This is a genomic window from Halobacteriovorax sp. HFRX-2_2, assembly GCF_043196705.1.
In the GTDB taxonomy this organism is placed as follows: domain Bacteria; phylum Bdellovibrionota; class Bacteriovoracia; order Bacteriovoracales; family Bacteriovoracaceae; genus Halobacteriovorax_A.
Genome location: NZ_JBEBMT010000001.1, coordinates 845,305 through 902,975, shown reverse-complemented (window position 1 = coordinate 902,975; position 57,671 = coordinate 845,305). Strand labels below are relative to the sequence as shown.

Annotated in this window: 59 protein-coding genes and 1 tRNA gene (2 of these 60 only partly in view); 25 read left to right on the top strand and 35 right to left on the bottom strand. The window is 38.0% G+C overall.

Going from position 1 to position 57,671, the window contains the following annotated elements:
* A protein-coding gene (locus tag ABMA79_RS04330; RefSeq protein WP_392855967.1) for an arginyltransferase crosses the window boundary here: on the top strand, positions 1-14 show its final stretch. 697 nt of this gene lie to the left of the window's left edge; the window shows 14 of its 711 coding nt (coding positions 698-711); its start codon lies beyond the left edge, outside the window; its stop codon occupies positions 12-14.
* Here the strand turns inward: ABMA79_RS04330 and ABMA79_RS04325 are convergent.
* Complete coding sequence (locus ABMA79_RS04325) at positions 11-631, bottom strand: alpha-ketoglutarate-dependent dioxygenase AlkB family protein (protein WP_393090575.1); 621 nt, start codon at positions 629-631, stop codon at positions 11-13. The two genes, ABMA79_RS04330 and ABMA79_RS04325, sit on opposite strands and share 4 nt — an antisense overlap.
* A gap of 14 nt (positions 632-645) precedes the next feature.
* Entirely contained in the window at positions 646-1,434 is a 789-nt protein-coding gene (locus ABMA79_RS04320) for a hypothetical protein (protein ID WP_393090572.1), read from the bottom strand.
* 288 nt (positions 1,435-1,722) lie between these two features.
* Between ABMA79_RS04320 and ABMA79_RS04315 the strand changes: the two genes are divergently transcribed.
* Positions 1,723-3,519 carry a hypothetical protein gene (locus tag ABMA79_RS04315; RefSeq protein WP_393090569.1) on the top strand — a complete coding sequence of 599 codons (1,797 nt, stop codon included), beginning with the start codon at positions 1,723-1,725 and terminating at the stop codon, positions 3,517-3,519.
* Between the two features lie 4 nt (positions 3,520-3,523).
* On the opposite strand, the gene ABMA79_RS04310 is transcribed toward ABMA79_RS04315, so the two are convergent.
* Genes ABMA79_RS04310 through trmFO form a run of 4 tightly spaced genes read right to left on the bottom strand, consistent with a single transcriptional unit; the run spans position 3,524 to position 7,891 of the window.
* Positions 3,524-4,600, bottom strand: a complete 1,077-nt coding sequence (locus ABMA79_RS04310) for a hypothetical protein (RefSeq protein ID WP_392855973.1) — start codon at positions 4,598-4,600, stop codon at positions 3,524-3,526.
* A 10-nt stretch (positions 4,601-4,610) separates the two neighbouring features.
* Complete coding sequence (locus ABMA79_RS04305; RefSeq protein WP_392855976.1) at positions 4,611-5,579, bottom strand: NAD-dependent epimerase/dehydratase family protein; 969 nt, start codon at positions 5,577-5,579, stop codon at positions 4,611-4,613.
* A gap of 18 nt (positions 5,580-5,597) precedes the next feature.
* Positions 5,598-6,524, bottom strand: a complete 927-nt coding sequence (locus ABMA79_RS04300; protein WP_392855978.1) for a DMT family transporter — start codon at positions 6,522-6,524, stop codon at positions 5,598-5,600.
* Positions 6,521-7,891: a methylenetetrahydrofolate--tRNA-(uracil(54)-C(5))-methyltransferase (FADH(2)-oxidizing) TrmFO gene (trmFO, locus tag ABMA79_RS04295; protein ID WP_393090566.1), complete on the bottom strand. Its 1,371-nt coding sequence runs from the start codon at positions 7,889-7,891 to the stop codon at positions 6,521-6,523. The genes ABMA79_RS04300 and trmFO overlap by 4 nt, the downstream gene beginning before the upstream one ends.
* A 114-nt stretch (positions 7,892-8,005) precedes the next feature.
* Between trmFO and ABMA79_RS04290 the strand changes: the two genes are divergently transcribed.
* From ABMA79_RS04290 to ABMA79_RS04275, 4 genes are all read left to right on the top strand, one after another.
* On the top strand, positions 8,006-9,760 hold the full coding sequence (locus ABMA79_RS04290; protein WP_393090563.1) for an NAD+ synthase: 1,755 nt from the start codon (positions 8,006-8,008) through the stop codon (positions 9,758-9,760).
* Positions 9,761-9,786: 26 nt separating this feature from the next.
* Complete coding sequence (locus ABMA79_RS04285) at positions 9,787-10,374, top strand: hypothetical protein (RefSeq protein WP_393090560.1); 588 nt, start codon at positions 9,787-9,789, stop codon at positions 10,372-10,374.
* A 57-nt stretch (positions 10,375-10,431) separates the two neighbouring features.
* Entirely contained in the window at positions 10,432-10,701 is a 270-nt protein-coding gene (locus ABMA79_RS04280; RefSeq protein ID WP_392855986.1) for a hypothetical protein, read from the top strand.
* Between the two features lie 81 nt (positions 10,702-10,782).
* A complete protein-coding gene (locus tag ABMA79_RS04275) occupies positions 10,783-12,948 on the top strand; it encodes an amino acid permease (RefSeq protein ID WP_393090557.1) in 2,166 nt (721 codons plus the stop codon).
* Here the strand turns inward: ABMA79_RS04275 and ABMA79_RS04270 are convergent.
* From ABMA79_RS04270 to ABMA79_RS04255, 4 genes are all read right to left on the bottom strand, one after another.
* Entirely contained in the window at positions 12,945-14,399 is a 1,455-nt protein-coding gene (locus tag ABMA79_RS04270; protein ID WP_393090554.1) for an ATP-binding protein, read from the bottom strand. The two genes, ABMA79_RS04275 and ABMA79_RS04270, sit on opposite strands and share 4 nt — an antisense overlap.
* Positions 14,400-14,417: 18 nt before the next feature.
* On the bottom strand, positions 14,418-15,683 hold the full coding sequence (tyrS, locus tag ABMA79_RS04265) for a tyrosine--tRNA ligase (RefSeq protein WP_393090551.1): 1,266 nt from the start codon (positions 15,681-15,683) through the stop codon (positions 14,418-14,420).
* Positions 15,683-17,107 carry a glutamate--tRNA ligase gene (gene gltX / locus ABMA79_RS04260; protein WP_393090548.1) on the bottom strand — a complete coding sequence of 475 codons (1,425 nt, stop codon included), beginning with the start codon at positions 17,105-17,107 and terminating at the stop codon, positions 15,683-15,685. The genes tyrS and gltX overlap by 1 nt, the downstream gene beginning before the upstream one ends.
* Before the next feature lie 118 nt (positions 17,108-17,225).
* Positions 17,226-17,585 carry a hypothetical protein gene (locus tag ABMA79_RS04255; protein ID WP_392855997.1) on the bottom strand — a complete coding sequence of 120 codons (360 nt, stop codon included), beginning with the start codon at positions 17,583-17,585 and terminating at the stop codon, positions 17,226-17,228.
* Positions 17,586-17,629: 44 nt separating this feature from the next.
* On the opposite strand from ABMA79_RS04255, the gene ABMA79_RS04250 reads away from it, so the two are divergent.
* Positions 17,630-17,908 carry a barstar family protein gene (locus ABMA79_RS04250; RefSeq protein ID WP_392855999.1) on the top strand — a complete coding sequence of 93 codons (279 nt, stop codon included), beginning with the start codon at positions 17,630-17,632 and terminating at the stop codon, positions 17,906-17,908.
* Here ABMA79_RS04250 and ABMA79_RS04245 read toward each other — a convergent pair.
* From ABMA79_RS04245 to ABMA79_RS04235, 3 genes are all read right to left on the bottom strand, one after another.
* On the bottom strand, positions 17,898-18,998 hold the full coding sequence (locus ABMA79_RS04245) for an esterase/lipase family protein (RefSeq protein ID WP_393090545.1): 1,101 nt from the start codon (positions 18,996-18,998) through the stop codon (positions 17,898-17,900). The genes ABMA79_RS04250 and ABMA79_RS04245 overlap by 11 nt on opposite strands.
* 1 nt (position 18,999) lies before the next feature.
* Positions 19,000-20,115 carry a hypothetical protein gene (locus ABMA79_RS04240; RefSeq protein ID WP_393056049.1) on the bottom strand — a complete coding sequence of 372 codons (1,116 nt, stop codon included), beginning with the start codon at positions 20,113-20,115 and terminating at the stop codon, positions 19,000-19,002.
* Positions 20,116-20,267: 152 nt separating this feature from the next.
* On the bottom strand, positions 20,268-20,408 hold the full coding sequence (locus tag ABMA79_RS04235) for a hypothetical protein (RefSeq protein WP_392856006.1): 141 nt from the start codon (positions 20,406-20,408) through the stop codon (positions 20,268-20,270).
* A 161-nt stretch (positions 20,409-20,569) separates the two neighbouring features.
* Here ABMA79_RS04235 and fliL point away from each other — a divergent pair, with 161 nt between their 5' ends.
* Together fliL and ABMA79_RS04225 are read left to right on the top strand one after the other, a co-directional pair.
* Positions 20,570-21,040 carry a flagellar basal body-associated protein FliL gene (gene fliL / locus ABMA79_RS04230; protein WP_392856008.1) on the top strand — a complete coding sequence of 157 codons (471 nt, stop codon included), beginning with the start codon at positions 20,570-20,572 and terminating at the stop codon, positions 21,038-21,040.
* Between the two features lie 164 nt (positions 21,041-21,204).
* Positions 21,205-21,483: a hypothetical protein gene (locus ABMA79_RS04225; RefSeq protein ID WP_392907747.1), complete on the top strand. Its 279-nt coding sequence runs from the start codon at positions 21,205-21,207 to the stop codon at positions 21,481-21,483.
* Between the two features lie 89 nt (positions 21,484-21,572).
* Here the strand turns inward: ABMA79_RS04225 and ABMA79_RS04220 are convergent, their stop codons facing one another.
* Positions 21,573-21,995: a hypothetical protein gene (locus ABMA79_RS04220; protein ID WP_392856013.1), complete on the bottom strand. Its 423-nt coding sequence runs from the start codon at positions 21,993-21,995 to the stop codon at positions 21,573-21,575.
* A 158-nt stretch (positions 21,996-22,153) separates the two neighbouring features.
* On the opposite strand from ABMA79_RS04220, the gene ABMA79_RS04215 reads away from it, so the two are divergent.
* Complete coding sequence (locus ABMA79_RS04215; protein ID WP_393090542.1) at positions 22,154-23,056, top strand: LysR family transcriptional regulator; 903 nt, start codon at positions 22,154-22,156, stop codon at positions 23,054-23,056.
* Positions 23,057-23,114: 58 nt separating this feature from the next.
* Here the strand turns inward: ABMA79_RS04215 and ABMA79_RS04210 are convergent, their stop codons facing one another.
* The 6 genes from ABMA79_RS04210 to ABMA79_RS04185 all read right to left on the bottom strand — a co-directional run bounded on the left by ABMA79_RS04210 (position 23,115) and on the right by ABMA79_RS04185 (position 27,942).
* Complete coding sequence (locus ABMA79_RS04210; RefSeq protein WP_392856018.1) at positions 23,115-23,291, bottom strand: hypothetical protein; 177 nt, start codon at positions 23,289-23,291, stop codon at positions 23,115-23,117.
* Positions 23,292-23,401: 110 nt separating this feature from the next.
* Positions 23,402-24,145 (bottom strand): rhomboid family intramembrane serine protease, encoded by a 744-nt coding sequence (locus ABMA79_RS04205; RefSeq protein WP_393090539.1) that lies wholly within the window; start codon positions 24,143-24,145, stop codon positions 23,402-23,404.
* 9 nt (positions 24,146-24,154) lie between these two features.
* Positions 24,155-24,565, bottom strand: coding sequence for a methylmalonyl-CoA epimerase (gene mce, locus ABMA79_RS04200; protein WP_392856021.1), 411 nt, complete (start codon positions 24,563-24,565; stop codon positions 24,155-24,157).
* 88 nt (positions 24,566-24,653) lie between these two features.
* On the bottom strand, positions 24,654-26,534 hold the full coding sequence (locus ABMA79_RS04195; RefSeq protein WP_392856024.1) for a hypothetical protein: 1,881 nt from the start codon (positions 26,532-26,534) through the stop codon (positions 24,654-24,656).
* A 188-nt stretch (positions 26,535-26,722) separates the two neighbouring features.
* Entirely contained in the window at positions 26,723-27,391 is a 669-nt protein-coding gene (locus tag ABMA79_RS04190) for a hypothetical protein (RefSeq protein WP_392856026.1), read from the bottom strand.
* A gap of 17 nt (positions 27,392-27,408) precedes the next feature.
* Positions 27,409-27,942: an asparaginase domain-containing protein gene (locus ABMA79_RS04185; protein ID WP_392856029.1), complete on the bottom strand. Its 534-nt coding sequence runs from the start codon at positions 27,940-27,942 to the stop codon at positions 27,409-27,411.
* A 167-nt stretch (positions 27,943-28,109) separates the two neighbouring features.
* On the opposite strand from ABMA79_RS04185, the gene htpG reads away from it, so the two are divergent.
* The 3 genes from htpG to ABMA79_RS04170 all read left to right on the top strand — a co-directional run bounded on the left by htpG (position 28,110) and on the right by ABMA79_RS04170 (position 31,034).
* Positions 28,110-30,032: a molecular chaperone HtpG gene (gene htpG / locus ABMA79_RS04180; protein WP_393090536.1), complete on the top strand. Its 1,923-nt coding sequence runs from the start codon at positions 28,110-28,112 to the stop codon at positions 30,030-30,032.
* 166 nt (positions 30,033-30,198) lie between these two features.
* A complete protein-coding gene (locus ABMA79_RS04175; RefSeq protein ID WP_392856038.1) occupies positions 30,199-30,627 on the top strand; it encodes a hypothetical protein in 429 nt (142 codons plus the stop codon).
* A gap of 14 nt (positions 30,628-30,641) precedes the next feature.
* On the top strand, positions 30,642-31,034 hold the full coding sequence (locus ABMA79_RS04170; protein WP_392856041.1) for a hypothetical protein: 393 nt from the start codon (positions 30,642-30,644) through the stop codon (positions 31,032-31,034).
* 70 nt (positions 31,035-31,104) lie between these two features.
* Here the strand turns inward: ABMA79_RS04170 and ABMA79_RS04165 are convergent, their stop codons facing one another.
* The 5 genes from ABMA79_RS04165 to tatC all read right to left on the bottom strand — a co-directional run bounded on the left by ABMA79_RS04165 (position 31,105) and on the right by tatC (position 34,520).
* Positions 31,105-31,608: a TraR/DksA family transcriptional regulator gene (locus ABMA79_RS04165; protein WP_392856043.1), complete on the bottom strand. Its 504-nt coding sequence runs from the start codon at positions 31,606-31,608 to the stop codon at positions 31,105-31,107.
* Between the two features lie 256 nt (positions 31,609-31,864).
* The gene (locus ABMA79_RS04160) at positions 31,865-32,293 is read right to left on the bottom strand and encodes a FliG C-terminal domain-containing protein (protein ID WP_392856046.1); all 429 of its coding nucleotides are present in this window, start codon (positions 32,291-32,293) and stop codon (positions 31,865-31,867) included.
* Positions 32,277-33,263, bottom strand: a complete 987-nt coding sequence (gene rfaD / locus ABMA79_RS04155; protein WP_393090534.1) for an ADP-glyceromanno-heptose 6-epimerase — start codon at positions 33,261-33,263, stop codon at positions 32,277-32,279. The genes ABMA79_RS04160 and rfaD overlap by 17 nt, the downstream gene beginning before the upstream one ends.
* A complete protein-coding gene (locus ABMA79_RS04150; protein WP_392856050.1) occupies positions 33,260-33,772 on the bottom strand; it encodes a DUF4149 domain-containing protein in 513 nt (170 codons plus the stop codon). Before ABMA79_RS04150 ends, rfaD begins: the two co-directional genes overlap by 4 nt.
* Positions 33,773-33,788: 16 nt before the next feature.
* Positions 33,789-34,520: a twin-arginine translocase subunit TatC gene (gene tatC, locus ABMA79_RS04145; protein ID WP_392858005.1), complete on the bottom strand. Its 732-nt coding sequence runs from the start codon at positions 34,518-34,520 to the stop codon at positions 33,789-33,791.
* Between the two features lie 82 nt (positions 34,521-34,602).
* Here tatC and ABMA79_RS04140 point away from each other — a divergent pair, with 82 nt between their 5' ends.
* Positions 34,603-35,187, top strand: a complete 585-nt coding sequence (locus ABMA79_RS04140) for a hypothetical protein (RefSeq protein WP_392856052.1) — start codon at positions 34,603-34,605, stop codon at positions 35,185-35,187.
* Here the strand turns inward: ABMA79_RS04140 and ABMA79_RS04135 are convergent.
* Entirely contained in the window at positions 35,180-35,878 is a 699-nt protein-coding gene (locus ABMA79_RS04135; protein ID WP_393090532.1) for a (2Fe-2S)-binding protein, read from the bottom strand. The two genes, ABMA79_RS04140 and ABMA79_RS04135, sit on opposite strands and share 8 nt — an antisense overlap.
* Before the next feature lie 2 nt (positions 35,879-35,880).
* Complete coding sequence (gene map, locus ABMA79_RS04130; RefSeq protein WP_392856057.1) at positions 35,881-36,648, bottom strand: type I methionyl aminopeptidase; 768 nt, start codon at positions 36,646-36,648, stop codon at positions 35,881-35,883.
* 162 nt (positions 36,649-36,810) lie between these two features.
* Here map and ABMA79_RS04125 point away from each other — a divergent pair, with 162 nt between their 5' ends.
* The 4 genes from ABMA79_RS04125 to aat are packed head-to-tail and all read left to right on the top strand — an operon-like array spanning position 36,811 to position 41,229.
* The gene (locus tag ABMA79_RS04125) at positions 36,811-38,439 is read left to right on the top strand and encodes a YiiX/YebB-like N1pC/P60 family cysteine hydrolase (RefSeq protein WP_393090530.1); all 1,629 of its coding nucleotides are present in this window, start codon (positions 36,811-36,813) and stop codon (positions 38,437-38,439) included.
* 32 nt (positions 38,440-38,471) lie between these two features.
* Positions 38,472-39,425 (top strand): NAD(P)-dependent oxidoreductase, encoded by a 954-nt coding sequence (locus tag ABMA79_RS04120; protein WP_393090528.1) that lies wholly within the window; start codon positions 38,472-38,474, stop codon positions 39,423-39,425.
* Between the two features lie 15 nt (positions 39,426-39,440).
* Entirely contained in the window at positions 39,441-40,544 is a 1,104-nt protein-coding gene (locus ABMA79_RS04115; protein WP_393090525.1) for an arginase family protein, read from the top strand.
* Positions 40,531-41,229 (top strand): leucyl/phenylalanyl-tRNA--protein transferase, encoded by a 699-nt coding sequence (gene aat, locus ABMA79_RS04110; RefSeq protein ID WP_393090523.1) that lies wholly within the window; start codon positions 40,531-40,533, stop codon positions 41,227-41,229. The genes ABMA79_RS04115 and aat overlap by 14 nt, the downstream gene beginning before the upstream one ends.
* 74 nt (positions 41,230-41,303) lie before the next feature.
* Here the strand turns inward: aat and ABMA79_RS04105 are convergent, their stop codons facing one another.
* Together ABMA79_RS04105 and ABMA79_RS04100 are read right to left on the bottom strand one after the other, a co-directional pair.
* Positions 41,304-42,821 (bottom strand): hypothetical protein, encoded by a 1,518-nt coding sequence (locus ABMA79_RS04105; protein WP_393090520.1) that lies wholly within the window; start codon positions 42,819-42,821, stop codon positions 41,304-41,306.
* A gap of 16 nt (positions 42,822-42,837) precedes the next feature.
* Complete coding sequence (locus tag ABMA79_RS04100) at positions 42,838-43,983, bottom strand: hypothetical protein (RefSeq protein ID WP_393090517.1); 1,146 nt, start codon at positions 43,981-43,983, stop codon at positions 42,838-42,840.
* A 233-nt stretch (positions 43,984-44,216) separates the two neighbouring features.
* Between ABMA79_RS04100 and ABMA79_RS04095 the strand changes: the two genes are divergently transcribed.
* A tRNA-Leu gene (locus ABMA79_RS04095) sits at positions 44,217-44,303 on the top strand.
* 94 nt (positions 44,304-44,397) lie between these two features.
* On the opposite strand, the gene ABMA79_RS04090 is transcribed toward ABMA79_RS04095, so the two are convergent.
* Positions 44,398-45,984 (bottom strand): PilZ domain-containing protein, encoded by a 1,587-nt coding sequence (locus ABMA79_RS04090; RefSeq protein WP_393090514.1) that lies wholly within the window; start codon positions 45,982-45,984, stop codon positions 44,398-44,400.
* A 121-nt stretch (positions 45,985-46,105) separates the two neighbouring features.
* On the opposite strand from ABMA79_RS04090, the gene ABMA79_RS04085 reads away from it, so the two are divergent.
* A complete protein-coding gene (locus ABMA79_RS04085; protein ID WP_393090512.1) occupies positions 46,106-47,065 on the top strand; it encodes a hypothetical protein in 960 nt (319 codons plus the stop codon).
* Between the two features lie 20 nt (positions 47,066-47,085).
* Here the strand turns inward: ABMA79_RS04085 and lpdA are convergent, their stop codons facing one another.
* Genes lpdA through ABMA79_RS04070 form a run of 3 tightly spaced genes read right to left on the bottom strand, consistent with a single transcriptional unit; the run spans position 47,086 to position 52,522 of the window.
* Positions 47,086-48,489, bottom strand: a complete 1,404-nt coding sequence (lpdA, locus tag ABMA79_RS04080; protein WP_393090509.1) for a dihydrolipoyl dehydrogenase — start codon at positions 48,487-48,489, stop codon at positions 47,086-47,088.
* Between the two features lie 38 nt (positions 48,490-48,527).
* On the bottom strand, positions 48,528-49,757 hold the full coding sequence (gene odhB, locus ABMA79_RS04075) for a 2-oxoglutarate dehydrogenase complex dihydrolipoyllysine-residue succinyltransferase (protein WP_393090506.1): 1,230 nt from the start codon (positions 49,755-49,757) through the stop codon (positions 48,528-48,530).
* Positions 49,758-49,777: 20 nt separating this feature from the next.
* The gene (locus tag ABMA79_RS04070) at positions 49,778-52,522 is read right to left on the bottom strand and encodes a 2-oxoglutarate dehydrogenase E1 component (RefSeq protein WP_393090503.1); all 2,745 of its coding nucleotides are present in this window, start codon (positions 52,520-52,522) and stop codon (positions 49,778-49,780) included.
* 163 nt (positions 52,523-52,685) lie between these two features.
* On the opposite strand from ABMA79_RS04070, the gene ABMA79_RS04065 reads away from it, so the two are divergent.
* The 4 genes from ABMA79_RS04065 (at position 52,686) to ABMA79_RS04050 (ending at position 54,940) form a co-directional block, all read left to right on the top strand.
* The gene (locus ABMA79_RS04065; RefSeq protein WP_393090500.1) at positions 52,686-53,078 is read left to right on the top strand and encodes a nucleoside triphosphate pyrophosphohydrolase family protein; all 393 of its coding nucleotides are present in this window, start codon (positions 52,686-52,688) and stop codon (positions 53,076-53,078) included.
* A gap of 29 nt (positions 53,079-53,107) precedes the next feature.
* The gene (locus ABMA79_RS04060) at positions 53,108-54,097 is read left to right on the top strand and encodes an FAD:protein FMN transferase (protein WP_393090497.1); all 990 of its coding nucleotides are present in this window, start codon (positions 53,108-53,110) and stop codon (positions 54,095-54,097) included.
* 31 nt (positions 54,098-54,128) lie between these two features.
* Positions 54,129-54,341: a (Na+)-NQR maturation NqrM gene (gene nqrM / locus ABMA79_RS04055; RefSeq protein ID WP_392856084.1), complete on the top strand. Its 213-nt coding sequence runs from the start codon at positions 54,129-54,131 to the stop codon at positions 54,339-54,341.
* A gap of 287 nt (positions 54,342-54,628) precedes the next feature.
* Positions 54,629-54,940: a hypothetical protein gene (locus ABMA79_RS04050; protein WP_392856087.1), complete on the top strand. Its 312-nt coding sequence runs from the start codon at positions 54,629-54,631 to the stop codon at positions 54,938-54,940.
* A gap of 25 nt (positions 54,941-54,965) precedes the next feature.
* Here the strand turns inward: ABMA79_RS04050 and ABMA79_RS04045 are convergent, their stop codons facing one another.
* The gene (locus ABMA79_RS04045) at positions 54,966-55,589 is read right to left on the bottom strand and encodes a class I SAM-dependent methyltransferase (RefSeq protein WP_393090495.1); all 624 of its coding nucleotides are present in this window, start codon (positions 55,587-55,589) and stop codon (positions 54,966-54,968) included.
* A 3-nt stretch (positions 55,590-55,592) separates the two neighbouring features.
* Positions 55,593-56,198, bottom strand: a complete 606-nt coding sequence (locus tag ABMA79_RS04040) for a YiiX/YebB-like N1pC/P60 family cysteine hydrolase (protein ID WP_393090492.1) — start codon at positions 56,196-56,198, stop codon at positions 55,593-55,595.
* Positions 56,199-56,328: 130 nt separating this feature from the next.
* Between ABMA79_RS04040 and ABMA79_RS04035 the strand changes: the two genes are divergently transcribed.
* Positions 56,329-57,671, top strand: partial view of a hypothetical protein gene (locus tag ABMA79_RS04035; RefSeq protein WP_393090490.1) — the 5' portion only. It continues 568 nt past the right edge of the window; 1,343 of the gene's 1,911 nt are visible here — the first part of the coding sequence; the start codon lies at positions 56,329-56,331; its stop codon lies beyond the right edge, outside the window.

The following is a 57,671-nucleotide window of genomic DNA, read 5'->3' as shown; positions in this document are numbered from 1 at the left end:
GCTGGGAAAGCTAGTCGATAATATAACGAAAAGTTAAGTTGATTCTCTCATCAACCTGTTTGGCCGTCTTATTTAATTGATGCTTCCAATTGTGTTGAAGAGCGCCTTTCATAATTAAGAGACTCTTATCTTCAAGAAGAATCTCAACCTTTTCAACGGATTTATCAAAGCGATGCTTTAAAACAAATTTACGAGACTCTCCAAATGAAGCAGAAGCAATCACAGGATTTCTCCCAAGACTTGCCTCATCGTCACTATGCCAGGCCGCATAGTCTTTTCCATCACGGTATAGATTACAAAGACATCCATTAAATTGATGTTTTGTTATTTTTTCAATTTCTTCTTTTAGAATGAATAAATTATCGCTCCAATTATTGCGAGGTAATTTAACCCCAGAATAGCTATATTCTTTCTCATCACTATACCAAGCATGTAGTCTTGGAATCGCGTGAGTTTTACCATAGAGAGTAATTTCACCTTCTTGCCATCTAAGGGAGTTCTTCAAATCATTAAATTCAATCTTAGTCTTAGCAAAGAAGTTTGGATAATAAATCACCGTGCCATCTTTTAAATTGAAGACGACTTCTTCATTTTCATTCTCACCTGTTCCAAATAGATCAAATTGACTCATTACTCTCCTAAAAATTAGAATTCAAAATTTAATAATCCTAAGTATGCTGTAGCAGCATCAAACTTATACCCATCAATTTTATAAAGTGAATAACCAATTGTTAAGTAAGGATTCCAGGCCGCTAAGTTAAAATCAAATCGGGCCCCAATATCACTAATTGTTGTATCAAGATTATAACAGTGATCAACCTCACAAAGATCTGTCTCTCCATAATTGAAGGCCGTGTAAGCTCCTACTCCAAAGCCACTAGTCACCATATAAGTGTAAGAGAGATTTACTCCCGCACCAGAATAATCAATCTTATTTAAGATTTCATATTCAACACCATTTTCTAATGTGATTGTATCGGCCTTTAGTGAGCGAATCCCAAGGCCCAGGCGGAATTTGTGATTATCTATTTTCTTAACACCACTAATTGAAAGCTCATTACCTATTAGATTTAATGAAGTTCCATAAAAGTCCAATGTTGATGCGATGGCACTGATTCCAAGTTGAAATTTAAAATCGTCTTTTTCCTCGACAAACTCAGGAACTAGAACTGCTTGGGTATTTTGTATTGTCTTCGGACTTTCTTGTTCGACTTTTTCAACAGGGGCGTCTTCTACTTCTTTAACTTCTGCTTTTTGCGTTGAAAGAGATTTCGCAATCTCTTTTGCCAGCTCTTGTTTAACAAGAAGGCGCATTTGCTCATCTTTAATTGTCGAATTAATCTTCTCAACTTGAGTATTATACTCTTCTAATGACATTCCAAATGCTTGAGTTGATAACGCCATAATAAATAATAAAGATGAAATCCTCTTCACTTCTTCCCCCATGTTCCTATTTGTAAATATTAGAGCAACATAGAGGCCAAACTATTTTATGCGTTTTTAACAACTTATATCAGAGCATTGCATACTTTCTAAACATAAAGCCTAATCTTAGGACAATTTTAAATATTGAGAAAAAATTGAAAGCAAACGCCACGAAAAAGACACGGTCAAAAAGGCGTAAAAGATGCCTAAGTATCTAAAATTGCAACAAATCTTATATAATACTAAGGAGATGGACACATTTTCGATAAAATACTCTTATAAGGTGAGGAGAACGCTATGAAAATGGCAAGCGGACAATTTGTAATTATCAAGAAGTTATTAATAACTCTTATTTCATGGTCAATGCTTTTGACTCCTATGGCCTACGCCCAAGAGCAAACGGATGTGAATACACAGGCCCAGCAGGAACAAGTCCAATCTGAAACGCAGCAAGAAAAGACTGCAGACTCCACACAATCAGAAGAAGATGACGGCCGCACAGAAGTACAAAAACAATCAGATCCCAACTACTGTTATCACGATGGAACAAATCAAAAGTGTGAGGGTGGAAATGTTTATAATTGTCACCTCGAACAATGTGTTAATGCCAACGACAATAAGAACTACAATATGGAATATCAAAATTGTGGGATTGATAAAAAGTGTCAGGAAGATTTAAAGGCCGATGCAAAGCTCTTTACTAACCATAAGACAAGCGGTCCAAAAGGTGCTTCAGATACGATGAGTTATCTGGCAGCTGCTGCTCAAGTAGGACAAGGCTGTGTTCTTTTATTCGGTGGAATGTGCCAGACAGATGGAATCGGAACAATGCTCTCAGGGGCGATCATACTCGCAGTTGCTCTTATGTCGGCCATGGGTGATGGCTACAAGAAGAAGTTTAAAGGTTATAAAGATGCCTTAGCAAAACTTGATGAACAAGATGAAAAAGCATGGAATCACCAAACTCAAAGAGTTGCTCTTGAAACTGAAGTTCAACTTTTAAAAGATATGGAAAAGGCAGCACAGGATAAGATGAAGCATCATAAGAGAATTATGATGATGATTACAATCTCTACTGCTATTGCGGCCATTTGTGCGGCCCTGACAATCTTTGGCTGTCCTGCTTCAAACCCGTGTACATATTGGGTTTTAGGTCTTGGTGCAGTGGCACTGGCACTTGAAAGCCAGGCCCTTTCTTCTGCTAAGAAGGCCCACAAGAGCGCAAAGAGTGCCCGAGAAAAAACAGAAGTCGTTCTTAGAAAACTCTTGGCCCGCTACAATAATCAATACAATCCGGCCTCGAGCCAAAAAACTTCTGTTGCCAGTGGTATGGCCACTCCTGGTTCACAGGGATTAGGAATGAGTAATAATGATACAACATTCGACGTGGATGAAGTGAAGACAGAAAAGCTTAAAACAATTCCTAAGATGGATATAAAGATGGGGAAACTTGGCACAACAGGTGAAAACTTTGCCAACGCTATCGGACTTAGTGAAGTACAAGGTGGCTATAATAAGACAAAGGCCACAGGTAACTCAAAGTATGTAAACGAAGCACTTGATAAAAATGCTGCTAAAATTAACAAAGCGGCCAATCGTGTTCTTAAAACACTCGCAAAATCTGATAAGACTAGTGCCAAGGCCAAGAAGGCAATCAATGCGATCCTTAATCCAGCAGGAAATTCTAAGTATCTAGCAGATACGCTAGCTGGTCATGTATCCCCTGTTCAGATGGCCCTTAATTATCGAAGAGCTGGTGGACGTAATGCGGCCAGAGATATCGCTAAGAATTCACAAGACTTAGAAAAAGGAACAGGAGAAGGTCTTGCTGTTGCATATGACCCAGCTTCAAAAGACTACTTAAACAAGCTTAAGAGTCAACTTAATGGTTTTGAAAGTTTACTCGACAGTGAAGATGGAGTTATGGCGCTATCTAATTTTGATCCAACAGTGAATGAGGATGCAGTTGAGCAATTAAATGACGAAGAAATCATTGATGATAAAGGAACAATCCACAAGGACTCAAAGCTGTCCCTGTGGAAGATTATTTCAAATCGTTACAATGTTATAAAATTAAAAAAGACACTAGAGTAATAAACTAAGCTTCGCAGCAGCTATCATCTCTTTGAATCTGTTGTGAAGCTTTCTTTTCTTCAATAACTTCACTAATCTTATTAAATTCTTTTAAGAAGATATGTTTAAATTTAACCATCTCATAATTAGCAGAAACCCCATGACGCTTCTTAGGATCTTCGTCAGGAATTCCAACTTGTACAGGATATCTTAGTGCAAGGTAGTCCGCAGGTAGCTCATGCACTCCTACACCAAATGGTAAAAACTTATTTCCATTTGTAAGAACTGGCCTTCCACAACTTAAGGCCTTAAGTGAAAAATGTGGAAACTTATCTGTCGTATCAATTAGATACTTCGTTCCAGCTAAAAGTGGAGCGAGCTCACCTGAGCAGCGATCACCAAAGAAAAGCTCAGGATGCTTAGTCGCATATTGCCCTAAGTGATCATGCTTTCCGATGAATTTGAATTTCTTATCACCATAAATATCGATGATCTTATAAACTTCAGAGCTTGTAAGTGGCTCACAGTTAATTAAGAAGTAATCACGCTTAAACATTCCTTCAGGAAGAATCTTGTAATCCTTTAAAGCAATTGCTGGCGTTACCTGAGTTGCACTTGGAAACTCTTCTAAAATTGCTTCTTCATTTGACCAAAGTGTATTTGCTCTTTTTAAATATTTTCGCTGTTTCGTACGAGTAAATGCTTTGAAAAAGAATTCCTTAAAAGAGGACTTCTTCTTAATCGAATTAATATCTTCGACAAAGTAAGTGAAGAGATAAGTATCATCACACATCTTGATTTCTTGAGAAAAACCACGAGAAAGATTAACCACAAGATCAACACTACATGGAATAAATAAACCTCTAGCGGCACCGTGTACTAAGTGAGATTTATCAACTAAGTCTTCCCAAGATTTTACAAAGCGGTTTAGAAATGTTGAATGAATTTTTCTTTGTTCAACTGGCCCTAGAACCTGACCTTGTCTATGGACAAGAGTATAAAGCTCAACGTTATCACCAATAACACCAAGTATTGTTTCTAAACACTCAATATAATAATCTCTTTCAATAACAGCATCGCAGCTGACAACAACTTTTAACATAATATTCTCATTACCTATTTTTTATATTTTTAAAATAATTAGCAGTTTCTTTAATCCCTTGCTCAAATGAAATTTTTGGCGAGTACCCTAATTTCATAACACGACTAATGTCGGGTCTTCTACGTCTTGGATCATCTTTTGGCAGTTCCTGGTATGATAATTTTGATGATGACTCGAGAGTCGAAACAATTAATTCTCCCGTCTCCTTAATTGAATACTCATCTGGGTTTCCAATATTATAAGGCATCTCATCACCTAGCATTAGAACGTGATCAATTGCGTTTGCAAGATCAGTTACATAGCAAAATGAGCGAGTCTGGCCTCCATCACCATAAATTGTGATATCCTCTCCATCCAATGCTTGATTGATAAAATTAGGAATAACACGGCCATCATCAGGACGCATACGAGGTCCATAAGTATTAAAGATACGAACAATACGTGTATCGACATTGTACTTTCTAAAATAAGTCATTGTCAGGGCCTCAGCAAAGCGCTTTGATTCATCATAGCAACTTCTTGGGCCAATTGGATTAACATGTCCAACGTAATCTTCAACTTGTGGGTGAATCTCGGGATCACCGTAGATTTCCGAAGTTGAAGCCTCTAGAAATCTTGCTCCATGATCTTTTGCAAGCTCGAGAAGATTATGAGTTCCAACTGAATTGGCCATCATGATCTCAAGTGGGATGATTTCAAAATCAACCGGAGAAGCAGATGACGCAAGAGAGAGGATGAAGTCAAACTTCACCTCTTCAAAATCAGGCAGTCCCTGAACAATATCACACTTAATAAAGTGGAAGTTTTCATATTTAGAGAGAAGTTCAATATTAGAATTTGAACCTGTTATAAAATTATCAAGGCCATAGACTGTCGCACCTTTATCAAGATAAAGCTGGGCAACAGTTGAAGGAACAAAACCTGCTGCTCCTGCAATCAAAAAAATCTTATCTGTTAGATCCATTGGTAAATGGCCCACCTAGTCTCCCTAATAAAATTAATTCACTTGAACGTTTAATTCGTGTTTTCTATTTGCTAATTGTAGCATCGTTGATCCGAGCAGTAAAAATGCCCCACCCAATAGCTGAACAACGCTAAGCTTCTGATCAAGGGCAACCCAATTGATTATGACTGCAAAGAATGGAAAAGACATTTCAGCAATAGTACAAACCTTAGCAGAGACTAGTCCTAGCCCCTTATAATAGAAGTACATTCCAAAAATTCCAGAAATGAGGGCCAAGATACTAACCTTTCCCCATAACTCAATTGGAAAATTAAGTCCTGTGCCTGTTCCAATCATAAAAGGAATAATAGCAAGAAGGCCGACTGCAAAGCGCAGTGACATCACTTCTTTTTCAACCCAATTCTTCTTCATTAGGTACTTTCCAAATACTGTCGCACTCCCCCAACTCATGACAGAAATGAGAGCTAGGCAAAGCCCATATAAAGACGAGCGATCAAAGCTCACTTGTCCAGTCTTAATCAAATTAATAGCGCTATTAATATCCTGGTAGCTAATTAATATTGCCCCAAATAATGAAACAGCTGCCCACAAGAGAAAGCGCTTCGTGATACGCTCTTTTAAAATAAGGTAAGCAAGACTTATGGCAATAAATGGTTGAAGCTTTTGTAAGAGAATAACCAGTGATGGATTTAGGAGCGCAAATGATTTTGTGAAAGTTAAAGTAGCAATGGCCGAGCCCATTGCGCCAATCATAAAGAAGCAAAGCATTTCAAATGGCTTCATCTTTAAGATTTTCTTTCTTGCAATATAGAGAGTTGGAAGAAAGAGAATGGTAAGAAATAAGTGCTCACCAAAAACAATGATCTCACTGCTATTGTACTTATAAAGCAGAGGATAGCGAATAAGCGTATCCAGCGCCCAAATAAAGCAAGCAATGAGAATAAAGCTTAAACCTTTCACTTCGTAAAGTACCCACTCATGAATTCATCAAAGACAAGTTTCGCACGATCAGAAGCAAGTTGCTTTTTGACTTTTTTACGATTCTTACGATCACGTCTTTGTTCTTTAGTAAGAGTAACCGGAGGAAGAAGTCCGAAGTTAATATTTGATGGAGTTGGCTTAGGCACTGTCATAATATAGTTAACAAGGGCACCTAGTCCTGTCTCCACAGGAAATTGTTTAACTTCCTCACCTCTTAACTTCTTAAGAAGTTGAAGCGCTACATACTGTCCCATGGAAGCTGACTCAGTATAACCTTCAACTCCAGTAATCTGACCAGCAAAGTAAATATTAGGAAATTTCTTAACACTTAGATCAAAATCTAGCAGTGTTCTTGAGTTAATAAATGAGTTTCTATGAACAGAACCTAGGTGAAGAAAACTTGCATTTTCAAAACCAGGAATCATCTTAAAGACACGTGTTTGCTCAGGGTATTTTAGACGAGTCTGGAATCCAACCATATTAAAGGCCGAACCGAGTAGATTTTCACGTCTTAGCTGAACACAGGCATATGGAAGAGAGCCATCAGGTAATTCCAGTCCAATAGGCTTCATACATGAGAAACGGGCCGTATCAACACCACGCTCTGCCATAATATCAACAGGTAGGCATGACTCGAAGAATTTATAATCTTCAAAATTTTGTGCCGGTACTTTCTCTGCCTTAACAAGCTCTGCGATAAAAGCTTCATATTGCTCCTGATTCATTGGAGCATTTAGATAATCCGCTTCCTCACCTTCCTCTTCACTTACTGGCTTGTGGCGATCCTTATAATATAGCTTTGAGTAATCAAGACTGTCTCCATCCACTACTGGTGCAATTGCATCGTAGAAATAGAAGTCGTCATTTGAAATATTCTTAACGATCCAATTTGATAGGCCTTCTGTCGTTAGAGGGCCAGAAGCGATAATACAAGCATCTGCTTGATACTCGGCCATTAGCGCCTGAGGATCTGATGCATCTTGTGCAACAATTGTGATCTTTTCATTTTTATGAAGACGATCAGTTACTTCTCCTGAAAAGCCATCACGATCTACCGCAAGTGCATCCCCAGCTGGAACCGCATGCTTTCTTGCAGAGTCAAGAATGATAGAGCCAAGAGCGTCCATCTCATATTTAAGAAGTCCATGCCCAGAAGCTGGATTCATCGACTTAAGTGAGTTCGTGCATACTAATTCTGCGAATGCATCGATTTTCTGTGCTGGGTTTTTCTGGATCGTTTTATTTTCTACAAGAATAACTTCAACACCATGATTTGCTAAAAAATTGGCGGCTTCACTACCGGCCATTCCAGCACCAATAACAATTACTTTTTGCGAATTAGACAATTTCAACCTCTTTAATATACTTAAATGATGATATAGACCTTATATATGCAAACATGCTATAAAGTCCATTAATTACCAGTATTTAACGTATATTATTAACATAGAGACGACGCAATGCAAATAGTCATTCATCAAACTGATCACACCATTGGCAACTTTACACAAGTTTACAAATACATAGAGAATCTTGTTCAATCTCAAGGCTTTCAAAATAAGATTCACATCTTTCCAGAGTCATTTTTAACAGGATATCCCCTACAGGATTTAGTTCTACAAAAAACATTTATTCGCGAATATCACGAATTGCTAGGTGCTCTAAAAGAGTTATTTTCCAAGACAGATTTTGAAGAGCACACGGCCTTGTTAATCGGTGGGGTTCGTTATGACTTTGAAGAAAATAATGAAATTCCTTCAAATATCTACAACGTCATTTATGAAGTCACTAAAGATGCTAATCTAAAGGATATTTATAAGAAGTGCCTTCTGCCGGCCTATGATATTTTTGATGAAACGAAATACTATACACCAGGAGATTCTGCCACAATTTGGACTCTTGGGGACTATAAATTTGGTCTTCTTATTTGTGAGGATATGTGGCATTCAAAGCAATACGCAATTGACCCACTCCAACTTCTTATGGACAAGGCCCAAGGTGAAAGCCTAAATGGAGTCATCAATCTAAGTGCGTCGCCGTGGAATATCGATAAAGAAGATAAGCGTCTTAAAAGGGCCAGCGAAATCTCAAAGGTATTTGATATCCCTTTTTACTACGTCAATAAAGTTGGTGCAGAAGATGAAATCATTTTTGATGGTGCAAGCTTTGTCGTCAATGGCCAAACAGTAATTGCCAAGGCCAAGTCATTTGTAGCGGATAAAATGGAAGTTGAAGTTGGCCCAGCAGTCAAAATGAAAGATCTAGGAGCAGCACCTCAGGGGAAACACTCTTGGGAATCCCTTTTTGGCCCTCATATTGAAAAGACTCCTAATGGAGCAAGGCTTAGGCCACTGAGTGAAGAAAAACTCGATGCTATTTTAGGTGCCATTAATTTAGGTCTACAAGACTATGCCAGAAAGTGTGGGATGAACAAATTCCTTGTGGCCCTTTCTGGTGGAATCGACTCAGCACTTGTCCTAACACTGGTTAAGTTATTCTTGCGACCTGGACAAGAAGTTGAGGCCATTTATATGCCTTCAAAATTCTCTGCTGGCCTAAGCTGGGAGATCAGCGAAGAGCTCTGTAAGAACCTTGGAATAAAGCTTCATAATGTACCAATTAAGTTTCTCCACTCATCAGTGCAAAACCTATTTCAAGACTCGCTAGACCCTCTATCAGGACTGGCCGATGAAAATATACAATCACGCCTAAGAGGCGCCTTACTTTATGCACGCTCAAACCAAACCGGAGCGATGGTCATCAACACATCTAACAAGTCTGAACTTGCTGTTGGCTACTCGACTCTATATGGTGACTCAGTTGGGGCACTTAGCATTCTTGGGGATCTCTATAAGAGTGAGGTTTTTGCCCTATCAAGGCATATCAATAAGAACTTCAACAATATAATTCCAGCTGCTGTTATTGAGAGGCCACCGAGTGCAGAGCTTAGGGCCGAGCAAAAAGATGAAGATTCTTTACCTCCGTACGACACCCTCGATATGATATTAGAATCATATCTTTCTTATCGCTACGACATGGAAGACCTTCTTAAGCTTGGGTTAAACAAAACTGAAGTTGAAAGAGTCATTAAACTGATATTAAATAGTGAATACAAAAGGCAGCAGTTCTGTCCTATTTTAAAACTTAAAGATAAAAGCTTTGGTTTTGGAAGACGTGTGCCGATATGTAAGAAGGTTGATTTTAATTTAGACTAGTCTATTGATTTAGGGAGTAAGAAAAGATGAATAAGACATTTGAAAAAGTAGTTAATTCTTTCGATGATGTAAAAGCAATGGTTGATAATGTTATTGCTAATAAATCTGTAAAAGAAGTAGAAAAGAACGTGATGAACTTTATCGGTCAAGTTGAGAAAGAAGCTCGCAACGTGATGGATAAAGATGTAAAGAAAGTTGTTCTAACGCTACAAAAAGAAAAAAAGAAAGTTGAAAAATTTGTTGATTCAACAATTCAAAAAGAAGTTAAGGCCGCTAAGAAGTATCTAGATGGACACATCAAAGATGTGCAAAAGCTTCAAAAGACACTTGATAAGTATCTTAAAGATGAAATGAAAAAGGCCAAGAAAACAGCAACAAAGAAAGTAAAAGAGGCCGAGGCGACAATTAAGAAGAAGGCCAAGACTGCTAAGAAAGTAGTAAAAAAGAAAGCGGCAGCAAAGAAGGCGCCTGCTAAAAAAGCCGCCCCAAAAAAGGTGGCAAAAAAAGCAACAAAAAAAGCGACCAAAAAAACAACTAAGAAAGTGGCCGCAAAGAAGGCCCCGGCCAAAAAAGCAGCTCCTAGAAAGGCCGCCAAAAAAACAGTTAAAAAATAGTACTCGACACTACTGAGGGAGCCTAATGCTCCCTCAAATATCCCACAAGGTGATATCATGGAAAAGAGTCTCAATTCACATATTCAAAAACTACTTCCCAAGTTTAAGGCATCTAAGAAAACAGAAATTAACTACCTCCTGCCAAAAGTTGCGACAATGCAAGAAAATGAGCTGCGCCAAGTCCTTCACAAAATGGCCGGCAGCTTCTCATGCTACAACTTCCTAAAAATCGGTGCCTCTCTAAAGGCCTTTGAAGTCGATCAAGATCTTGACTCAAAGCGTGATTTAGTTAAGAAAACTCTGGAAGAGATTTTAACCGAACTATAGCCCAAATCCCCATTTTTATTAACAATCCCTATCTTTTGAGTGATAATGCCCAAATACTCAAATTAGAATAAGGGAATTTATTTGAAGAAACTTGAAAGAAACTTAGGACTCTCATCAGTTATTTCAATCAGTATCGCGTCAATGCTTGGATCTGGAATTTTTGTTCTGCCAGGACTAGCATTCGAAGTGACAGGTCCATACGTATGGATCTCATATTTACTGGCCGGACTCTGTGTACTTCCGGCGGCACTATCAAAATCAGAACTTGCCACGGCCATGCCGGCATCAGGTGGTACATATATTTATATTGAAAGAACATTTGGGCCAATGGCCGGAACAATTGCAGGCCTAGGCCTTTGGATCTCCCTGCTACTTAAGGCGGCATTTGCCCTGATGGGTTTTGGTGCCTACCTTGGTGCTATAAGTGCAGGCTTTGATCTTAAAAACTTCGCCCTCATCCTCACTGCAATTATTACAATATTAAATATTGTCGGTGTTGGAAAAGTCAGTGGCCTTCTTATCGCCGTTGTCCTTCTTTCAACGATTGGCCTTACTGTTTTAAATATTGGAACACTCTCAACGGCCCAAGTTATCACAGGTATTCCATTTTCATTTTCACATATGGACTCAATTCTCTTGGCGGCAGGTCTCGTTTTTATTTCATATGCAGGTGTAACAAAGGTTGCGGCCATTGCAGAAGAAATCAAAACACCAGAGAAGAATCTTCCAAGAGGAATTCTGCTATCTCTTTTGATTGTCACACTCCTCTACTGTGTCACAACTCTGGCCCTTGCTAAGTACTTACCAATTGAGCAGTTAAAGAATAATCTAAGACCTATTTATACTCTGGCCTATGAGTTTGGAGGAAAGGGGTTTGGGATGATCATGGCCATTCTGGCCATTCTAACCATGACTTCCATGGCAAACGCTGGGCTTCTTGCGGCATCTCGTTTTCCATTTGCCATGAGTCGCGATCACTTGATTCCAAGGCTATTTGGCCACCTAGACCGTAGATTCTTAACACCTGTTTGGAGTATCCTTGCCTCAGGACTAGTTGTCGCCTGTGCAATCTACTTTTTAAATATTGCTAAAATTGCAAAACTTGCTTCGGCCTTTATTCTAACAATTTACATGATTGAGAATATCGCAGTTATTGCTCTTAGAGAGACTCATATTCAATGGTATAAGCCAACTTATAAGTCACCTCTTTATCCATATGTTCAAATTTTTGGAATCATTTCAACGCTCTACTTACTTGTTATGATGAAGGATCTTGCCGTAATTGGCCTTGTCTCAATTTCTGTCCCAGGTATCTTAATCTATCTCTTTTACGCAAAAGGACGCGTGAGTCGAAAAGGTGTACTTGGAATAAGAGGAAAGAGAACGGATCTAGTTAATGAGGCACAATTCCCAGCACCGGCAGCTTCTGAAAAGCTAAGCCTTGATCAGGATGCCAATGTTGTCGTTGCCCTTGTCGGTAATGAGAGATCTCCTGAAATGCTAATTGACATGGGGACAACTCTAGCTGGTGGTGAGCATATTGAAGTGGCCCACTTAACAGAGGCGCCAGAACAAACAGACCTGAATGACTTTACTGATGAAGACCCAAAGCTTAGATCGCTAAGACGTCGAGTAATTGCTATGGCCATTGAAAAGACCACACCGATTAACTTTGATCCTATCGTGACTCACGACTTATCAAAGTCTATTTTTGAAATTGGCCAAAGACTTCATTGCAATTGGCTCTTTATGGAGTGGAAAGGACGTCTTCGTGATACGTTCACAACTCAAAGTCCTGTAGCATGGCTTAGGTCGCACCTAAATTGTCACCTTGCTATCTTTAGAGACAATGGTGTTCGTTATATGAGAAAGATTATGGTTCTCATTGATCAGAACTCTAATGATGTCACTCTTATTCAAGCGGCCCAGCAAATTGCAGAGTCCCATAAAGCAGAGATTACCTTTATCTATCTTATCGATAAGGATCTAACGATTGAAGAAACTTCTCAAGTTGAAAAGTATATTCGCTTAATCAGTGATGATATGACTGTTCGAACGACTGGGCATATTATTAAGTATAATGACAAGGTCGATACCCTAGAGACTCTGACAGTTGAGTATGACCTACTTGTATTTAATTCAAATAAGAAGCATAGATGGTTTCATGTATTTGGAACAGAAGATGATCAGATTATGGCAAAGGCCTCTTGTTCAGTACTAGGGATTCATACAGGTAGTACGAATTAAAGAAGCTCAGATTTTGGTAATGTAATCATAAAGGTTGTGTACTCTGAGTCAGGATCGTAAGTCAGGGTACCACCGTGGTCCATAATAATTTCACGGCTGATATTTAAACCGAGACCTGTACCCTTCTCTTTACTCTTAGTTGTATAAAAGCGATTAAAGATTTTCTGAGCAATCTCTTTTTCAATCCCTTGCCCACTATCGAGAACCTCAACAATAACATGGTCTGTATCATCAAGAAGATTGATCTCAATCCATTGTTCTTTAAGTCCTGCAATAGCATCATGAGAGTTATTAAATAGGTTAATTAGAACCTGAATAACTTCCGACGAATTAATCGTAACGAGGTCTGAGTCCGCATCATTTGAAAAGACAATACGTAGACTCTCATCCACAAGGCCTGTTTTAAATAATGCAATTGAGTCGTGAATGATCGAAGATAGACTTGTCATCTCACGCATTGAGCGGTCATCTTGAGAGTAGATATTAAGGGAGCTCACAATATTTGCGATACGATTTTTCTGATCACCAATTGAACGAATCTTCTCTAAGAGCTGATCAGAAGAGATCTTCTCACCTCGACGCTCTATGGCCTGAACTTGAAGTTCAATAATAGCAAGAGGGTTATTTACCTCATGGGCGATATTAGCGGCCATCTGTCCAAGAGCTGTCCACTTACTCATTTTATCAATCGTAGCTTTCTGCGAATCGATTTCACGATTTCGACGAAATCTTTCAGTCACATCGGCCGTACGATCAAGAAAGAAGTGACCAAGTTGATTAAAGTCGTGATACTCCATCGAGCACTCAAATACCGACTCTTCATCATCTTCAACTTCGATAAAAACCGTATCGGTGATAATTTCACCTACAGACTTCTTTGCACGTTCTGCTCGTTGATAGAATTTTTTAAGATTCTTACCACTCACAACGTCTTTTATATTTTGGCCTACTAAAGGCCTATCATTCCAAGTAGCGTCAGCTTTTGAAACATAGACAAAATTATAATCCTTATCAAAGACAGTGAAAATATCAGAGCTTTGTTCAACCATTTCTCGAATAAAGAAATTCGTTGAACTCGTTGTAAGATTAACTTCGTGAGGTCGAATTTGCGACAGAACGCGCTTATTTCCCTCATCATCAACAAAGGGATTAAAATCGACATCCCAAGTAATACTTTCGCGGTTTAAGCGATTTGTTAAAATGATCTGCTCACGGCCGACTTCACCAGCTAAGGCCTTTGCGAAGCACTTTTTCACCTTCTTAATTTCACTCTCACTAAGATGGCCCTTGTAATAATCATAGACACTCATGCCTAGATAATCTTCAGTAAAGCCAAACATTGTCGTTGAAACAAAGAGAAAACGGGCCTCTTCATCGAATACAGCAACTCGAACGTTTTGTTCTTCAAAACTACCAAGCTTTAATAAATCGATGAGTTGCTGTGTGTTCATATACTGTCTAGTTAAGTTCTAAACGAATTTTACCACACAATAATTCTTCTTCCCCTTCTTAAGGATTAGGCAAGACTCACTTGCCAGATCTGAAGTAGTTATCATGTGTTCGATATCTGCATTCTTAATATTATTAATGGCAACACCGTTTTGAGTGACCATTTTCCTTGCCTCTCCCTTAGATTTAAATAAAGGAGTGGCCGCTAACATATCTAAGTAGCTAATTTCACCTAATTGAGATTTTTCAAGCTCAACTGATGGAACGTCATCAAAAATACCCGCAAGTTCAGCATCTGTTGTATTTTCGATTACCTTTCCAAAGAAAAAGTCTGTTGCTTTTTGAGCAGCTTCAATACCTTCTTTACCGTGAACAAGAGTTACGATCTCTTCCGCAAGACGCTTTTGCGCTGCTCTTAAGTGAGGTTCTGTTTCAACTAATTTTTCGTACTCAGCAATTTCTTCTAGAGTTAAGAAAGTTAAAGTTTTAAGATACTTGATTACTGAAGAGTCATCAGAATTAAGTAGGAATTGGTACATCTTATATGGAGACGTCATTGTAGCATCAAGGTAGATTGCGCCACCTTCAGACTTTCCAAACTTCTTCCCATTTGAATCAGTTAGAAGAGGAATAGTCATACAGAAAGCAGGTCTTTGATGCATCTTACGAGTAAGGTCCATTCCAGCAGTCATATTTCCCCATTGATCAGCTCCACCAATTTGAAGGCTTACATCATATTCTTTATTCAGGTGAGCGAAGTCATAACCCTGAATAACTTGGTATGTAAATTCAGTATAGCTAATACCCACTTCTGAGCTAATGCGTGACTTAACAGAATCCTTAGCAAGCATTTCACCAACACGGAATCTCTTACCAACGTCTCTTAAGAACTCAAGGAAAGAAAATTTTCCAATCCAGTCAATATTGTTAACCATAGTGGCCGCATTCTCGCCTTCAAAATCTAATAGATTCATAAGCTGTGCTTTTTGGCCTTCTAGGTTCTTTAAAACTTGATCTTCAGATTGAAGATTTCTTTCATCACTCTTACCTGATGGATCTCCAATCATCCCCGTTGCACCACCAACAAGAACGTAAGGCTTATGCCCTTGTCTTTGAAGGCGCATCATCGTTACTACTGCAAATAAATTTCCTAATTGAAGAGATTTTGCCGTTGGATCGTAACCACAATAAAAAGAAATTTTCTTATCGTTTAAGATTTCTTTTAATTCTTCATGTGAGTACTGATTTACAATTCCTCTTGCTTCTAATTCTTCAAAAAAGTTCATTACGCTAATCTCTCTTTAATTATTTCAATTGGAGTAAGTGCCACGACAGTTTTTAGATCTGGCCCATGCGCTCGTCCTGTAAGACAAACACGTGTCCCCATAAAAAGTGGCTTACCTTTAATTTTTAATTCTTTCTTTAAGTAGTTCATCCACTCACCAACTTGATCTTCAGTAACGTTAGTCGTTTGATCTGCAAGTTGTGCTTTTAGATATTCCTTAATTTGTGGAGTCGTCTCCCAGCTCATTGCATCTATATACTGATCATCAGCATCAACTCCCGCATCAAAGAAGATTGGTAGGTGCTCAATAATATTGCTAAACAGCTGAATCTTTTCTTTCATAAGTCCTGCAAATTTAACTTTCCATGCAACATCTTGTTTATGATAGTCGCTCCCCTCAGGAATGAAACGATCAAAGCCAGCTGCAATTTCAACATCATCTAACTTTCTAAGCCATTGTTCGTTAAAGAAGTTAAGTTTCGCAATATCATACATTGCTGATGATTTAGAGAATCTCTCGTAACCAAATTTATCACTAAGTTCATTAACATCAAAAATATCCGTCTCATCTGGATGCGACCAACCAAGAAGACATAGGTAATTTGCTAGGGCCTCTGGAAGATAACCTTGGTCCTTATATTGAGTTACCGAAGTTGCTCCGTGACGCTTTGAAAGCTTTTGACGATCGTGACCAATAAGAAGTGAAACGTGACCAAAGTTTGGAGGAGTTACACCCATTGCATCGTAGATCATAAGTTGACGGCAAGTATTATTTAAGTGTTCTTCTGCACGGAAAACATGAGTCATTTCCATCTTTGCATCATCAACAACACAGCAGAAGTTATAAACAGGCATTCCGTTAGCTCTTAAGATAACGAAATCCCCTACCATATTCTCAGGAAATTTAACGTGTCCTTTTACAAGGTCTGTAAATTCCCAAGTTTTTCCAGGGTTCTTAAAACGAATAACATACTCTTCTCCAGCATCAATTCTCTTTTGTGCTTCAGCTGGATCAAGGTCACGGTATTGCCCGTGGTATGCATGTGGGTCTTTATTTTCATTTGTTGCTTTTTCAGTTAAGCGCTCTAACTCGATACTTGTTAAGAAACAAGGATAAGCAAGGCCACGCTTAACAAAATCCCAAGCAATATCTTTATAAATTTCAAGTCTTTCAGACTGACGATATGGACCAAAGTCACCACCCTTATCAGGGCCTTCATCGTGCTCAATTCCCATCCACTTAAGGTCAGCAATCTGTGCTTCTTCATACTCACGCTTTGATCTTTCAAGGTCAGTATCTTCAATTCTTAAGATATACTTACCACCATTTGCCTTTGCAAATAGGTAGCTATAAAGAGCGGTACGAGCGCCACCAATGTGTAGGTAGCCAGTTGGAGAAGGTGCAAAACGAACACGAACAGTCATGTAAATTCCTTTGGGTAATTAAACGTATTTTAAAATAACATAGTTGAGCGATATTATAGCTTTTTAAATAGGAAATGACACTTTCTAAGTCGAATTTTTTAGGGAAAAACAATTGAAATCATAGGGCGTTCAAAATGGAATCCACATGGTCAACATTCTTTAAACGCTTGGACATGGAACGTGACACAATGCAATTCTCACCGTAACAAGTATTGGTGATATTTTTGAAGCAAGAACTAAGTAATTGGAAATAACGTGGCGTCCCAATAACAATACGGCCAGAGCCGTCCTCTTTGGGGATAATTTTACTGGCGTGCAGCTTCAAGCACTCATCAACTCCAAAAGTTGTGTACTCCAATAAATACTGCTTGCGGGCCTTAAGATATCTATTCGCAAGGTCAACTTTTGGACGAGAAGCATAAGAGCTTAGGCCAAACAGCAATTGACAGGATACGAATAAACTCATTAACTTAGTCATAAATTGATTCTAACAATATATTTTCCTTTAGCAATGAGAAATAAATGCGCAGAGAAATTGAATTAAACTCCAATGGACTTGATACACTTGATGACTACTTAGTTGAGTGTGGCCGCCTATTTGATTTCCCAAGCTTTTACACAAATAATATCGATGAGCTCTACGAGTTCATTCAAACCTACACAGATAAAAACTTAAGTTTATATTGGACAAATACTAAAGATGCACAAAATAAATTAGGTCAGGATTATTACCGTCTAAAAGAAGTATTTGATTTGATTAGTTCACAATATAGTGAATTCCAATTTCATGTTAATGAGTAAGATAACTCGTCTGCCCAGAGCTTATCTCAATGATTGAAGTTCTTGGACCTTGAGTAATAACGAGCTCACCACTAGTATCTCCATCAGACAAGTAGCCCTTATAGAAGTAGAGATCATCTCTTATGTGAATGAAGCTAAAGCGCATGCCACGTTGAATATTTTTAGAATGAACCCAAATCGGCCCCTTCTCCTTAGTTCTTAAATACACTGCAAATGTATTTATATCTTTCGCATAATTAATTTTAACTTTTTGATTACCTAGGAATTCTTTTTCAAAAATGGCCAAACTTGAATTCTCACAGCGCGATGGTGAAATGAGACAATTTTTTGAAACAAGTGTTGTGGCCGGAGTTCCAAATAGGCGAAAGCGTAAGTGGACACCATCAATATTATAATGAGTTGAAACCTTATCCTCACTTACTAAATTCGGATTGGAGCTCGATGGAGCAACGGCAAAGTCCCCTTCAATATCAAAAATACTCGGGGCCAAGGTTGCAGAAATCGTCACATAATTCTTATCTGCAATCATTTCAAAAAATTCGCGACTCTTGAAATACTCCATGGTCTCGATGACTTTCTTAGAGCCAATCTTCATATTCTTTAATTCTTTCTTTCCAAGAATCGGCAAGATGAATGTTCCCAGAGAGTAGCCAAGATTTGCGATTATTGCCCCGTAATACGGCGTGGCCATCGTCATTATATTCTTCACTCTAAAGTGGATTGGATCTTGGGCCTGATACATATTTCTAAGCCAAAACATGGTAATGAGGCCACCTTGAGAGTGGGCAACAATTGATATTCTAGAGTGACTCTCCTTAAAGCGCTCATGCATGAAAGCGTCAAAGCTTTGAATGAAATCTTCAAGATTTAATTTATTATTACCGGTATCGTATTCAAAGAAGTGTGAGTTTATGCACTCACTTGGATGGTATTTTTTTAAGTAATCGGCCCAATAACCAAAGGCACCTTTATTGCTAGCGATCCCGTGAATAAAGACCACATCGTGAATTTCATGAGAGTCACTAGTGCTACAAGTAGCACTAGTATTTAATGATAAGAGAAATAGTAAAGATAGAACTAAAAATCTCAACTTACTCCATACCTTCTGGGTAGATCTGAATTGCATGATTTAGCGTTGTTTGTACCCAAGCATATTCTCTTGCAATAAGTGGTGCGTTTAAGAAATCTTCCTCACCTTCTTTTACAAGATCGTAATCGTATTTTGGCATATTCTCATTTGGATAAATTGAGTCACGTACGTAGAAAACACCTTTTGAAGCACATCCAACTTCTTCGTAGCGCTTTTGAACAGCATTTCCTTTTTCCATAACTTTTTCAGCATTTGCTAAGTACTTAGCACGCCAAGAATCTGATTTTGTTTTCTCAGCTTTTTCTAACCAGTAGTCACGCTTCTCTTCCATATGTGGTTTAAAAGAAGAAACAAATGGACACCCTTTAGTGTCAGCGCTGTCATTATAACCAAAGATATAATTAGCGTGCCAAAATCCTTTATGATTATAAATAACTAATACTGGTGCATTTCTTTTATGCAGAGCTTTCTTAATTCTTTCAACAATATCAGAAGGCGCTTTTGCAACGGCCCACTGATCCTTATCTGGATCAACGTGAAGAACTTCTCTCTTAAACTTTGGAAGCTTATATTCAACAGCATTCTTATCAATTGAATCTGTTAGAGAAATCCAGTTAAACTGAGTTCCATATGACCCGTCTTCATCTTTAGCGTCAGTTACAACACGTTTCCCATCAACCTTCTTAAAATTTCCTTTTGTGAAGCGGTAGTCTTTATTTGAGAACATCACAGAACTTTTATTAATTCTTCTGATATTATCAGTTCTCCAATTTTCAATTTCTTCTTGGTTTGTCTTATTTGTCTTTAAAGACATATAGTAGCGTTCTGCAAAATTGATTTTCTTATCACCCTCTAGGTTATTTAGTCGGTTATACCACCATTCAACAACACCAGTATGTGACATATAAAGACATGAACCAGCATCTTCTTGAGAAGGAGCTGCTACAACATACTTCATTAGCTCATTAAAACCACCAGTTGTAACTTCGTCTTCAATGAAAGAGTTTGGATTAATTGTACTTACGTAATCCTTTGGAAGTGACTGGTAAGTTGAGATTTCGGCCTGAGCTGAGAAAGTAGAAATGGCCGCAGCAATTGCGAGTAAAGTTTTAAACATATTCCCTCTTTTAAAGTAAATTCTTTTCACGTGTGAAGGGTAAAATGCTAGCAAACTTGAACCATAATCACAAAATTTATGGTCAAATGAAGCGATGCGCATGCATTAGCTGCGCATCAAGTACTGAATATTTTGTTAAACACTAAAATTACTTATGATAAGTAAATAACGACAGATGCACCAATTGCCGTCACTGCCAGAAGAATCCAAGTATTCATTGCAGAACTTCTCTTCACTTCTTTGCGGTTTGTTACATACTTCTTATTGCGTTTATTCTTATTAGATTTACCCATTTCATCCTCCATAAATAATCACAGGCAAAGTATTTTATACAAATTTTATAGCGAGTGCATAGACCGAGTGCTCCACTCGGAATATAACACTCATAAAAAAGTATTTTCTACCTAGCGACAAGCGAGTTAAATCACCAAAATAACTATGATATTATAGTATTATGACAGGAAGAAAATTACTTGATCAAATTATTATTGCACTCTTGCTACTGACGACGTTGGCCACAGTTGGTGTCTTCGTTTACACCAATATTATCTACAAGAAAGAGCTGCCAAATAGTGCGACAGAAATGCAAGCACTCAAAGATGACTTCAAGCAAATCAACTTCCCGACAACTTACGTCTTGGATAAAATTACTGTAAACCTAGACTCAGCAACTCGCCGTCTTAGATTTCTCGATGTTCAAATAAACCTCGTTCTTTTCAGTGAGGAAGACTCGCAGCTGCTTGATCCAATCAGACCTCAAATTTACGATATTATTATTGATGTTGCTGCATCAATTGAGCCAGACGAGCTTAACTCACTTTCAGGAAAGCTAATCTTTGAAGGGCGAATTAAAAAGCGTATCAACTACTTAGCGAAGAAAAAAGTTGTTAAAGAAGTATTTTATTCAAAATTCGTTGTTCAATAACCACGATACTCAAATCTATGCTATAGTTTAGAAATCATGAATCTATAATCACTTAGAAATCCATTCCTTTATTTCAATCAATTAACCCGAGGTGATTATCGTGAACACTTCTCACATTTAAAATTCATTCTTCCATTTACACAATTTTAAATTGAGAGGTCTCCATGCGATCTTACTTACTACTATTCTATCTAGGACTAGGGCTTCCTGCATTTGAAGCTCGTTTTGATACACGAAGAAAAAATACGGAAAGTATTTCTACTGAGTACGACTTAGCTGAGCGTAAGCAAAAACTAAGAAAGAAAACTCGTCGATACAAAAAAGGAAAACGCAAACGAAAGCAAAATTACCATCAAAAACACTTTGCACTCAAAGGGAGTCATTCAAAGGATTCGCGCTATAGTAATGGGAATAAATTAAGAAGGATGTTTATTAATATGTAGATTAGAACCAGAATGTTATAAGGCCCGCGAGGGAAGCGGGCCTTAAGACAACAACACATGGGAATTTTAAAAAAAGGAAATTTTTAAAATTACTCGCAACGGCCTTCATTTACATAAATGGCCTTTGCACGATATAATTCACACGAATTTGGAAAGCTAATAAATGCATCTCCGTCGATACCACTGATGGCACCACAAACAGGAGCGAAAATTTCTGGACATACGTTAAGTTGTCTTGGCTCATCAACCCAGTTCTTACAGTTAAGAACGGCCTCAAGCTTGTACTTACCTAGTCCTTCTTGCTTAAGAGCAAATTGTCCATCTTCACAGCTTTGAGTTTCAAAGTACTCATTAACTAATTCAATTTCTTCATTTTGCTCAGTGATAATAACTTTGAAGATTCTTCCTCTAAATGATTGAGAATCAAGTAGATCACCATTAAGAATAATTTCTTTTGCACTTACATTCATTGCTAATACTGCAAGAAAAATAATTGAAACTAATTTACTCATAATCCTTCTCCCTAAACATTTTTTAAAAATTCAAAGTCTTATCTTGTGAAAGGAGTTATAGAACAAAGAATAAATTAGTAGAAATTATATATAATAATCATTATCCATAATTATATGTTATACTTGAACCTATAGAACCAAGCTAAGGTATTGAAATTATGAATATAGACTATATTTCTATTCCTACTCTACGTGTATTCATCGAAGTTTATGAAACGATGAATATGTCTCAGACCGCAAAAAACCTTGCCATGACCCAGCCAGGAGTCTCTCAGCACATCAAATCCCTTGAAGGGCTACTGCAAATCTCACTCTTTGACCGAATCAATAAGAAGGTTCTCCCAACAGAGCAGGCCCACTGGCTTTACCGCGAGTGTCGCCAGATTCTTGAAAATCTAGAAAAGGCCCTCGGGGAAGTTTCGGCCAAAAAGAATGCGCTTAAAGGAACACTTCATATTGGAATGCCAATTGAGTTTGGTAATAACAGGCTCTTGCCTATAATCGCCCAATGGCTAAAGCTACACCCTGAAGTGTCACTACAAATTAACTACGACCACGCTGCAAGACAAAGTCAGCTTCTTTTAAATGGCGGATTAGACTTTGCTATTACTGATAGTTTCAACTTTCCAAAACAGATTGCAACTAAGAACTTATCAAGTGAAAGGCTTATTCTTTGCTGTTCAAAAGAATACGCAAGCGAGCACCAGTTAAATGAGACGACAAAATTAAAAAAGGCCGATGAACTGGACTTCATTGCATACCTTGAAGGCTCACCCGTTATCACCAGTTGGTTTAAGTACCACTTAAATAAGAACTTCCACAAACAACCAAAGGCCCAGTTAATGGACGTTCAAGGGGTATTGCGCCTTACTCTTGCCGGTGTAGGTATCTCTGTTTTACCTCTGCACGTTATTGAGCGCTCTGATAATAAATCAAGACTGATGCTTTTTAAGGGAACAAAAGATCATATGGTAAACGAGCTAAACCTCGCCTACTTAAACGCTAGAAAGCTTGGGCCAGTGGCCTCTAGTTTATTTGAATTTCTGACTGAAAATATTTAAAAAGGACAAAAAAAAGCCGCTTAGAAAGCGGCCTTTATATAAAAAATTTTATTCTGAATTATTGCTTCATTCCTGGAGCTGTTGACTCGTCAGTTGTCGTAACATTTGACTCTTCGTCATTTAATCCATTTAGGTATTCTTCAACCTGAGCCTTAGTTACTTTACCTTCAGCGATAAGCTTATCTCTTAATCTTAGGTCTAAAATTTTCTCTTGTAACGCTCTTGAAAGTCTCATTGAATTTCCTTATTTAAAAAATTAACGATTGATATATTTATAATAATGTAGCTTTATATCATGTGTTATTTGCTTTGGAAACCCCTAAAAATATCAGGGACTTAAAAAGCTTACTGCCAAAACCTAGGCTCATCCGGGTTTGGACGCTCCTCATCATCTACTAAGCGCAGATGACTCTTCTTTTTCTTACTTGCCTTCTTTCCACCTTGCTTAGGAGCAATGCGAGAGCCTTGGTTGCGAACATAATTTCCAAGGGCCCTAAAACCTAAGACAAATACAGCACCAAAGATCATTGAAGCAATATTTGCAAAAGCCTGTGCTCCACCTGGAGTGAAGAAGCCTTGGTACACATTCATCCCTGCCAGAATTAAACAGAAGTACTTGGCCTTAACCGGAATGATCATAAAGAATTGAAAAATACGATCCGGATAAATACAAGCATAACTCACACACATTGCAGATGATAAGAATGCCATTCCATGGAATGGATAATTAATCGTTGCCCCACCCATAAAGAGTGCAAAAAGTGTGTAAGCAAAAGCATTAACGAGAACAGCAATGATAATATACTGAACGTATCTTCTTGCTCCCCAGCGTGCCTCAAGATCACTTCCAAGAAACCAAAAGAGAAGTCCTGTGAAGACGACATTGAAAAGGCCAGTATTCACAAATGGATAAGTTACCATCTTATAAATCAGGCCGGCCTTAAGTGCCGAAACATTAAGGCCTAAAATATTAACAAGAGAAATATTTAGAAATTGTGCAAAGACTGCGCTAATGACAAAGGATGCGACAATGATCCCGATGAGATACTTGTTTACCTTTGTTAATGGCGGCAGATAAATATTTTGCATTCTTTCTCCTTACATTTTTTGAGCAATCTCGATGAGAACTCCACCAGTTGATTTAGGGTGAATAAAGTTCACTAAACAATTATTCGCTCCCTTGCGTGGCGCTTCATAGAGAAGATTATAACCTAAGTCCCTAAGCTCTTGTGACTTTTTTGCAACATCTGGAACGCGATAACACATATGGTGAATCCCTGGACCTTTTTTCTCAAGATACTTGGCAATTGGTCCCTGACCGTTAATAGGTTCAAGTAATTCAACATGAGCATTTTCATCAATATGAGCAAAAGAAGTCGTCACTTGTTGATCTTCAACCACTTCTCGGTGGTTAAATTCTAAACCTAAGTCACGATAAATTTTTTCGGCATTATCTAGATTCTCAACTGCGATCGCAATATGATCTAGGAAACAATCTTTATTAAACATGATTTCTCCACTTTTCTTACTTAATAGTTCTTAAGCATTATAGAAAAGTCCGCAGGCTTGAGCAACCGTATAAGGATACAAACGATCGCTACAGGTCACTCAAGTTAAATGGCGGTGAATCCAGAACATCCTCACCTGAACAATCTGCAGGCGTCGTTGGAGTCGCTGGCTCTTGAGGTGTAATTGGTGGCTTACAAAGACCATTTACACAATCGCCAAAAGTTGGAACAGAGTAACATCTCTTCTCACAAGAAAGAGCGTTATTCGGGTCGTTGACGCGAATGAGGTAACACTGTCTAACGTATTCGATACGACAGAACTCTTTCGAGACACAACTCTGGTTTGGAACTTTTGAACAAAGAACTTGTTCAAAGTCATTATTAATATGATCACGACATGTATTTGTCGTTCCATCACAACAAAGTGAAGCACAGTCAAAGTCTGAACCACAACTATTTCCAGTTGGAAGGTTTCCAGATGAATCAAAATCATCACTACACTGCCCTACAATTGAGCGAGAAAAACAGCGATTATTAAAACAACACTCTCCTGATCCACATTCACGATTTGCACTACATGACTTAAGTGAATTGAAGTCGTAACCCTCTTTAGCACCAAGACCAGTCTTTAGAAGTTGTAATTTAATTTCTTTCGTTTCTGCAATCTGAACTTCAAAACCATCTTCCATTGTAAACAGTTCAATTGTTCCAGTAACATTACAACTTGAAACGGTCTCCCCCGTAGAGGCGTTATAATTCTTAGCTCTAATATTACAACCATCCATATAGTACGTATCACCGGCCGCATTTAATGTTTGAACCGAACGGTTTGCAAATGGTGATTGAGAACCTAGGTATTGAATTCCAGTTGTTTGATAATTAATCTTACCTGCACGTGGGAAAAGGTATGCCTGAGTACCTGATGCAATATTTGTAAAGTCTGCCGCACCAGCTAGTGGCGCTTTAAAGATTGCACTTGGAGTCGTTCCCGACTGATAAACTGCTGCCCCTTTAATTTCCCATTCGTCTTCGTTGTGAATACGATATGGACCTCGGTAATCATAGGCTCCACCACCTAGGGCCAGAGCTGTTCCTACGGCCGCTGGGTGATTTACACCAAAGAGGCTTTGAAACATCGCCGAATCTTTCTTATCAGGAAGACACTTATAAAGATTTGTTTCTAATGATTCATTTGCAAGAAGATTACCTTCAATATCAATTTGCTCAAAGACAGGAGTATTTGTTTTTGAAACAGTTTCTGCATTAACAATTTCGTCATACCAAAGAGTTTGATCTTTAATCTTTGCATAAGAGTAAAGACATACATCCCCTGCTTGATTACAGTATGGGTGACTAATTGAAGATGTAAAAGTTGGATCATCTTCTAAACGAAGGCCACGACAGTAAAGACCTGCATTTGTTGCATCACCTTCAATATCTTCGGCCGTATCATTGTCATAATCATTGTAGTCAAATAGATCATAAAGAAGTCTGATATCGTTAAACTTCTTATCTGCTAAATCAAATGTGATAACGTTAATTGTTGAAAACTCAGTAATACCAGATCCTGGAACTTGTCCAACAACTCCGTCTAGAACAATTGGAGTTCTCTCACGGCCAAAGTAGAAACGTCCTTTAACAACACGATTCTTTAGTGAGGAAATATTTAAACCTGTTAAGTGAAGCTTTCCTCTAAAGTCTTTAGGGATCGATACTTTCTTTTTAAAAGACCCTGTATTTGGATCAATGATTTGTGTGATTTCAACGGCCGTCGATTCAGGAATACTTGTTACGACTTCATTATCGCCGTCTGTAGCATTATTCCCTCCTGATGAACCGCCATTCCCATTATCACCGCTTCCAACACCTTCAGATGGATTATCCACAATATCGCGCACAGAGCGAGGCTGCTCCATACAAGAAACAAAAAGTGAAAGTGTGAATAGGTAGACTAAGACATTCTTCATCATTTATTAGGCCTTAAGTTAATAATCTTCACTCCACTTATCGAATTGAGCGAAAATTAAGTTAACCCTAAGTAAATATTAACCCTGAACTTGAAAAATATGCCGATGAAGCGCTAAGGAGCTGAATTTACGAATTAGATCGTAAATCAGCTGCCTTAAATATGTGCAATTTTGAGTGTTTGTGGAAAGAATTAGGCCTTTCTAAATAAAGAAACAATAACCCCTGTTAGGACATCTTGGATAAGAGTCAGTAACAGACAAATTACGTAGATTAATTCAATAGTAATTCCTGCTCCAGGAGCATAATTTGTAACGACCTGAGAGATCCCAGAAATAATGAAGACCATCACCAGATAAAAGAGGTATGTTCCCCCAAGTGTTGAGACTTTCTTCTTTGTAATGGCAAAATTAGACTCCCCTTCTTTATCAAAGAGAATCGCCGTCATGGCCACGAAACTATAGAAGTAGGCCACGTAGAAAAATGGAATAATAAAGAAGGCCACCCCTAATATCATTAAAAGAGATGTTAAAAAGCCATAGAACATATACGTTGGAATATCCCAGAGAACTTTTGAAACTCGATATTGTAACTTCTCAAAAGCAAAGAAAAAGAAATTTAAAATAAAGACTGACTGAATAATTGTCCCAAAGACATTTACTGCGGCGACAGTAATAACTGTCATATCATCTTGGGCATTAAAATATGCAAGGCCGTAGGCCTTAATCGCAAATGATAGAAAAAATAGTGGTAGATAGTGAGCAAGGTTCCCCTTCATTGCACTTACTGATTCATACATTGAATCAATAAAAGAAAAGTCCTTACTTACTTCAATTGTTTCCTCTTCATGATGCATATCCATTTGCATCCCCCTTTGATCTAGTCTTCAATATACTCAAAAGTTCGTTTCGCATGATTCTTTCTCACACCCGGAACCTTAAATAATTGACCGTGAAAAGAAATATAAATACCTGCATCTGCTATTTTAGCAGCATATAGACTTTCTGTAACATTTTGAAAGGCATCGCTATCAACAAAACCCATAGGCTTCATCGCCCCAGTAAAAATAATCGGCACCTGAAGGTCCTTTGCACCGTCTAGAGCGTCGTAAACAAATTTAGCAGACTTTGCCATGGTATCAGTTCCGTGAAGAACGATAAGTGGAATATTTTTCTCCAACTGTGCCTTAATTGTCTTTAGCAGCACCTGACGGTCATAGTCTGTAAAGTACAGAGAGTCTTTATTGATGATATTTGTAATATGCAGCTTAGTGTATGGAAGCCTTAAGCGGTCAATAATAGTCTGGCGAATAAAAGAGTCGCGATTCTTTAAAGAGCCGTCACTTTCACTATACGACTTCTCGATTGTTCCACCTGTTGAAATTAATTGTATATCTTGAACATGGTTTTCCATGTGCTTTCCTCTCTATAAATTATGAATTCCTATCTTATACCTAATTTTTTCAATGATTTTAAGAATTTAAGTAAATTTTTTACTCTCCACCCTTGACGTAGACACTTTAGCTCCCATCTTTGAAGCATAAGACAATTATCTACTTGATTATATATGAAGGAGTATCGATGACTAATCGCACAGGACAGATTTCCGTTGCTACAAGTGACATTTTTCCAATTATTAAGAAATGGCTTTACTCAGAGCATGATATTTTCATCCGCGAGCTAATTGCCAATGGAAGTGATGCTATCACGAAGAGATCAACTCTAGCTCGCCAAACAGGAGCAGAGAACCCTACTGGAAAAATCTCAGTGACCGTTGATAAAGAAGCAAAGACAATTACCGTAACAGATAACGGGATTGGGATGACTGAAGAAGAGGTTGAAAAGTATATCGCTCAACTTGCCTTCTCTGGAGCAGAAGAGTTTATCAAAAAGATGGAAGATGCTGGCGGTGAATCAAATAAGGATATCATCGGGAAATTCGGACTTGGCTTCTACTCTGCTTTTATGGTCGCAGACAAAGTTGAAGTTGACTCACTTTCAATGACAGAAGGTTCAAAGGCCACAAAGTGGACTTGTGAAGGAGACACAGAATACACTTTTACAGACTCAGATAAGAAAGAAGTTGGGACAACAATCACTCTTCACGTAAATGGTGAATCAGAAGAATTTCTAAACAAGTGGAAACTTAATGAAACTCTTTCTAATCACTGTGATTTCATGCCATACGAAATTTCTCTTCGCGATGTAAATGAGAAGATCCAAGATGGTGATGATAAGGGTAAGGATGTTGCACCAATTATCATTAATGACACTAACCCAATTTGGAAACGTGATCCAAAAGAATTAACAGATGAAGATTACAAAGGTCTTTATCGCAAGCTATTTCCAATGGACGGCGAACCATTATTTTGGATTCACCTAAATGTTGATCACCCATTTACTTTAAATGGTATTCTCTTCTTCCCTAAGTACAATCCAATGAAGCCAGTTGGTGATAAGAATATTCGCCTCTACTGCCGTCAGGTATTTGTATCTGATAACGTAAAGAATATTATTCCTGAATTCTTAGGACTTCTAAAAGGTGCAATTGACTCACATGATATTCCACTAAATGTTTCACGCTCTTCTCTACAAGGTGATCCAAACGTAAGAAAGATCTCAAACTATATTGTGAAAAAAGTTGCAGAAGCACTTAAGCTTCTTAACAAGAAAGATAGAGCAAAGTATGAGAGCATCTGGAATGATATTGGCCTATTCGTAAAATACGGCTGTGTATCAGATGAAAAATTTGATGCAATCATGCGCGAGCGCGCCCTCTTCAAAACGAACGAAGGAAAATTCGTTACACTTAACGAATACCTTGAATCAGTACCAGCAGAGTATACAGAGAAGATGGCAGGAAAAATCCTATACTTTGAAAAGGATGCTGCCAACCAATCACTTCTAGCTCAACTTAAAGAAGCTGGAATTTGGGCGCTTGAAACAGACAACCATATTGATCCACACTTTATTCAACACTCAGAGATGAAGAAATTCAAAAAAGGTGAAGAAGAAGTTGAAATCAAATTTGTAAGTGTTGACTCAGAAATTGAAAACCTTCTAGGAAATGAATCAACGTCTGAAGACGATATAAAAGTTAAAGAGATGTTTGCAAAATTCCTCGATATCAAACTTGAAGAAAAAGAAGGTGAAGCACCGGCAAGCAAAGGCCTTGAAATTGGTCGCATGGCCAACGCTCAAACACCTGCATACTTCAAAGTTGATGAGTCAATGAAGCGTTTTGCTCAAATGACTCAGTCAATGGGTGGTGATCACCAATTCCCTATCAAGAAAACTCTTGTAGTAAATACTTCTAACCCACTGGTTCAAAGTGCATTCAAAATCCATTCAACGGGTAAGAATGAAGACCTAGCAAAGAAGCTTTGTCAGCACGTTGAAGACCTAGCTGGAATCTCTAGCGAAGGGCTTAAGCCAGAAGAAAGAGATGTATTCGTAAAACGTTCTCAAGACCTTATTAGCGAATTATCTAATCATATCAATTAAATAGTACGCGCCACCTTTTCGTGATTTTAAGACGTTAAGAGCTTTAATCATGAAAAGGTGGCGTGTACCTCTATATAATTTTCAAAACTTACCCCTTCCACAGTCTTTTCGTTTATATTTGCGCCATATAAAAGATCTAGGTGAAATATCAAGAGAGGACGAATTTATGAAGAGAATACTTCTTACAGCTGCTGCTTTAGTAACGTTTGCAGGTAATGTGCAAGCAATGCCAAGTCTAATGAATGAAGATATGCCATCAACATCTGTTGCGACAGCTTTCACAGTGGCCCCAATCGGACTAGCAATCCAAGCAGTAGGATCAGTAACTCATGCAACATTTCTAGCTTCACTTGCAGTATTTAATCCATCTGAGGCAGTTCAGATGACACAAGAATCTCTAGGAATTTACAACAGAGAAGAAATTGAGCGTGCTATTGAAAGACGCGATATCGATATTATCGACTCTCTAAGAGAGATGGTAAGAGAAGATTTAAAAGCGGGCGGACAAATTGAAAGCCTTGATCAGCTATCTGATGAAGATGTTGATCAACTTATCAACGTAGCACTTTATATACCAAACGAATCTGAAGAATAAATTTGAGGGACAATATGAAAAAACTTACTTTAACAATTTTAATGGCATTAACAATTACTAACTCGGCCAATGCCATTGAAACGACTAGAGATAGCTTAGACACTAGTTCAATGATCACAACTGGTTGGGTTTATGCAGCTGGTTTATATACTGAGATGGTCGCAACTCTAGGATTTCAAATTTCATTTGCAGCAAGTGTTTCTTCCCTACAAGTTACGGCAAGAGCAATTAATAATCTAAATCGTGAAGAAGTAGAAAGAGCGATTGAAAGAGAAGATCAAGATACTCTTGATTCAATTAGAGATCTTATTAGATACGAGCTAGAAGAAGCTGGTGAGATTTCTTCTGGAGATGAATTAACTAATGAAGAAGCAGATATTCTTCTTTATGTAGTTCTAACAAAATAATTTTTCAAATAAAAAAAGGCCAGTTTTAAACTGGCCTTTTTTATATCTATCCTTTGCTTAAAGTTATCTTTTAAAATGCTGCATTCTTCTCATCAAAGCTTCTTGCGAAAGTTTCGATTGAGACAACATTTGTATTTTCATCCATTCCATCGGCATGCTTAAAAGCTACGTTCTTATTATGTGCGCTCATTGCATTTCCATTTGTATGAGATCGCTTTTCATATGTACGCGAATTCTCTTCTCTTTCAAGCTCTTCTTTACAAGAGATGCAACAAGTTGCGATTGGTCTTGCATGAAGTCTTTTGATTGAGATTTCATCTCCACACTCTTCACACTCTCCGAAAGTACCGCTTGCGATTTTTTCAAGAGCACGATTAACTTTGTTCAGTAGGAATTTGTCTCTTCCCATGAGCTTAAGTTTTAGTTGAGCATCTCTTTCATTTGAAGTTTGGTCGATAATGTCACCACTGGTCTGGTTAGTTAGTACTTGCTCGACACTTCCTGTTGCACTGACCAGCTGATTTTTAAGATTAATGAATAAGTTTTTGAAATGTTCTTTTTGTTCATTGTTCATAGTATCTCCATTCAATCTAAAAATTAGTAGTCCTTCACGTCATACCTAAAGTCTTCTTCCTGATAACTTTAGAGAGATTCCTTTCTCTGCTATTTATAAAGCAATGCCCGTGCCAACTTTTTAGTCGGCTATTCGGATAAATTTTATGGAATTAGGTGGTGCAAGGGGGGATTTTGGTGCCAGACTGACTTTTTAAGGCCAGTATTGGCACTGTCAGAACGCACCAGTCCTCAATTTTCGTTGAGTTTACAAGATTTTATACAAGCTTATCGTCTCGCGAGATAATCAGACGTTCATCATCAATCATCTTTGAATAGATTAGCATAACTTCCTGATGGGCCTCTAGGGCCTGAGACTTTGGAACTTTTTTCTGGATAAAAAAAAGAATATCTTCACGAATACTCTTAGGAAGCTTTGCAAGAATCCCATTACGATCCTCTTCTTTTTCAAGCTTCAACGCATTAGCTAAGGTTTGCGTTTTAACTTCCCTTAAGAACTCACTCATCATTTGTGGTGTAATAAATTGTAGATCTTTTAAGCGGTACATACTTGCACGTAACTTATCCGCTAAATCAAAATCCATTTTCGTAATATTTGAAATTAAGGTTTCCTTCTCTTCCTTATTCATTAAAGAGATGGCCTCAAGAATTGCTTCAAATCCAGACTCTTTAGAGTTTTTCGACATATGGATTCCCCTTCATCAGGTGATTCTTAACATAGTCGGCAACACCCTCATCAACAATACGAAACTCAAAGTTTGGAAGAACCTTTCTAAACTTATCCATATCTGCTTGCGTGTAGTATTGGTATTGATTACGTAGATGCATTGGCATATCGATGAATTCGACATTAGGCTCTCGTCCCATAGCAATGAATGTTTGATTAACTAGATTAAGGAAACTGTCTGCTCGTCCAGTTCCGATATTGTAAATACCTGAGTGCTTGGCCATCTCCTTCTCAGATAATTCAATCATCGCATTGACCACATCCTTAACATAGACGAAATCGCGAAGCTGCTTTCCATCCTCATAACCTTCTTTATGAGACTTAAAGAGTTTTACCTTGCCTACTTCATTGATTTGTTCAAAGGCCTTATGAACAAGAGAGCGCATTTCTTCTTTGTGGTACTCGTTAGGCCCATAGACGTTGAAGAATTTTAATCCAAACCAATGCTTTGGACGATCAGTTTGATTTAGAACCCACTCATCAAATAATTGTTTTGAATATCCATAAGGATTTAGTGGACGAAGTTTTCCAACATCCTCTTCTTTATCTTCATAGCCAAGCTCACCATCACCATAGGTAGCAGCAGAAGAAGCATAGAGATAAGGGATATTTAAATCACAGGCCAAGTCAAAATAGAATTTTGAATGACCAACATTATTAGTCATTAAATAGTCCATATCCATTTCAGTTGTCGATGAACAGGCCCCCATATGATAGATGCAAGAGATTTGCTTATGGACTTCCTCTAATTGAATATCGATGAACTCATCAGCATGAAAATACTCGGCGTACTTTACGCCTTTTAAGTTCTTCCACTTCTCATTGTGATCAAAGCGATCAACGATAATAATATCATCACGTCCAAGCTCATTAAGCTTTGCAACGAGAACGCTTCCAATAAAACCAGCGCCACCAGTTACTAGAATCACGCCTCACCTTCTTTGCTTTCTAAACGCATTAGACTTGTTAGCGAGACCCCACACATTGTTAAAAGGGCCAGAAGCTTATAGCTATCGAGGCGAACATAGAGCTTATGATAACCTCTTAGTTTATCTTCAAAGACTTGATACTCTTCATCAGTATGAGCATAGTTTGATTTTGCAATCTGAGAGTCACGAATCCCAGGAGAAAGCTTAGTCGTATACACGATAGCAAGAACAAGAGTTGTTACAGCGATGAACTTCATAACAACAGATGCCTTACCTTTTTTCTTATAGAGAAATGTAGCGATGATAAGTAGCACAGCAAAGATCATTTCAATGATATTAAATGAAGTGAAGATGATCCCACCTAGAGTTCCTGCTTCTTTTAAAGAGCTAACATTTCGAAAGATACTAGGAGCTGCAATGAAGTCGATGAAGACAGTTGCAAAAAACCATGAAAGGCAGACGCCAAAAATTAAACTTAATAATACGTGTTTCTTTAGTAGTGATTTCATAAAGAAATCATACCGTCTATTTCATGTGATGACGAGAAAGATATGGGTGAACAATTAACGCAACGGCCAAGATACCTAACTCAAAAAGAGCAACAAGAGGAACCCAAAGTCCCATCATTGTAATCACATCAGGAGGAGTCAGCATCGCAGAGACCAGCGCAAAACCAACGTAAACATAGCGTCTCATTTTTGCTAGGGACTGCTTTGTTACAATTCCCATAAAACCGAGAATAAGAAGAACATTTGGTAGTTGAAAAATAAGCCCTAGAAAAACGAGGACCTTGCTTGAAAGAACCAGATAATCCTTTAGGCCAATTGTTGCCTCAACATTTTGTACCCCAAATCCCATTAGTGTTTCAAATGTAAGGGGAAAGACAATGAAGTAGCCAAAGCTTACACCAGTGGCAAAAAGAAAGAGACCAATGATCAGGAAAGGCTTAACGGCCTTCTTTTCATGATCGTAGAGTCCAGGAGAAATAAACTTCCAAACCTGGTAAAACCATAAAGGACAAGAAAGAATAACACTTGAGTAAAATGCTACCTGAAATTGAGAAAGTACCTTATCAAGAAGTCCAAGGTAGACAACCTTGCCCCCACCAGAGTCACCTAAAGCATTTCTAAGAGGCCTTAGCAGAATCTCCTGGATGAGGTCACCATAGGCGTAACAAACCACAAAAGATACTAAAATAATGATTAGTATCTTAATAAGTGCAGAGCGCAACTCTTCTAAATGGTCAATTAATCCCATCTCTTTCAAAACTTACCCTAGTTTTCCATCCATACTTAAAGTAAAATAAATTGATACTAATAATTTAACACAGTTAGAACGAATGAAATACCCATTATTAATTTTTATTGTTAATTTTATGATCACTCTTCCGGCCCAGGCAAAGACGATATTGCTATGTCTAGGACAAGAAGAAAGCTACTATGCTAAGAGGCACGATACGGGGCCACGCTATCACTTAAATCAAATTATGATCAATGAGATCTCTTCTGTTGGTAACCCTCAATTCTCAAAAGGTTATTACAATAAGTTTTGTTCTGATCCAAGTAAGTCACCGACTCTGAAACTTCTAAAGGCCCTGACAACAGGCCAAAGAAATATCTTTGATTTTAAAGAAGAAGACGGTGGGATTGGTGTTCAATATTCCATGTCGACTTATAATGAATTTCGTTTGAAATCGATTAAGATTCTAATGGAGTATCTTGCAAAAATACAGGTGCAAGCAAGTAGCGCAGACTGTCTTGAACAGAATATTCCAGGTCTAAAAGAGTTCTATGCTCGCTATCGTTATCTTGAAGGAGAAGTAAGTCTTTCAACTCTAAAAGGTTCAAAAGAATCCCTACTAAAGATTTATGATTCTCTAGAAAATATTGATGCAATATTAAAGAAGTGTAAAAAAACTAAATAAAGAAAATACTTAACTCAGAGTCCAGCGCCGTTATATGAGAAACAAACTCTTGAGAACTCGCGGCCTCTTCGTCACCAATAATATAAAGGTGGTGTCCAATAAGTCCCTCGATACTAATTCCTCCAAGCTTCTCTGCTAAAGGATAAATATCTTCTAATAGGAATTGATATGGCCTTTTGCCTGCCACCATATCTTTTTTAAAGCCATTGAAAGTCACAGCAGGAATAACTTTTTCCTCGCGACTTGTTTTAAACATTGGAATGATATCTGAAAGACAAGACCCACAACCACCAGCGGCTTTGGATAGGTTTGTAATCGTTAAAGGATCACTTGCTCCCCTTTCAATAAGTGCAGCAACTTCACTGCGACTCACACCAAAGCAACGACACAGCGTATTTTCTGTATCAATGGCCATTAGTTGGTTTGGAGAGAAATAATTTAGTACTTCTCTAAATAAGCTAAAAAGCTCTAGAGACTGGCCTGAATTTTGTGCAAGAGCATCTTCAATTTCAAATAATAATTGTGACTTAGAACTCTTTGCTCGTTCAAGAATATTCATAATGAGCTCTTTTAAAGAGCTATCATCACTTTCAACAAAGTACTCACGCACTTCATTGAGCTTAGAGAATCTAAGCTCAACTCGGCATGGATTAGTAATTTTTAAATCTGGTGCAATTAGGCTCGTATTCACTATTAAGGATGAACCTCATAGCTTCTAAGAGTTAGAATCTCAAAGCCACCTTCTGTAACTAAGATCGTGTGCTCAAATTGCGCCGACCACTTCTTATCTTTTGTCAGAACTGTCCAACCATCTTTAAGAACTTTACAGTCCTTTGTTCCAAGATTGATCATTGGCTCAATTGTAAAAGTCATACCAGGCTTCATCTCTGCGCCCTTACCTCTTTTTCCTACGTGAACAACTTGAGGATCCTCATGGAACTCACGTCCAATACCGTGGCCACAATAATCTTCAACGATACCGTAACCGTGATCGTGTGCGATCTCCATAATTGAAGCACCGATATCACCAATATGGCCACCTGGGCGAACTTGCTTAATCCCTTCCATCATACATTGATAAGTTACATCAACAAGCTTCTTAACTTCATCAGAAACATTACCAACTAGGAAAGTCTTATTAGTATCACCGTGGAATTTATTTAAATATGTTGTGACGTCGATATTTAGAATATCACCATCTTTAAGAACATCTTTTGTACTTGGAATTCCATGACAAACAACTTCATTGAGTGAAGTACAAACTGACTTTGGAAAACCGTGATAATTTAATGGCGATGGATAAGCACCATTTTTAATAATATATTCATGACAAAGAGTATTTAATTCCTCAGTGCTCACACCTGGCTTTACGAATGGTTCAATATACTCAAGAGTTGATGCCGCTAACTTCGACGTAGCTCTCATTAATTCAATTTCGCGTTTCGACTTGATCGATATCATACTTTTCCCTTCGGTTCATTCTAAGTGCTTAAATATACATTCCTTTTAACATAGTTTGACCCACTAAAGAATAGACAAAGTTAAAAATTTTACAATTTACAACACGCTAAGTACCTAAAATGGCATAATGTGGCGAAAGAATTCAGAAATTAGGACTTATCAATGAAACAAATTATCGCCATTTTCCTCTTAACTGTGAACGTACTTTACGCAAACGCACAGAGTAAAGCAGACAATAAATTATTTCATTCGACAATGACTCAGATAAATGAAATTCAAGAAAGAATAAATGACACAAACTATGATCCATCAAAGCTAGGTTACAATATTCGTGAACTTGAGAAACTAATCAATGCAAGTAATGATCTTGTGAGTGTGACAGAAAACTATAGTCGATTAATCTATCGACAATCTGTTGATAAAAAACCAATCCGAGGTGCAGACTTATCAATTATTGGTAACCTCATGAATACAGCTGCACTAATCATGGAAAAATCCAGCCTTTATACGATAAAGGACTTAAGTAATGCCCGTTCATACTCAGAGCTTGAGTTTGCCCAAATCAAGGTAACAAACCTACTTGCAAAACTTAATTACGTGAATCTCTACTTAGTGACTCACGATATTTTTTACAAGAATAAAACGATCAAAGAAGTGACAAAAGAGATCATTAAAGTTCTCGACAACGAAAAACAAGTTGAGATTCTTAAGCAGTTCACAAAGATTGCAAAGAGTAAAAAATTCAATGAAGAACTACAATCAGATCTAAGAAACTTTCTAGAATATCATTACTACTACCTTAAGTTGTTAAATCCTGATCTAACAAGAGGTGTCGTTCTTGTTGAAAAGTTTCAGATCGAAAAACACCTACTTGATAAAAGACTTCCAGTTATTGAGTTCTATAGCATTGGTGATTGGTTTGTTGAGATCTTCAATCGTACGACAAATTTCATCTCAGGACTATTTGGAAACCTTGTTGGTAAACTACGTTTTCGCCATGGTCATATGTATGATAACGAGAGAGCTTTTGACTACCTTGAGACAGTACTAAGGCCACTGGATATTATTGCAGAAAAAACACCTTTTGCAGCAACAGACTTCTTTATCCCTGGTCACTTTGGTCATATCGCCATCTACCTTGGTACAGAAGAAAAACTAAAGCTTGCAGGACTATGGAATACTCCATTCATTAAGAAGTATCATAAAGAGATTCGCCGAGGCAAAACAATTGTCGAGTCCATTCGTCCAGGTAGTCGCCTTGTGTCTCTTGAAGACTTTTTAGAGATTGATGAGATCACAATTATTCGTGAAAAGGGAATCCTAGAAAATAAGTGGGATCGTGAGATGGTGACAAAGGTTGCACTTGAGCAACTTGGTAAGAAGTATGACTTTAACTTTGATGTCACAACTCTTGATAAGGTTGTATGCTCAGAGGTTCCCTACCATGCTTATGGACACAAGAGGTGGCCAACAAGTTATATCCTAGGAAGAAATACAATTTCTCCAGACGAGATTATCGAGAATGCTTATCGTAAAGGATCGGGCATTGAATTTGTTGCCTCAATTAAGGCCAACAGAAAGCATGAGCTGTTCAGTATAAGTAAAAAAGAAATGGGAGATAATCTAGATTTTGACTACGATGAATCAAGAGATATGTTCAAAAAGAAAATCAAAGCATGTCGCTTAATTAAAGTTGTTGATCATGATCAGCGCTCAACGATAAATGGTCGATATCGCACATATAAAAAGTGTAAAACGATCAAGAAAGACTTAATTTATAGCGCCTTCTAGCAAAGAAAAGAAAAAGTTGCTAGATTAAGGGTATGAACTATTACTTCTATCGACCAGAAATTTCGAGCTATCAAGGAGAGGCCTTTCGCGTTAAAGAAAGGCAGTCACTAGGGCAACTTGGTATCAAGTGCGTGGACACCCCTATTGAGATTCCAGATGGTGAAAGTGTTATTGTTATCTCAACAAGCTACACAGATAACGAAAGTATCGTAAGTTCACTTAAGCACGCAAATATAGCTCTATGGATTCACCCAAATTCTGGCTATGATAATTTCTCACTTGAATTTGTGAAAAACGCGAAATTCCCTATCGTTTTAGGAAATGAGATCAGAGCAAATGCCGTGGCCCAATTCTATCTGCAGGCCCTCTTAAATCATCAAGGAAATATTCCAAAGCGCCAGCAATGGGATCAGGCAAGAAGTTATAATAGAAAACTTCTTCACACTAAAAAAACTCTTATTATTGGCCGTGGCCCAATTGGCGCAAGACTAGGTAATGCTCTTGAAACACTAAATGTCAGTGTTAGCTACTATGACCCATACCAAAATAAGCAACAAAATACTAAGTACTTAAAAGAAGAACTGGCCAACGCTGATATTATCATCATGGCCTGTTCTCTAAATAAGACATCACATCACATTCTCAATGAAGATATATTTACACTCTTAAAAGATGATGTACTTATCATGAATGCTGCAAGAGGCAAGCTTATCGACCAGCAGGCCCTCGTAAACTTCTTAAGTAAGAATAAGAATGCCCATGCAATTATTGATGTCTTTGAAAAAGAGCCAATTGACTTTAATGAATTCAAACACCTTTCTAATATAACTCTCAGCTCACATATTGCGGGAGTGTATGAGGGAATTAACGATGCTATTATAAAGTTTGAAAAGCGTGTTGTTAGAGACTACCTTCACGACCAAGAGCTTGACCTTTATAAAACAGCACTCCTAAGCTCTCGTGTTAAGGGTGATTTTTTAATCTAAAATTAAGGACTATATATGACTAAAACAAATGAAACATTATTAAATGATTATCTATGCCCTCCAGGTTTTGGAGTATTTACAGTAAATACGGCCAAGGAAAGAAAAGATAAGCTAACTAAAGTTCTCTATAACACAACAGAAGATCAAGATATCAGAACAGCTTGGACGAATGAACTTTCTAAGCTTGCAGATGTAAACGGTTGCGCTATCTTAGGAGTTGCCTCTGACTGCGGAGGAGGAATTCAAAGAGGTGCAAACTGGGGCCCATTATTTCTTAGAAATACACTAATTGAAGAACATCTTGAAGTATATAAACAGTGTTTTGACCTAGGTGACATTAGGGTAATCCCTCACCTATTACACGATAAGTATTTAAATGATGAAACAATAAAAAGTGCTCAAAATGCACTATATGGGGGAAAGCAGCTAAGTGTTTCACCCCTTAGCATTGCAAAGGCCAGCGTTGATGAAGTTTTCAAAAATAACAAAGATTTAAAAATCTTTAGTATTGGAGGAGACCACTCTGTAAGCTTTCCACTAGTTAAGGCCTGGATCAATAATCGCAGATCGCTTGGTAAGAAAGTTGGTCTTATCCACTTTGATGCACACACAGACCTTTTAAGAGAAAGACTTGGTATTGATTACTGTTTCGGTTCATGGCTAACACATGTATTAGATGATCTTGAAACTCCTAAGCATTGTTATCAATTTGGAATTCGCTCAACAGGTAAATCAAAAGAGCACTGGGAAAGTGAATTTGGCCTAAATCAGTATTGGGCAAAAGATGTAAAAGAAATTGGTGCAAAAGAATTGGCCCTTAAAACAATTGAAGAACTTAAGGAAGAAGGAATCGAAGAAATCTATATCAGTTTTGATATTGATGCCCTTGATGAAAGTGTTGCGAGTGCAACAGGAACACCTGAACCAGAGGGACTAATGCCACATGAGTGTGCTACAATGATTAAAGAGTTTACTAACGCCTTTAAACTAACTGGTGCAGATATGGTTGAAATTGCTCCACTAGTAGGTCTAAGCGAAGAAGGCTCTCGTACAACACTTGAAGTAGGAGCAGCAATGAGCGCTCTTATGATGGAGGCCATGATTAGTGCCAATAATTGAGTTTCCCCCAGTCGAGATCGCAGATGAGCAAGGGCTACTAGCAATTGGTGGAGACCTCCACCATGACTCTCTCCTATTGGCCTATCAAAGTGGAATCTTCCCTTGGCCAATTTCTCAAGAGTACCCCCTTGCTTGGTTTTCACCTCCACAAAGAGGAGTGATTCGATTTGACGACATTCAAGTAAGTCGCTCCCTAGCTAAATTTGTCAAAAAGAGTGGCTGGACAATATCATTCAATCAAGGCTTTCTAGAAGTCATCAGACAATGCCAAGAAGTTCACTCTGGATCTTCAGAAGGAACATGGATTACCGATGAAATTATTGAAGGTTATTTTAATTTATTCCATCAAGACTTGGCCTATAGTGTAGAGGTTAAAGACGAGAAGGACCAACTTATTGGCGGGCTCTACGGAGTAAGCATGGGACATTTCCTAAGTGGTGAGTCCATGTTCTATAAAGAGTCTAATGCTTCAAAAGTTGCCCTACTAGCTATTCTTTCAGTAGTTAAAAGAAACCAGATCCCATTTCTTGATACTCAAATGGTTACACCTATTACTAAATCATTTGGAGCTATTGAATTAGATCGTAGTATCTTTATTAGCGAAATTGGACAATTATTTACTCAAACACCTATCGAATTTCCGAATACTAAAATACCTGTTAAAGATCTACTTAAGTCTTTTTAATTTTAAATATAATGCGGCCCTCTTAAAAAAGATCGCAATACGCCAGCGGCTTTGATAAATATTTTTAGATAGAATCATTTTACAATTTCCTCTTCACTAATCCCTAAAGCATTCCATTCACATGCAATTTGTGAAAGAGCGAATTTCTTTAGTCTCTTTGAGAAGTATTTTAAATTTGCCATTGTCGGCGATATCAAGTGAAAGCGATCGATCACACCATCTTCTTTAAGATATGAAATAATTGAAACTTCACCAGAAGATACTTGTGTTGTCGCAAGGAATATCCCAGTTTTAAGCGAGTCAGGCTTTAGCTCAACTCCTTTTCTAATAATAGGATATTCTTCACAGATTTTAATAATATTTGAATAGGTATTCTTTAATTCTTTTAAACGAATCAAAAGGAGTTCGTAGGTTGATCCATTAAGGGCAAGGAACTCGGTATTTGTAAGGTCACTATATTCGTAGAAAGGTTCATACTTCTTACTATTATAGTGATAACCGTAGCTTTGCAGAGGCATCGATTTAAGTGAAAAATCGAGGGCCCCAAGATTTGAATGAAAGTAGCTTTCTAAATTTAAAAAGTACTTATTCCCCTCTATCGTCTGAATGATATCATTGATAATGTCCTGATAATCATGAATACGATCTCTAATATCGTAAACCCATTTGCGATCTTCAGAATTAATTAGCCTACTAAGCTCGTCTTTCGTTTGAATCTCTGAAAGATTAGTTAAATTACTTAGGGTCTCAAATTGATAATTTAAAATTTGATATAACTCAGTAAAAGACGAAAGGTTGAAAACCTTTTCTAAGCACTTTAAATTTTCAAGCGCACAAAGAATTTCATAAATGAACATACGGTGAATTTTTACGGAGCTACTTGTCTCTAGGTTTCCAACGTATTCACTTAACTCAAGGCTTAACAGAGATGTAATATTCTTTAGTGGTAAATTTGATTTTAATAGCAAAGAGATGGCCTCATCAAGACTCTTTCCCTCAATTTGCTTTTCTAAAGACTCAGACTTACTAAAGTCAAAATCAAAGAAACTATCACTAATGCGGTTTTCATCGATATTAAAACGAATAACCGAACTTGAAAGTGGATTATTAAACTTTTTAACCGGAACTTCGATTTCTTCACCAGTCACCTTAAGGGGCGAAAGGTACGTCTTACATAAAGAATCTTCAAGGTTATCTTTTTCTAAGTGATACTTCCCCGCAGGTGTAACAACCTCATATTGAATACGATCTTCTTTTCGATAGAAGTGAACACCAAAATTTCGATTAACTTCGGCCTCAAACCAAGTCATTGACTCAAATAAATGAGCAAATGAAAGCGCAGTTTGTCCATAGCCCAATGAAAGGGCGTAGAAGTGTCTTTTATGATCATTTAAATTTTGAAATTGATAGATAAGTAAAAAGCGTGCGTTTAAAAGATTATACTTTTCCTTGAGCTCACCTGCATTTAAGAGATCAAGACATGTCAGGCCAGAGAAAACTATATGCTGATCATCAAAGTGAGAAAGCATAAGCATTGAAAGCTCTGCTTTTGATTTTACCTGAATTTTGTTCGTGATATCAAAAATATTCATCTATTTAATTTTCCAATTACTTTAAATTAAATCTTACGTCGTATGGAAAGATTGGGCCAACTTCTTTATCTGGAGCACAACTTTGTTTCTTACCATTTGACCACACCCAATTATATATCTTTTGATTGAATGTGTCTGCACCACTATCGTATTCAATATAGCGATAGTATGGGGCCCCAGAGTTAGCAGCACTAGATAATAATGTGATTGCTGCAGGAAATGAAGCGGCAATTTCTCGGTCGCGACAGCCACCAATTAATTTTCTTTGATCGACAACAAATTTACCTTTGCTATCTCTCACATTGCGCACCCATGTCTTTAAACGACAGTCAAAATAGTAACCTGTTTGGACTGCATTTTCAAAGGCCGTCAAATACTCTAACTTCCAATGCTTATCCTTTTCTTTTTGAATATTGAAAGGACGCACATACTTTCGACATAGACTAAAACGATCCAGGTGATTGCGATAGAATTCAATAAATCGTTGAGAGATCCCTTCTTCTTTTCTGAAAATCACGAGGGCGTCATCATACACCTTACGACATGACGTTTTTAATGTTTGCAGTTCACTATTTGAAAACAAGTGGCCTGAGTTGATAACATATTTAAGGGCACGATTAGGCAGAATTGGAGATTCTAAACGATAGGCCCCCTTAAGCTTTCTTCCCACATCATTGCGACCCATTGAGTTTTCAATAAAGGCCTTCGCATACTTCCAGTCCACATATTTCTTTAAGGTATTTAGCCCTTGGACTTCTTGAAGAGACTCATCAAGCATACTCTTTGCAATTAGAATAACCTCTGAATTCCAGTCATCATTTAAGTCGCAAAGTCCTGTTAAACAAGACTTTAAAATATAGCCACCAATGATTTGAACTTGAATGGTTTCTTCACGTGGAAAACTACCATCAACAAGGTATTTTAAATCACCAAAGACGGCCACTCGCTGAGGCTTTCCATCGCGTCCTAGAAGTCTTGGAATAACGGCCCAAGAAAAATTTGGAGTTGATACGTTTGATGTGTAATCATTCCAAATATCTTTTTCTTTACAAAATTTACGTTCTTTAAAAATTCGCCCACTAACTAAATCAAGTTCGAAGTGAACTTCGCTATCACGGGGCGTTGTAATAAAAACATCCACAAGCTTAGTGCGCATATCCATACGTGGTGCAAAGTCGAAAAATAAATGCGGAACAACCCTGCCCTCATAAGTAAGATAATTAAAATTACCTTCTCCAGAGAACCAAGCCGGCTTAACTTGAGAAGTCGGAAGGACAATTTTTTTTGTTGCACAACCTACAATGAAAATTGCAAGTAAAAGAAAAATGAATTTAGTAGTTTTTTTGAATTGACAAATATACACGTTATAGTCCAAAATCGTTAAACACAAATAGCGGTTCGGTGTTGGAATTGGTAGACAATCTGGATTTAAAATCCAGTGGGGGCAACCCCGTGCGGGTTCAAGTCCCGCCCGAACCACCATTTCCTTTTCTTAATTATCAACGGATACATTTATTTAATCAAGGACTTAGACTGATTCAGTCCGTTTTTTTGAAACGCGATGCAAAATAGTAAATTAAGCAGCTTTCTTAGAGTCGTCGTTATTGTTGAGGATTTCAATCATACGCTCTCCAATAACTTCCATGATCGAGTCCGAAACAGACTCAAAGCGCATTCCAAAGCCTCTAGGACGATTCTTTGATGCTCTCATGATAGTGAAATCAACTGCGAGTGCGCGGCCAAATAGGCCCTCAGAGATATAGATCGTTCCACGAGTATTTTTGTCAAATTCTTTCTCAAATTTCGTCACTTCAACAAATCCTCCACTAAGGGAAAGATTTGTCAGGTAGCCCTTATAGTCTTTTTGAACTCCTACAAGTGAGAATGAGACAAGTTCTTGAAGATCAACTCGGTACTCAGTTCTTTCGATTTGATATTTATTATTTTCTGGATTTTCTTTATCCTCTGAAACTAATTGTGCTTGCGTATTAAGCTCAAGGCAATCTTTGGCAGCAACCCAAGGTGCACCGGCCTTCTTCTTAACAAGTGTTTCAGAAGTAATAATATTCTTTTCTAAATCAACTAGCATTTCATCAAAACGTAAAGGCCCAACTACCCCGGCCCCCGTATCATATTGCCATGACTTCTTATTTGAGATTTCAAAAGACTTACCATTTTTAAGTCCTTCAATATTTAGTCGATCAAGTTCTAGGTCATCAACTTGAGCACGCGTCGCAATTTCAAGTCCACCACTTGAGATATCAAACTCTCCAGTCGCTTCTTCACTTAAATCAATCTCAACAGTACGATCCTCATCTTCTAAGACAAGTGAGTCACGTGAAATAAGATTAATCTTAGGGCCAGCATTTGTACTTTCTTTTGGTGGCGTAACATCTTCAATCTTCACTTTTTCATTGACTGCAGAAATGCCGATTTTACTATCAGTATAACTTTTGAAATTTTCTAATTCTTTTTCAGCAACTTCTAGCTTTGCATTTAAGGCCTTTGCCTTTGCAATTACTTTTGAAAGATTCTTTCTTGCAATCTTATTTTCAACGGCGAGATTTTTATATTTGATTTTAAGTGCATTGAATTTTGATTGGTACTCTTGAGAACTTGAATTTCCATCCTCCAACTCACGTGCTGTGGATAGAACTTTTGTGATCTTACGATTAACGTCACTGATAAGATGAGTCTCATCTAAGATTGATTCTAGCTTACCGATAATAACGTCGCTGCGATCACTCCCCGATGAACCAATAAGTTGCGTGATATCTCCAATCCTTTCTTCGACGTTTGAAATCTTTTGACCAAACTCTTCTCGAAGTTGATCTCCGATTGTTGAAACTTCATCTTTTACAATTTTAGAAATTGCACTTAGTAATTCATTATTATGGGTACTCTTAATCTCTAACTCTTCTTTTTTAATACTGTGTCCATCTGGTGCAGATACAGGTTTTTCAAATACATCAGGACTTGGTTTTAAAGCTTCAGTAACAACTCGAGGCAGACTCATCTTAGATAACTCAAGCCACTGAGACTTCTTAACATCAAAACCAAATTGATTAGAAAAAACGACACCCGAGAGCGCTTCAACGTAGAGATCATTAATATCGATCTCTCTAAAAGTCGTGAATGTGTCTGCGATGAAAAGTTTTTTCAATATTTCCTCAACTGTTCTATCTAGTATATCGGTAGGATTTAAACTAAAATTTAATAATATTAGTAGTTTACTCTGTTTTTGTTTACAAACTTCTATTTGAGACATGATAAGGTATTGAATTGTGGAAGAATCAAATAAAAACCAATTAGAAAAAAAAGAAGAAGAATTGGCCAAATTAATTGGCTTTCAGGTGCAAGTTGTTGAAAAAATCGAAGCAGGTTTAAACAAAAAAGAACAAACTTCACCAGATGAACTCTATCTTTGTGGCCTACAAGAAGAGGCCATTAATACTTCCCTCTCAGACTTCTATGAAATTCTACACAGAATCAATGAATTAAATCATGCTAAGGAAATCGTCATCTGTGATATCGGAGCCTCTTACGCAAAGATGGCCTTTGTGGCCAATCACTTCTTTCCAAATATTAGAGTGATTAGTATCGAGCCAGTCAAAGAGCGAATTGATTACGCCTTAAAAATATTAAATAATACGAAGCATATTTTTATTAACGATATCTTTAAAGAAGAATTGATTAAGAACGATAAAATTGATTACTTCTTCCTCTACTTCCCTGTTGGAAAAATACTTGATGAAATCATCCCACAGATCGATGCACCTCTTATCGCCATCGAGTCTCATGGTGAACTTTTAAACCGACTTGGACATAGTTTCTCTCAAAAAAAGAAACTAACTAAACTTGTCTTCCCACGCCATAACCCTCATAGCTACATTTTTTCTCATAAAGAGGAAACGAGCTTATATAAGGCATTTAAAGCACTTCATAATAAAGATGATGACCTTATTATCATCAATGACCAAAGGCCTTGGTTAGCGGATTCAGAAGGCCTAGAGCACTACTTTGACGAAGAAGATAAAATCACTCTTGAACTCAAGTGTCCTCCTCGAACAATCCATTTTAGTGACAACTTAAAAACGATAAAAAGCAGCGAGCTTGATACTAACGTTCAAGAAATCATTTCCATGCGACGTGAAGGTAAACAAATTGATGGGTGCTTTATTCGTAAGATTTTTGTGGATGGGAGTTTTGAATTATCTTCAGGTGAAATAAAAAAGGCACCCTAAGGTGCCTTTAAAATATTTGCTTAGATATTCAGTGGTTTTTTATCAAAAGCATCAAGAGCAGCTTCTTTGAATGCTTCAGAGTAAGTTGGGTGAGCATGACAAATGCGTCCAATATCTTCAGCAGCAGCTCTAAATTCCATTGCAGTCACAGCTTCAGCAATTAAGTCTGCAGCACGTGGACCAACAATGTGAACCCCTAGAATCTCATCAGTTTCTTTACAAGCTAATACTTTTACGAAACCAGCTGATTCATTTGAAGCACGGGCACGTCCACTTGCTTTAAATGGAAACTTACCAGCTTTATAAGGAGTCTTATTTGCTTTTAGTTCTTGTTCAGTTACACCAACAGAAGCAACTTCAGGCCATGTGTAAACAACACCAGGAATTAAGTTGTAGTTGATATGTGGCTTTTGACCAGCGATGATCTCAGCAGCAACAACACCTTCTTCTTCCGCTTTGTGAGCAAGCATTGCACCAGTTGTAACGTCACCGATTGCATAAATATGTGGAACGTTTGTTCTTAAGTGATCGTCAGTGATTACACGTCCACGCTCATCAAGATTTACACCAGCGTTCTCAAGACCAAGATTGTCAGTATATGGACGACGTCCAACTGCCATTAGACAGTAGTCACCTTCTAGCTTGATCTCTTCTTCACTCTTTTTGTTCTTGGCCTTAACAACAACTTTAGCGCCTTTTCTAACGACTTCAGTTACACCGTGTCCAGTATAGAATTCCATACCTTGTTTCTTAAGAACCTTAGTCATCTCTTTTGCACAATCTTTATCCATTGTTGCAAGGATTGAATCTGCGTACTCAACAACAGAAACTTTTGAACCAAGTCTTAAGAATACAGAACCAAGCTCTAGGCCAATAACACCACCACCAATAACAATGAAGTGCTTTGGAAGGGTTTCAAGCTTAAGAGCTTCAGTTGATGTGATGATTCTTTCTTTATCAATTTCAATTCCTGGAATTGTCGCAGGCTTTGAACCTGTTGCAATAATGAAATGCTTTGCTTTAAGAATTTCTTCTTTTTCGCCTTCAACTTTAAGAGTGTGAGCGTCAACAAATGATCCAAAGCCGTGGAAAGTTTCAACTTTATTCTTTCCCATCAGGTATGTGATACCACCTGAAGTATCGGCCACGACACCAGCTACACGCTCGGCCATCTTTTTAATGTCGGCCTTAACTTTTCCAGTTGTGATTCCGTGTGCTTCAAACTCGTGAGTCGCCTCATGAAATTTTTCACTTGAATCAAGCCATGCTTTTGATGGGATACAACCTACGTTTAGGCATGTTCCACCAAGTGTATTATATTTTTCTACGATTGCTACTTTCATTCCAAGTTGTGAACAACGAACAGCACTGATATAACCACCAGGACCTGAACCAATTACAACAACATCAAATTCTTTACTCATAATATTTCCTTAATCTTTTTAAATCTAATTAGATACTCTTAAATATCAAGTAGCATTCTGGCCGGATCTTCTAACATCTCTTTAACCATCTTAAGGAATGTTACTGATTCCTTACCATCGATGATTCTGTGGTCATAAGATAGTGCTAAGTACATTACAGGGTGAATAACAACCTGTCCGTTAACAGCAACTGGTCTTTCAACAATATTGTGCATTCCTAAAATCGCTGATTGAGGAACGTTGATAATTGGAGTTGAAAGCATTGAACCAAAAACACCACCGTTAGTGATTGTGAAAGTTCCGCCAGTCATTTCGTCCACTGTAAGCTTTCCATCACGCCCTTTAAGAGCAAGTCTTCTTACTTCTTTTTCAATTTGAGCAAGACTTAAGCTTTCTGCATTTCTGATAACTGGAACAACTAGACCTTTTGGAGTCGATACTGCGATACCAACATCTGCATAGTCGTGATAGATGATATTCTCACCATCAATTTGTGCGTTAACACCTTTGATTTCCATAAGAGCTTTCGTACATGCTTTTGTAAAGAAAGACATGAAACCAAGTCCGATATCGTGCTTATCTTTAAAAGCATCTTTATACTTCTTACGAAGCTCCATAACGTTATACATATCAACTTCATTAAAAGTTGTTAGCATTGCCGTTGTATTCTTTGCTTCCACAAGACGCTTAGCGATTGTCTTACGGATACGCTTCATTTTTACTTCTTCTTTTGCTCTACTTGCACCACCCACTGGAACTTGAGTTTCAATTGTAGGAGCAGGAGCTGCCTTTGCTGCTGGAGCCGCTTTTGAAGCAGCACTTGCATTCATCGCATCAGCTTTCGTGATTCTTCCATCTTTTCCACTTCCTGCAACAGCACTAGCTGCGACACCTTTTTCAGCAAGAATTTTTGCGGCCGCTGGAGATGGATAATTCTTATCTCCACCTGCTGCTGGAGCGCTTGCTGGTGTACTTGGAGTTTCAACTGCAGTTGGAGCTTCGTCACTTGATGCTTGAGCTGGAGCCGCTGCAGAAGTATCTAGTTCCGCAACTACTGCACCAATTTCAAGTTCAGCACCCTCTTCAGCGATAATTCTAATTACACCACTTTCTTCTGCTGGAAGAGGAAGTGTTGCTTTATCTGATTCAACTTCAACTAGTTCATCACCTTCACTAACATAGTCACCGTCAGCTACTAGCCACTCTCCTAGAGCAACTTCTGTAATTGATTCACCAATTGGTGGAATAGTAATTTTTACGATTGCCATTTTTTATCCTTATTTATTTTTTAGCTAAAAGCTTTCTCTACAATTGTTTCTTGTTCTTTAAGGTGTACTGAAGCGTATCCAGTCGCCGGTGAAGCCGAAGCTTTTCTTGATACACAGTCAATATCTCTGAAAGTATCACGCCAACGATTTAGATGCATCCAAGCTCCCATATTTGAAGGCTCTTCCTGTACCCAACGATGAGTTGCATTTGGATACTTATCAAGGATTGCCTTAATTTTATCTGTCGGAAGTGGATATAATTGCTCAAGACGAACAACAGCAACATCTTTGCGGTCATTTTCTTGTTGGTACTTTAATAGATCGTAGTAGATCTTACCTGTACAAAGAACTACCTTCTTAACGTCTTTTGGACTTACCCAAGCATCGTCAAAAACTTCTTCAAATTTACCATTTGTAAACTCTTCTACTTTTGACTGACATAGAGGATGTCTTAGAAGTGACTTTGGAGTGAAAACAACTAATGGCTTTCTAAACTCCCACTTAAGCTGGCGTCTAAGCGCGTGGAACATATTTGCTGGAGTTGTAATATTACAAACAACCATATTCTCTTCAGCACATTGCTGTAGAAACCTTTCTGGACGACAAGAAGAGTGCTCTGGCCCTGCTCCTTCATAACCATGAGGAAGAAGCATTACTAAGTTACTCATTCTTCTCCACTTACTTTCTGCTGCTGAAATAAATTGATCAATAACGATTTGAGCACCGTTAGTGAAGTCACCAAATTGTGCTTCCCAAATATTTAGCGCATGTGGAGTTGCCTGAGAATAACCATATTCAAAAGCAAGTACTGCATATTCTGAAAGAAGAGAGTTGTAGATATAGAAGTCACCTTGACCAGTTGTTAGGTGCTCTAGACCACAATATGCTTCATTTGTTTTCTCATCAAAAACTTTTGCGTGACGGTGTGAGAAAGTCCCACGAATAACGTCTTCCCCTGAGAAGCGTACATCATTACCTTCAGTAAGAATTGATCCGTATGCAAATAACTCAGCCAGTGCCCAGTCAATTTGATCACTTTCAAAAGCCGCCTTTCTTTGATCAAGAAGCTTTTGTGCCTTTCTTAAAGTTTTGAAACCTTCAGGAGTTTGAGTGATTGATGAAATAATATTTTCAAGTGTCTTCTTATCAACACTAGTATCTGGTGAACTTGCGAAGTCCTCTAGAGTCGAGAAGCGAACATCTTTCCACTCTCTGTGTGGCCCTGGAACCTTTTTAGGAATAACGTTTTGCTTAACATTATTGAATCGATCAGAAAGAAGACTCTTGTATTCTTCTTGCATCTCTTTGGCCACGGCCTTATCAACAGAACCATGATTAGCAAGTTCTTCGATGTACATTTCACGTGGGTTCTTATGCTTTGAGATCATCCCATAAAGTTCTGGTTGAGTATACTTCGGCTCATCACCTTCATTGTGACCGTGCTTACGGTAGCAAACCATATCAACAAAAACATCACGCTTAAATTTTTGTCTAAACTTAACAGCAAGCTCACAAGCGTAAACAACGTCTTCTGGACAATCACCATTTACGTGAATAACTGGAATATTTAGCATCTTTGCAACTGATGTTGAGTAGTGAGATGAACGAGCATCTGTAAAGTCAGTTGTGAAACCAATTTGGTTATTGATCACAAAGTGAAGAGATCCACCAGTGCGATAACCTGGAAGCTCAGACATTTGAAGAGTTTCATAAACAATTCCTTGTCCCGCAACGGCCGCATCACCGTGAATAACAATTGGAATAATCTTGCTCTCGTCACCTTTATAAGCGATATCAATTTGAGCACGAGCATAACCTGTTGCTACAGGAGATACTGTTTCTAAGTGTGATGGGTTTGGTAGAAGCTTTAAGTAAACTTCGCTATTGTCTTCAGTTTTCGTTACCGAAGTAAATCCCATGTGGTACTTAACATCACCATCACCTTGACCAGCTAATTGCTCAAGAGAGTTCCCTTCAAATTCAGAAAAGATATACTCATAAGTTTTACCTAGAGTATTTGCTAGAATATTAAGGCGTCCACGGTGGGCCATACCGATAATAAATTCTTTGGCCCCTAATCTTGCACCTTCGTTAATGAAAGCATCAAGTCCTGGGATCGTCGACTCTCCACCTTCTAGTGAAAATCTTTTTTGTCCCGTATATTTTGTTTGAAGAAAGTTTTCAAAAACATTTGCTTCATTCAGTTTGTGTAGGATTCTTTTTTTCTTATCAACATTGAAATTCTTATTTAAATAAGTTGTTTCAAATTCTTCTCTAAACCAACGTCTCATTTCAGTATCAGTTGAGTGCATATACTCAACACCGATCTTTCCGCAGTAAAGCTTCATCATGTGGTCCATGATATTTTTAAGAGTCGTTGCTCCAAGGCCAACAAACTCACCACATGTAAATACTTCGTTTAGATCAGCATCTGTAAGATCATAATCTTGAAGTGAAATACGTGCATGACGATCAAGTCTTGGACGAATCGGGTTTGTGTCCGAAAGAAGATGTCCTCTTGATCTGAAAGATTGAATTAGTCTGAATACGTTGAATTCTTTACGTAACTTCTCATCACTTACTTCACCACCGGCACCTGTGCTACCTTTACCGGCACCGAACTCAAAACCTAGAAAAAAGTTGCGCCAACTTTCTTCTACTTCCATCGGGTTTGATTCGTATTGTTCGTAGAGAGAGTCAATGTAAGAAATGTCTGAACTTGATAGTGTTGAAAAGTCGAATTTATCCATTTGATTAAAATCCATTTTACCGCTTTGCGGCTATTACAAAATTAATAATTTAGGCACGTTAATATACCTTATATCTTAACAGTTCGTGAAGTTTTCTTTTTGCACAGGCAAGCTTTGACTAGATAAAAATCAAAGTGATAAAGTTCGATCAACTACCCAACTTTTGACAGGAGAAATTATGGATTCAAGGAAATATATGAGTGATGCAATCAGAACAGAATCAAGAGATTTTGATGCGATGAATACTCGCCTAAATGACGATGGAATTAAGAGACTACTTCACGCAGGAATTGGTCTTTCAACAGAAGCTGGAGAATTCCTCGATGCTCTAAAGAAGCATATATTCTATGGTAAGGAGCTTGACCGCGTAAATCTAGCGGAAGAATTAGGAGATCTTTTCTGGTATATGGCCATTGTTGGAGATGAGCTTGGAATCAAATTTGAAGATGTCATGGAGAGAAATATCACAAAGCTTAAGGCGCGCTACGGCGAAAAATTTAGCGAAGAAAAGGCCGACAAGAGAGACCTTGATAGCGAAAGAAAAATTCTTGAGGAACAGGCGTTTAATTAATGAGACTTAACAAAATCTTTATATTTGGAATGACGCTATTGTTAGGAGTCTTAACTTCTTGCAATAGTGAAAAACTGCAAATTTATCGTGTCACTGGCCCAACCATGGGTACGACATATCATATCAAGTATCTGGCTCCTAACGGCTTCGATGAAGACACAGTAAAAAAAGATATTGAGATAAGATTAGATGAAGTCAACAAGGCCATGAGTACTTATATTAAGGATTCAGAAATTTCACTCTTTAATAAAATGGCAAAGAATGAAAAATTCTACCCTGGCCCAGACTTTACAAGAACGCTAAAGCACGCACTAGACGTTGCAAAGAAGACTGATGGAACATTTGATCCAACAATTGGAACACTTGTAAACCTTTGGGGCTTTGGGCCTAATGGCAAACGCAAGATCCCTTCTAAAGAAGATATCGATGTGGCCAAGCATAAGGTTGGATTTGAGAAAATCATTTTCAAAGATGGCATCTTAACAAAAACTATTGATGGTGTTTATCTTGATCTATCAGCTTCTGCCAAAGGCTTTGGAGTTGACGCAATCATCGAACTTCTTCAAGCAAGAGGAATTAAGAATGCCCTTGTGGAAGTTGGCGGCGAGGTTCGAACGATGGGTGAATCCCTGACTCGCCCATGGCGTATTGGTGTTGAGTCTCCAAATAACAAGGATAATAACCCTGTTGTAAAGGTCGTGAAAATCAAGAATGTTGCCCTTGCGACTTCTGGCGACTACCGAAACTTTTTCAAAGAAGGTGGCAAGCGCTATCAGCATACGATAAATTTCAAATCTGGTTCACCTGTAGAATCGCAACTTGCTTCAGTTAGTGTTATCTCTGACACTTGTATGGATGCAGATGCCTGGGCCACGGCCTTAATGGCAATGGGTGCAAAGAAGGCCATAGCCTTCGCTAAAGAAAATAAGTTGAAGGCGTTCTTTATCTACCGTTCAGATGATGGATCAGGAAAGTATTTAGAGACATCAACGCCAGGATTTGATAAGGTGACAGAGTAATCTAATCAGATAATTTTTATCGGAGAATATTATGGATGCTAACATTAAACTATTCCTTATTACTTTCGCTGTACTTGCTCTATCAATTACAGGAATGGCCGTTGGTGTGATTCTATCAAATAGAAAGCTACAAGGATCTTGTGGTGGACTTGGAAAACTCATCGGTGAAGATTGCCAATTCTGCGATAAGAAAGATGAGTGTACGGAAAATCCAGAACAAGCAGAAGACTGTCTTAAAGCCTAATCTTAAAATACATATCAAATAATCATAAAGGCCCCAAAATGGGGCCTTTGTTGTTCATAAATAGGGCCAAAAAGCGCCCCCCTTCCCTAACGACACCACCCACAACCAGCTAAGTACCTGATTGTACGTGTTCAATTTTTGGCACAGTTCATGCTTTTACTATAGCAACAAAGCTCTTAAACAGGATGTTTAAAGCTGAAGGCTTCAGGAAGAACGAACTTAGCGGAAAAGAGGCCATTATGAAAAGTACATTAAGGAGAGCACTTTACATCACTTTAGGATTAGTTATGTTATCGATAACAATCCAGGAAAGAGTTCATGCAAGAACGATGAAGAGAATCACGCCAGAGCAGATTCAAAAACTAGATCGCGCCATGGCAATTGAAACATTCAATGGTGAATTTCTCGACATCACAAAAGTGGCAAAGATCAGAAAAACTTTTGGAAATCTTGAAGGATTAAAAGATGGTGCACAAATCAAATTAGCAAATGGTGATGTACTAACTGCAAGAGATATTCGTTTTCTATATGTAGAAAGACTCAAGCAACAAAAGGAGAAAAAATCAGTAGTGGGGCGTACTCCACACGACGAAGAATAGTCGGAAATATTTTGGGAATCTGTAACTAATTTGCTACGTCTTCCTTAGTAGCAATGACCAGTAAGACATCCGGGTCGCTCGAAAGAGCGGCCCTTCTTTTTTTATCGGCAATGATTTTGCGCCCACTCGGAAGCATTAAGTAAATAATACGAAGTCCGGCCTCTGTCACGATTCGCTCATACTCAAGGTAATCTAAAACAGTAACAGATAAATCAGAAAGGATCATCTCCTTACTCTTAACCATTGCTTCAAAACAGAAAACTCCCCCATTACTTAGTTGTCCGTAGACACTATTTATATAGCGAGAAATTTCATCTTGAGATTGTAGGTAGTGAATCTGGTGAGCATCGAGAATAAAATCAAAGCTCTCTTGTAATTGCCCTAACTCAAGGCTTGAGAGGCATTTAAACTCATCATTTGGAAAGTTGCTTTTGGCCTTCTTTACGGCGACCTCAGAGATATCAATTCCTAATAACTTAGAGAAATCGAAGTCGGCCAACTGGAGCCCTTGGCCACAGCCAACTTCCAAGGCCTTTAGGTTTTGAGCGCTAAGAGACGTAAGAGAAAGTGCTCTTTGAGCTAGCTCAATAAGTGTCTGAGATTTGAGAAAGTGGTCGCTTTCTGTATGGGCCTGATTAAATTGATTCACAATTTAATATAACGGCCCCATATCCTTGAAGTCACCATCAAATCCTGTTGAGAAGAAGAAATCATTAGGTGAAAGTCCTAACTTCCCACTTGGAGGAAGTTTCCCACCAAAGTAGATCTCCCAGCCCTTTGGATTCTTATCATATGTCATAGGAGTCGGCTTAAACTTCTCAATAGCGTAAACGCTTTTTAAAAGTTTATAGATAAACTCTGAACAGTAGAGCTTTTCATCATCCCAAACATAGTCGTGATCAAAATCCATTCCAAGATATTTTCTCTTGTAATTTTCAAGTAATTTTCTTTTCTTTGAGAAGTTAATATGTTTTGGGCGAATCACATGAGGAACTTTATTAGAGTATCCTAGGAAGGCCTGAAGTGGAATATGGTGAACACTTCCAAGAGATTGGGCCACATAGACTTGTGAACCTAGCTTCAAAACGATTCCCGAATGAGAAAAAGGGCCACCAGTTTCATTTTCAATTAGCTCGCAACTAAAGCAGTCCATATCTAACAGGATAATATCACCTGTTTGTAGATCACTTAGTGGCAGTGCCAAAGTTTTAAGGCTTACAAAAACAAAGAATAACACCAAAATACGTCTAAAATTCACAACCAAACCCCTGTAATAACAGAAACTTAAATGATTAAACAGCAATTGCCCTACTATTAATAACTAAGGCTTTGCTGTTATACTAAGTAAGTAACTAGATTGATAGCCTAAAAAAGCAGGAAAAGTAAAAATGAAAGGCATTATTTTGACACTCATATTTTTAAGTTTTGCACTTGGACACTTCGAAGTCTTTGCGACAACAAACTGCCCGACAGGACAGGTTTTCAACGCGAGCTTAAATCGCTGTATGTATACAGAGGGTTCAATTAAGAACAGAGATGAATATCAAGACTGCGATTCTAAGTCGAGTGAGACTGAGCGTAATGCTTGTATGAAAGCAGCAGCAGATGCCAGACAACAAAAAACAATTAATGAATTAAATGCAGGGCGAGTTTCTGATAGTGAGGTTGAGAGCAAGGGTAAAGGAAATCTCATTACAGGTTTTGCTGAAGCTTGGGGTATTGTGACAGGTGTTACGGCCCTCGTTGTTCCTAAGTTCTTTAATGGTGAAGATGCGGCAAAAAAGCCAGTTGATAATACAGTTAAAGGAGATGGGAACGTACAAGATGCAGGAGCAAAGAAAGCAGAGGTCTCAAAAGATGAGAACCGTTCAAGCTGTAAGTCTTGTATGCTGGTGGGTGCGGTTTCGGCCTATAGCTTCTATCAGACAAAGATCAACAAAGAAGACGTAAAGAAGAAAACAAAAGAATTTAAAGAAGAATACGAAGAGATCTCAAAAGATCCAGAAACAATGAAGAACGCTCAGATTGCAGCATTTGATATGCTTGAGAAAGAACAGCAATACCTAGCAGATGTCTCTTCAAAGCAGGCCAAGCAGTATAAGACGCTTGCTTTAGGTTATACGGCAGCAGCTGCTGTTGCAGTTTATGAAACATTCTCTTCATTTGGAACAAGTTGTATGAATCAGTCACCAGGTGAAGCTGGTGGTGCTTCAAAGTGGAACTTCAGTGATATGGCAAATGGCTTTCGCTCAATCACTAATAACCCTTGTACAGTAATTGTTGCTTCAGCGGTTACAGTACCTGCGGCACTAACAGTTTCAAACCAAGCGAAAAAGAATAATAAAGATGCCAAATCAAATGTTGAGCAGATCAAAATTCTAAAAGAAAAGTATGTAAAAAGTGTTGCCTCTTTTTGTCCAGATGGAAGAGACAGCTTAAGTAATCCAGCTTGTTACTGTTATACGGCCGAGGGGAATAAAAACCCTAATCGTGAGAAGTCGAAAACATGTCAGGATTATTGGAACAAATATAATGGTTCGTTTATTGCCTCAGCAGATTCATCTCGTGCGGGCCAAGTTAGTAACCCACAAGGTTGTTTCTATGTTGATGGGAAGTTTGACCGCGAATGTAATTGTCGAAAGCTTAAGAATAATAAGGGTGAGAATGCTTGTAAGAAGATTACGGTTTCCCCTACTGCTCTAAGCTCTCTAGGTGGTCTTGATGTATCTGA

What these genes read in the sequence shown, in the direction of transcription:
- ABMA79_RS04325 (WP_393090575.1), bottom strand. Translation starts at nt 631, where the DNA reads ATGAGTCAATTTGATCTATTTGGAACAGGTGAGAATGAAAATGAAGAA.
- ABMA79_RS04315 (WP_393090569.1), top strand. Translation starts at nt 1,723, where the DNA reads ATGAAAATGGCAAGCGGACAATTTGTAATTATCAAGAAGTTATTAATA.
- ABMA79_RS04310 (WP_392855973.1), bottom strand. Translation starts at nt 4,600, where the DNA reads ATGTTAAAAGTTGTTGTCAGCTGCGATGCTGTTATTGAAAGAGATTAT.
- ABMA79_RS04290 (WP_393090563.1), top strand. Translation starts at nt 8,006, where the DNA reads ATGCAAATAGTCATTCATCAAACTGATCACACCATTGGCAACTTTACA.
- ABMA79_RS04285 (WP_393090560.1), top strand. Translation starts at nt 9,787, where the DNA reads ATGAATAAGACATTTGAAAAAGTAGTTAATTCTTTCGATGATGTAAAA.
- ABMA79_RS04280 (WP_392855986.1), top strand. Translation starts at nt 10,432, where the DNA reads ATGGAAAAGAGTCTCAATTCACATATTCAAAAACTACTTCCCAAGTTT.
- ABMA79_RS04270 (WP_393090554.1), bottom strand. Translation starts at nt 14,399, where the DNA reads ATGAACACACAGCAACTCATCGATTTATTAAAGCTTGGTAGTTTTGAA.
- tyrS (WP_393090551.1), bottom strand. Translation starts at nt 15,683, where the DNA reads ATGAACTTTTTTGAAGAATTAGAAGCAAGAGGAATTGTAAATCAGTAC.
- gltX (WP_393090548.1), bottom strand. Translation starts at nt 17,107, where the DNA reads ATGACTGTTCGTGTTCGTTTTGCACCTTCTCCAACTGGCTACCTACAC.
- ABMA79_RS04255 (WP_392855997.1), bottom strand. Translation starts at nt 17,585, where the DNA reads ATGACTAAGTTAATGAGTTTATTCGTATCCTGTCAATTGCTGTTTGGC.
- ABMA79_RS04250 (WP_392855999.1), top strand. Translation starts at nt 17,630, where the DNA reads ATGCGCAGAGAAATTGAATTAAACTCCAATGGACTTGATACACTTGAT.
- ABMA79_RS04240 (WP_393056049.1), bottom strand. Translation starts at nt 20,115, where the DNA reads ATGTTTAAAACTTTACTCGCAATTGCTGCGGCCATTTCTACTTTCTCA.
- ABMA79_RS04235 (WP_392856006.1), bottom strand. Translation starts at nt 20,408, where the DNA reads ATGGGTAAATCTAATAAGAATAAACGCAATAAGAAGTATGTAACAAAC.
- fliL (WP_392856008.1), top strand. Translation starts at nt 20,570, where the DNA reads ATGACAGGAAGAAAATTACTTGATCAAATTATTATTGCACTCTTGCTA.
- ABMA79_RS04225 (WP_392907747.1), top strand. Translation starts at nt 21,205, where the DNA reads ATGCGATCTTACTTACTACTATTCTATCTAGGACTAGGGCTTCCTGCA.
- ABMA79_RS04220 (WP_392856013.1), bottom strand. Translation starts at nt 21,995, where the DNA reads ATGAGTAAATTAGTTTCAATTATTTTTCTTGCAGTATTAGCAATGAAT.
- ABMA79_RS04215 (WP_393090542.1), top strand. Translation starts at nt 22,154, where the DNA reads ATGAATATAGACTATATTTCTATTCCTACTCTACGTGTATTCATCGAA.
- ABMA79_RS04210 (WP_392856018.1), bottom strand. Translation starts at nt 23,291, where the DNA reads ATGAGACTTTCAAGAGCGTTACAAGAGAAAATTTTAGACCTAAGATTA.
- ABMA79_RS04205 (WP_393090539.1), bottom strand. Translation starts at nt 24,145, where the DNA reads ATGCAAAATATTTATCTGCCGCCATTAACAAAGGTAAACAAGTATCTC.
- mce (WP_392856021.1), bottom strand. Translation starts at nt 24,565, where the DNA reads ATGTTTAATAAAGATTGTTTCCTAGATCATATTGCGATCGCAGTTGAG.
- ABMA79_RS04195 (WP_392856024.1), bottom strand. Translation starts at nt 26,534, where the DNA reads ATGATGAAGAATGTCTTAGTCTACCTATTCACACTTTCACTTTTTGTT.
- ABMA79_RS04190 (WP_392856026.1), bottom strand. Translation starts at nt 27,391, where the DNA reads ATGGATATGCATCATGAAGAGGAAACAATTGAAGTAAGTAAGGACTTT.
- ABMA79_RS04185 (WP_392856029.1), bottom strand. Translation starts at nt 27,942, where the DNA reads ATGGAAAACCATGTTCAAGATATACAATTAATTTCAACAGGTGGAACA.
- htpG (WP_393090536.1), top strand. Translation starts at nt 28,110, where the DNA reads ATGACTAATCGCACAGGACAGATTTCCGTTGCTACAAGTGACATTTTT.
- ABMA79_RS04175 (WP_392856038.1), top strand. Translation starts at nt 30,199, where the DNA reads ATGAAGAGAATACTTCTTACAGCTGCTGCTTTAGTAACGTTTGCAGGT.
- ABMA79_RS04170 (WP_392856041.1), top strand. Translation starts at nt 30,642, where the DNA reads ATGAAAAAACTTACTTTAACAATTTTAATGGCATTAACAATTACTAAC.
- ABMA79_RS04165 (WP_392856043.1), bottom strand. Translation starts at nt 31,608, where the DNA reads ATGAACAATGAACAAAAAGAACATTTCAAAAACTTATTCATTAATCTT.
- ABMA79_RS04160 (WP_392856046.1), bottom strand. Translation starts at nt 32,293, where the DNA reads ATGTCGAAAAACTCTAAAGAGTCTGGATTTGAAGCAATTCTTGAGGCC.
- ABMA79_RS04150 (WP_392856050.1), bottom strand. Translation starts at nt 33,772, where the DNA reads ATGAAATCACTACTAAAGAAACACGTATTATTAAGTTTAATTTTTGGC.
- tatC (WP_392858005.1), bottom strand. Translation starts at nt 34,520, where the DNA reads ATGGGATTAATTGACCATTTAGAAGAGTTGCGCTCTGCACTTATTAAG.
- ABMA79_RS04140 (WP_392856052.1), top strand. Translation starts at nt 34,603, where the DNA reads ATGAAATACCCATTATTAATTTTTATTGTTAATTTTATGATCACTCTT.
- map (WP_392856057.1), bottom strand. Translation starts at nt 36,648, where the DNA reads ATGATATCGATCAAGTCGAAACGCGAAATTGAATTAATGAGAGCTACG.
- ABMA79_RS04125 (WP_393090530.1), top strand. Translation starts at nt 36,811, where the DNA reads ATGAAACAAATTATCGCCATTTTCCTCTTAACTGTGAACGTACTTTAC.
- ABMA79_RS04120 (WP_393090528.1), top strand. Translation starts at nt 38,472, where the DNA reads ATGAACTATTACTTCTATCGACCAGAAATTTCGAGCTATCAAGGAGAG.
- ABMA79_RS04115 (WP_393090525.1), top strand. Translation starts at nt 39,441, where the DNA reads ATGACTAAAACAAATGAAACATTATTAAATGATTATCTATGCCCTCCA.
- ABMA79_RS04105 (WP_393090520.1), bottom strand. Translation starts at nt 42,821, where the DNA reads ATGAATATTTTTGATATCACGAACAAAATTCAGGTAAAATCAAAAGCA.
- ABMA79_RS04100 (WP_393090517.1), bottom strand. Translation starts at nt 43,983, where the DNA reads ATGGATATGCGCACTAAGCTTGTGGATGTTTTTATTACAACGCCCCGT.
- lpdA (WP_393090509.1), bottom strand. Translation starts at nt 48,489, where the DNA reads ATGAGTAAAGAATTTGATGTTGTTGTAATTGGTTCAGGTCCTGGTGGT.
- odhB (WP_393090506.1), bottom strand. Translation starts at nt 49,757, where the DNA reads ATGGCAATCGTAAAAATTACTATTCCACCAATTGGTGAATCAATTACA.
- ABMA79_RS04070 (WP_393090503.1), bottom strand. Translation starts at nt 52,522, where the DNA reads ATGGATTTTAATCAAATGGATAAATTCGACTTTTCAACACTATCAAGT.
- ABMA79_RS04065 (WP_393090500.1), top strand. Translation starts at nt 52,686, where the DNA reads ATGGATTCAAGGAAATATATGAGTGATGCAATCAGAACAGAATCAAGA.
- ABMA79_RS04060 (WP_393090497.1), top strand. Translation starts at nt 53,108, where the DNA reads ATGACGCTATTGTTAGGAGTCTTAACTTCTTGCAATAGTGAAAAACTG.
- nqrM (WP_392856084.1), top strand. Translation starts at nt 54,129, where the DNA reads ATGGATGCTAACATTAAACTATTCCTTATTACTTTCGCTGTACTTGCT.
- ABMA79_RS04050 (WP_392856087.1), top strand. Translation starts at nt 54,629, where the DNA reads ATGTTATCGATAACAATCCAGGAAAGAGTTCATGCAAGAACGATGAAG.